Consider the following 57,671-nt stretch of genomic DNA (forward strand, 5'->3'; position numbering starts at 1 on the left):
TCATCGGCTCATCGGCTCATCGGCTCATCGGCTCATCGGCTCATCGGCTCATCGGCTCATCGGTCCGCTACTGCGCCATGACGCCGACCGCAGCAATCACCGGTTACATCATCCTGACAATCTGACACCCGGCCTCAGGCCGGCCAGTGCTCGCGGACCAATTGGTAGTCTGATCACGGCTTCCGGATTGGATGACTTGACGCGATCGTCCCGGCTTTCCGTGGCCCGCGATGTGGCGGTTACCGTCGCGAGATCAGCTGCAACCGTCCTCCACTTTTTACCGCAATCAGAACGGACGGCGCGAATGCAACGCAGCCGACCGTCAACTGTGGTTCGCTTCTGGTGGGGGCTCAAACAACGCCTCCGGCTGATGCCGATACCAATGCCCGCATTTCTGCCAACCCACTGACTGCCTGACGGGCAGGGCGGTGCCTGCCTCGATTGTGCTCAAGTCCCTCACAGGAGAGTTTCAAAATGACCAACCAGTTCTCAGACACCCAGCCCGCCCTTCGCCCGTTCAACGTCCTGGTTCGGGGCGGTCGCTTGACCAGGTTCAAGGGCCAGGTGGCAAGTATTGCGCCGGGGCTTTTGGTGGTGGCGACGGCTGCGGTGTTGTTCACCGGCAGCGCAGCACAGGCTGCCAATGAGTGCGGGGCGGACGAGGTTGGTCAAGACGCCGTCACGTGCGACGCCAGCGATAACACCGCTAATGGTATCGACTATGGTGAGTCAGATGGGGTCACTCTGATCCTTGATGACCCAGGCATGACGGTGGGCGGTTCCGGGGTGAAGGTGGAGGGTGCGGCGGGAAGTGAAGGTGAAATCTTCATACACTTGAAGGACGGCGAGGTCTCTACGTCTGGGGAAGCAAAACGCGCGCTTTGGGGAGCCACCCTGGGCCGTGGCAGTGTAACCGTCCAAATGGATGGTGGCAGAGTCGTCACAGCTGAGGTAAATGCTTATGCTCTTTGGGCGCAGATCAACAATTCAGACTCCGACGAGGCCGCCAGGAATGAAGCCGACGCGAAAGCAGTCATGACTGGTGGAGAGATTAATACCAGCAAGCGGCATGGGCATGGGCTGTTGGTGAGCCATGAGGGCTTTGGCAATGCGATCGGGCAAGTAATGGATGGCGGCAAAATCGCCACGAGTGGGGGTGACGCTTACGGTGTCAAGGCGGAGGTCAAACATGCTGAGAGTACAGCTAACGCAACGGCAAGCATGACCGATGGGGAGATCCATACAGGCGGCATATGGTCCCATGGACTTTATGCGATCAACAGAGGCCTTGGCGCTGCAACGGTGCAAATGGACGGCGGCAGCATCACCACTAGTAAGTTACATGCGCGTGCGCTCTATGCGGAAATCACCAACCAGAATAGTGAAGCTCGGGCTACGGCGAGCGCAACTGGTGATGCGAAGATTAAGACGGTAGATAGGAAGGCCTATGGGCTTCTGGCGAAGACTGATGGCCTTGGCGATACGCTTGCTGCGATAGATCGCAGCTCAATTACCACGCTTGGGAGAGAAGCTCACGGGCTTTGGGCGGAGATTACCAACACGGCTAGTACGGCCACATCAACCGCACACATGAACGAAAGCAATATCAATACGATCGCTGACGATACTTATGGGCTTTTTGCGTGGACCGAGGGTCGCTTCGGCGGGGCGCTTGCGCAAATGAGTGGCGGAAGAGTCACCACGCTTGGGGAAGACGCTTACGGGCTTCTGGCGTATGTCCACGAGGCGGAGAGTGAAGCCACAGCGACGGTGCGTATGACCAAGGGGGACGTCGAGACGATCGGTGAGTATTCCCATGCGCTTTGGGCAGACAACAGGGGCCGTGACAATGCGACGGTGCAGCTGGAGGGCGGCACAGTCACCACGGCGGGGAAAGGTGCTTATGGGCTTTTGGCGGGAGCTTACGGCGGCGGGTCTGCTGTTGTCGATCTGGGTGAGGACGCCACTGTCAGGGTTTTCGGAGCGGATGCGGACGGGATCCGCGCTGAGGGTGCAACAGGGTTTGACGTGGACGTAGCCGGTCATGTGACAGGCGGCTCTGGCAATGGCGCTGCGATCCGCACGATCTCCGGCGCTGGCGGAGAGATTGATATCGCTAGCGGCGCTATTGTGACGGCAGGAGGCTCTGGTATTGCGATCGTGGACTGGAATGGCGACGCGGTTGTCACCCTGGAGGGGACCGTGACCGGGGATATTCGTCTTGGTGCAGGCGACGATAGCCTCACGATTTCTTCCACAGCCATCTATGATTTTTCCCATATCCTGGACGGTGGTGCGGGCGATAACGATCACCTGACGCTGCATGACCGGACGATGACCTCAATGGAGAATGTCACCGGCTGGGAGCAACTCACGCTGAAGGATAAGACGAATTTGAGCCTGGATGGTGTTGCCAGGCTGGATATGAACTTGTCCATCGACGGCACGTCTGCGTTCCGCGCGACGGGCAGGGAAGGGGGCCTGACCATCCGAGGTGATGTGACCAACAATGACGGCTCTGTCGTCTTGAGCGTGCAGAACGGCGAGACGGGGGATGAGATCAGAGTTGAGGGCAATTTCACCGGATCGGATACGGGATCGGATGTTTTTGCCCTGGATATGGGTCGGGATGCAGATGGTTTGCGCACCGATACGGTTGTCATCACCGGCGACACGTCAGGTGAGATGACACTGTTGATTGCCGGTATGGACAGCGCCGATCTCGAGGGAGCCCCGCTTGTGATGGACGTGGTCTCTGTTGGCGGAGAGGCCAACGGAACCTTCACCCTTGTGGGGGGCAACTATGTCACCTCGGACGGGGAGCACGCGATGATCTCGGGTGCCCACCTCTATAAGCTGGCTGAGACGGACCAGGGTCTGGCGTTGAGCGCGCGGTCAGAGAGCGGTGAAGTCACCTATCAGCCGTCTGCGCCGGTCTATGACAGCTATGGTGCGTCGCTGCTGGCGTTCAATGCGCCCTCTGGGCTGCACGCACGGGGCAGTGCGCAGGACTTCCGGGCCCTGGCCTGGGGCGGCGCAGGGGCTGATGCGGCTGATCAGGATACGGGCTCGCCGCTGTGGATCCGGATGGGGACAGAGCAGCTGACCACGTCGGAAGAGCACAGCACCACAGGGGCGGCACTTGAGAGCAGTCTGTGGGAGATGGAGATCGGGGCGGATCTGACCCTGAACAGCAGTGATGCGGGCCTGCTTGTGGGCGGGCTGATGTTCTCCTACGGGACGGGCAGTACGGATGTCAGCTCTGACCTGGGGGACGGGTCGATCGAGACGAGTGGTCTGGGCCTTGGGCTGGCCGCCACGTGGTATGATGCGCGCCGGTTCTATGTTGACGGGCAGGTGACGCTGACCTCCTACACCAGCGATCTGACCGCGGACAGGCTTGGGACCCTGACGGAGGGCAACAGCGGGACGGGCTATGCGCTGTCGCTGGAGGCCGGACAGCAGCTTGATCTGGGCACGCGGCTGACGGTGACGCCGCAATCCCAGCTGAGCCTGTCGTCGGTGACGTTCAGTGACTTCACGAGTGAGGCGCACCAGGAGGCGGTCGCGCTGAGCGACGCTTCCAGCCAGCAGCTGCGGCTTGGGCTTGAGGTCGCGGCGCAGGAGCGTGGGGAGAGTGGCCTTTATGGCATTGTGAACCTGTACCATGAGTTTGGTGCGGGCAGTGAGGTGGAGGTGGCGGGCACGTCGCTGACGACGGAGCGTGAGCCCTGGACGCTTGGAGCTGGTCTTGGCGGTAGCTATGTCCTGAGCGAGCGTGTGGATCTGTTTGGCGACGTTGCCTATGCCACCGGGCTCAGCAACGCTGGCGACACCAGCGCCCTCAGCGCAAATGCAGGCCTCAAAGTGGTGTTCTGAAAAGACGGTTGCTGGCCCGAATTCCCGTTGATGGGGAACCCAAGGCTTGATTTGGTAATGGCTCAGTTTGAATTGTCGCCAGCTGCCGAGAAATAGTTAAACTTAGAATGAAAGGCAATCGAACCACTCAATGCAAAGATAATGTATTCTCGCTGCGCATCCAGACGACTATACAGGAGTGGTTGAAATCTGTTGCCTAGGCACTGCTGCAGCGTGGACCCTTCGTCGAAATCACTTAGCTAGTAAAAAGGACCAAGCCATTTCTAGTTCCTGCCAAGCACATATTGGTTAGTGATTTTGGTCCCAATTTCACCTTCGGAGAAGCAACGAGTTCACGGTACTGGGGCCAGTTGAATGTGCAGATCGGTACGGGTTTAGCAGAAGCGCAGGAATTGTTGGGCAAGAAACGACTTGCCCACACTGCTCTGTGCGGCGATGCGCAAGGTTTCAGGAGCTTTATTGCCTTCCCAGCTATCGGCGACACTCAACAACTCGCTCATTGATAGACTTTGCGACATGTTTTTGCGATGCAGTTTTGCAGCAAAACATGATGTATCACATTGAACTTGTACCCATCCTTCGCATGAAATTTTACTTTCTTAGATGGCAGGGTACGGTCGTCAATGGTTCTGATGCGGTTTACGCTTACGTGGGGGTTCACTTATGAGGGTATCCGCAGATACGGAGTTCGGGCGCATCAGGGGCTTTAGGCCCTTTTTTCGAAGTTTCAAACCTTGAAGCCATATGAAGGGTGATGCGGTTGTCCCAGAAGCAATACAGCGCGCAGCAGCTGTGGTAGCAGACCAACGTGACGCGCGGCGAAATCTTCCTCGTAAAGCTGTAAAAAGGAGTGGACGATCATCTACCTCCAGATCGACGCGCGCGGAAAAGCAGCCGTCAAACGAACCAAAACGCACGCGGTAAATACCTTGCATGACGTTAAAAGGAGAAACATAAAACGCTTTTTCTATGACATGGCATCGTGATCCTTCCGCATTAAGGTGATAGATATGACGCTCTCCGAACGTGTTATTGACTTCTAGCAATAAGGGAGCACCGCTCTTTGAGCTGGCATCGAACCAGAAACTCACCGGGCTGAAGCCAAAACCGAAGAAACGTGGAAATGTCACTAAAAGAGCGGATGTGACTGTTGGTCTGCCAGCCTGAACAAGGACATGGTTAAGTCTGTCTAGTGCCGTATCGCAGTCGGTTGACGGCACCAGTTGGTCCCCATCATGGAAGGAGATTGGTGCGAAACGATTGCGTCCAAACACTGGTTTTGCAGTTTTGAAAGCGGACAGGTCCGGCAAATCCAGTACGACAAAGTCGACGTTGTAGCGGAAATCATGGCGCGTAGGCCGGGTACGCGCGTGAAGGACTTCACCACGGTAGAAACCTGCAGAGGGAGTAACAGCGTCGTTCATATCCAACCTGCATCCATCATGTACTACACGTGCTTTTGTAGGATGGAGTTGCTGAGATAAGTGAGACTTTCGGCAGCTTGGAGCCCTGACCGAAAGGCATCTTCGTGGAAGCCATAGCCAAAATAGTTACCGCATAGACGGACCCGCCCCCATGTGTTTTCGGCGAGCTCTTTCTGAGTTGCTAGCGCCCTGGCTGTGTAGAGAGGATGGCGAAATGCATAACGCGCGAGAATCTTTGCCGGATCGATCGTCTCATTTAGGTTCTGCGGATTAAGAGTAACGAAGTAATCGTTAACCGCGCCGTCATGTGACTGTAGGCGGTTGAGATAGTAGCTGAAGGCGGACGAAACCTGTCTTTGATGCGGTATTTTATGTGCAAGGTGGTTCCAGCCAGCCCACAGGTCCCGGTCACGCGGCATAGCCCTGTGATCTGTGTGCAGGACCGCAGTGTTGTTGGTGTATTCCCATGCTGAGAGCAAACCGTCGAGTTTTTTTTCGTGCGTTTCGAGAATTTCGCGGGCCTGATCTGCCTGTGTGGCGATCACTGCGCCGGCTGCTTCGAAATGGTCCCCCGAGACAGTCTCGATCATAACACCAGATGGCGTCTCGCCAACTCGGGAAACCGCCTCGTTGACGAATTTGAGGTTTTTTGCTTCGCGGCGAATGGCGTCGACGTAGGTCTGACTACCGCCTTTGACGCTTAGCCATTGCGGGCCATCGTCGAAGGTCAGAAGTCCATGGTTCTGGAAGAACGATAGCAGAGCCTGGGCTGGATACTCTCCGATCTGGCTGATGTCGCATGACCAGATCGCGGCACCCATTGGGTAGACATAGTCTCTTGCGAGTGCCTCTGGAACTCCAATCTTCTCAAGATAGGATCTCAACTGCAATGAGGGATCGATGCCGTTGGCAAGATCCTCGTTTGCAGCCTCAAAGAACGCAATGATTGGCTTGAGGAGAGGGGACAGTGCCCGGGCAGACTTAACGATCTGGCAGGAGGCGGCCTGTTGTCCGGCGTTTTGGAAATTGAGGGCGTAGGCGACGTTCCTGTGCGCGTCTTCGAATGCAAAAGACATTTCCGCTGGTTGGGTTTCAACACCCAGTAGTTCGAAGGTGCTTGTCAGTACCGGATAGTTCGTGGGGTTGAACACCATGAAGCCAACATCGAGGGCCAGTCCCTCGTCAGGACCATTTGGCACAACGAAGGTGTTGGCATGTCCGCCGAGATGGCTCTGCGGTTCGAACAAAAGGACCGGATGGTGGTCGGATAGTGCATGAACAGCAGCAAGGCCGGCTGCGCCAGCACCTACCACAGCGACCGGCATGCCCGGCGCAATTGTCTCGTTGCGTGCGGGCATCCTTCTCATCAGGTTGCTTTTTCGTTCAACGGAGTAACCTTGACGCGAACTCCGCCTTTTGGGCGCAGCGTCATCATCACGACCGGCTCAGGTAAACGGTCTGCCGGTTCGAATTTGAACTGGCTCAGGAGCGCGGCAAGGATAATGTCTGTCTCCCGATAGGCCAAGGATGCACCGATGCAGACGCGAGGGCCGCCACCAAAAGGAAGAAATGTATAGCGAGCTGGTCGCTGGCTAAAACGTTCCGGGCGGAAGGCATGAGGATCCTCCCAGAGCAACGAATGACGATGCAGGGCACAGATTGGAAGGAAAACGCGGTCTCCCTTGCGAATACGGCGACCGAAGAGTTCGTCATCCTTTCCCGCCACCCTGGATATAAGTGGAGTTGGTGGGTAGAGACGCATAGCTTCATCAAGGACGCGTCGACACAGGGGTAAGCGCCCGGGAGCCTCACCGATATTCGAACCTCCGGAGCCGACAACGGAGATTGCCTCAGCCCGAGCTTCTTCCTGAATGCTCTTATCATTCGCGAGAAGCATCAACGCCCAGGAGAGTGCGATTGCGGAAGTCTCGTGGCCGGCTAGGATGAATGCTAGGACAGTGTCTCGAATTTCTACCGGGTCAAGCGTTTTGCCGGTTTGGGGATCAACCGTCTTAGAAATGTTCTCTATGAATACTGATGGTCTCACTCCACGATTGACTGCTTCGAGTTCTTCTTCGACCGCTCGACGCACATAAACAGCATGATGCCGGGCCATCAAATGCTGCGGCTTAGGAAGCCAAAGTGGCCAAGGTAACAAATCCAGTACGTTAAATCTCCCGGCTGTTTCCATGTATCCGTTGATTGCGGAGGAAAAACGCTCGGCATCAAACCTGTCGGGCCTTGAGGCCACAAGCCGACAGATGATTTCGAAGTTTGTAAGCACCATCTGATGGTAAAGGTCCGTTATTGGTCCAGAGGACAGAAGCCTTTGGGTCAGACCTTTTGCTGCAACAACAATCTCTCCTGTTGCCGCTTCAAGAGAACGCGGCGTAAACACTTCAGAGGCCGCACTGCGCTGGATTCGCCACTTTTGACCTTTGGCATGGAATATTCCGTGCCGCGTAGGCCGCAAAAGATGCAGCATGATCGCCGATTTGTCATAGTTGTCGAGGGCTTCACTCAGAACGTGACGCATCCCATCAGGATAGATAACCATATGCCAGGGGCGCCCTAGGCGCTTTCCGGAAATGATCGGCTCATGATATGCGGCCTCGGGGATCAACATCAGTCTGTTTTCACCCGCAACTCTGATTGTTTCACGGATAGACAGATCGGATGTTGGTGGTTTGATCCAAGGTGGCTTGAAGGCGGCGGTCGACTGCGTGCATGTTCGGTTGGTTTCGGTCAACATTGGCTTTGTTTACCTCCTATTGCATCTGAGTCCGCTGGAGTGCTTGCCAAGGTCTGTAAGTGCAGACTTTTGGCGAGTTGACGTGCGCTTGCGTCTCCGAAAAGCGCATCAATGGGTATCGAAATCCCGAATATCTCCTCGAGCGAAGAGATAAGTTCTGCAGCGCCAAGAGAGTCGAGGCCGAGTTCTGCAAGAGGAAGGTCTGGATCAACCTCATCAACGGATGAGAATTGTAGAATTATGCGGACTCGATCCCGTATGAGAGCAAGGGTACCTTCCGTCGAACTATGGCCGTTCGGCTTCAGGACCGAAGCGAGACCATTGCTCGACTTTTCAGTTGTCCTTATTGCCCTGTCTTTTCCAGTTCGAGGTTTGAAAGCAGCAGCGAACCGTTTGAGTTCGACGGCTCCAGCCATCATTTCACCGGTCCCGAATTTGACTGCAGAGATCAGGTACGGGGCGATTGCGGTTGGATCGGCATAGAGGATGCCCTGTCTTTCCATGGCCGAGCGCATGGCTGAGCTTGTTGCTTGCGCCATACCACCGCCATCAACAGGGCCGAGCGCGAGGCTCACTGCAGGATGTCCCATGGAAGCTAGCTTTGCCGCCGCTGCATCGAGAACCGCGTTGGCAGCTGAATAACTGACCTGGCCCGGGGAGCCGAACGCCCCAGCAAAAGAACTAACGAGGAGAACAAAAACATCGTCTTGAAGGCTCGCCAAGCGCTCAACTGTATCAAGGCCGATAATCTTGCCGCCAAATGTCTTGTGGAAACTTGCCTCATTCTCTTCGTCCGCGAGGCGGACGTCCAGAACACCCGAGGCGTGTACAATCCCCCCAAGCGGCGGCAAGTCCTTTATCGTCGCCGCAATTTTGTCGGTGGCTACCGTCGGATCCGAGAGATCTGCTGCCACGTAACGAATTGTCGTGCCCGCATGTGCAAGAGAAGCGATCGCTTTGACAATTTCGTCTGAATCCGTTAGGCGGCCTGTCACAACGACGGCGCCGGCACCGGCCGCTGACAGCGCAGCAGCCGCATGCCGACCAACGTGGCCAGTTCCACCTGTAACTATCCACGTGCGTTTCTCGAAATGCGCTGGAGCAAGCGCCGGAGTAGGTAGGAAATCTGGCGCCTCTGCCCAAGGCGCTTTGACTACGACCTTTCCGGTATGGCGGGCAAGACTCATGTGGCGGAACGCCTGCTCCGCTTGATCAAACGAAAATGCTTCATAAGGCAGTGGTTTCAAGTCGCCAGTTGCAAAACCGGACGCTATTTCAGCGAACATCTGTGCAATGGTATCGGGATTGTCGTTGCAGATCTGGGCGAGATCGAAAGGGTGATAACAGATACTCTTACCGTATTGTCCTAGCTCGTCAGCGCTGAGTATTTCTGCTTTGCCGATCTCGAGAAAAACGCCACCCGGACGCAGAAGCGACAGTGTTGCGGGGATGTGCTCGCCGGTCAGAGAGTTCAGAGCGACGTCGATGGATCTGTCTCCGAAACTCGACGCAATGGCTGCCTTGTATTTTGTATCGCGGGAACTGTGGACTGCGACGAGGTCGTGAGCGATCGCATTGGACTTTGACGTGCTTGCCGTCCCAACAACTTCAGCGCCAGCTCTGCGTGCAATCTGCGTTGCAGCCATTCCGACACCGCCTGCTGCCGAGTGAACAAGGACCCTTTGTCCTTCAGTAAGCTTGGCAACATGGTGAAGACCGTACTGTGCCGTAAGAAACGCTACGGGGACAGTCGCGGCCTCGCAGAACGAGAGACCATCAGGAATCGGCGCGGTAAGCGCGGCGGGCGTTGTGACGTGGCCAGCAAAGCTTGAAAGCGCGATACCATGGACCCGGTCACCCACGCGGACGCTACTCACATCCCGACCGACGTCAATTACGATACCCGCAAACTCGGCACCAATTGGACCGGGATCTCCTGGATATCGACCTAGCGCGTTCAAGACGTCGCGGAAATTTAGACCCGAGGCAACAACGCGGACTTCAATCTCGTCGGGAGCGGGAGTGCGGCGCTCTGTGGTTTCAGTCAATAGACTGTCAAGCCTGCCGTGCTGTCCCACACACAGACGTGTCGTGTGGGGAGTTCTGAATGCAGCATCAATGACCAGGGGCTCAAGCTGACGAGCGAAGGAGTACTCATGTCTTAAAACGAGTTCATCCGGTGCCTCTGGGTCGTTCAGAACTGAGAGGATTGCGTCGACGACAGTCGAGTTAAGCTTTTGAGTATCGATAAGAACAAGACGAGGTGAATTCGGCTCCAATCGCAGTGATCTTGCGGCCCCCCAGATCGCGGCAGCGGATTCCGACATTGCTATTGCGGGCGATCGCGATCCTTTGGACAAAGTTATTACGACAATGGTGGAGTTCCGGTGTTCGCGGCAGGTTGCCAGCAGGCGAGAGAAGGATTGAAATGCAGCGGTCGCTGCTTGCAACCGGTTATCCGCATCGTTTGCGTGGGTAAGCAGGACGATTGCACCATTCCCTTGTCGGTCAGATGAAACGAGACCTGGAGCCACTTGAGAAAGCAGGGCACTAAGGTGTGCCTCCAAATCATGATCTTCCGATAGTATGTTGATCGGCTCGACGTTTGATGGAAATACGGGCGAAATTGGAGGGCGTTCGCGCCATTGGCGCTCGGCGAGGATCACGTCAGCGGAAGCAGAGCTGTTCTGTTCTGTGGGGGAGGGGACGGACTTCATTGTCTGAACTAGCGTGCCGTCACGCATTGAACCTTGCTTCAAAAAGTGAACACGAACACCGTCTCCCTCAGCGATGAGATCCCCATCAGGAGAGATGAGTGCGAAGTCAAATTCGCACTCAGACCGATCCTGTGCCCCGTTAGTATCAGCTCGGCAGCGCCTCAAGACCGCATAGGCCGAGCAGTTGCCGTCTCGTAAGATGCGAATGCGCTTCATCCCTGCGATTACGACTGCAGCACTTCGCGACTCGCGTCCCAGCATGAAGCCGATGAAAGCGTGAAACGCGCTGTCGAGAAGAGCGGGGTGGAGCCCGAACGTACCATCTTTGATCTGGGCTGGGGGTGGGACTTCCAAGTAGGCTACCAGTCTTGTGCCCTTTTCAGCAGAAGCGTCTTCCCAGAGCTTCCTGAGACCTCGAAAGGCCGGCCCATACGAAAGACCGGTTTCGGTGGCGACATTGTCGTAGATAGCGTCACCGTTCAGAGGAGTGGTACGGCTGTTTACCAGCCGCGACACGTCTATTGGCAGCGGAATTGGCGCCTCCCCCCGGTTGCACCCTTTGCCGCAAGCGTGCTCAATCCACTTTCTTGGGGTTTGGTCCAACGTGCTGAAAATGCGTACGCGTCGGAGACCGGATTCCCCATGATCTGCGCTTTCCATGGGCTCGACAATTATACGCAAGTGCCGAATTCCGTCTTCTGAAAGTAGCAGGGGACGTGACACGGTTATACTGTGTATCCGGGTTGTCCCCGTGCCGTCTTCTCGGGCCAACGCTGCGCGCATCATTTCGACAAATGCGGCTGCCGGGAAAATTACCTTGCCACCTATTGTATGCGAGGCGAGATAGGGGTGATCATCAAGGCGAAGCTGTGTAACGTGGACTGTTGACCCATCGGGCATCTCAATTGGTGCCCCGAGTAGGGGATGATGAGTGCTTTGGTACACACTTTCGCGGCTTGGGTGCACATACGGAGGCAATGAGTCTGGCCTCCAGTATCTTTTGCGTTGAAATGGGTAGGGGGGGATGTTGAGATCGCGCCGGAGAGGTTCGCCATAAAGACTGCCCCAGTCAATCGGAACCCCAGAAACATGCGCATTTGCTACAGCTCGAGCGAACGCAACGTCATCTTCAGAATGTCGACCATCAAGTGTTTTGATGACGGTTGGCGGCTCTGCTCGCTTAAGACGCCCCACCAGATGGCCAAGTGTGCTTTTGCACCCGACTTCCAGGATAACGTTGGCGCCAGCGTCCAAAACTGCGTTGAGACCGCTGTTGAAGGCAACAGCTTGTCTGGCATGTTTTATCCAGTAGGCGGGACTCGAAAATACGTCTGTTTCAAGCTTGCCGGTCACATTTGAAGCAATCGGGATCAACGCAGGTTTTGGACAGGCCAGGCGAAATTCGTGTTCCAGATCAACCAGGGCCGCGTCCATCACGCGGGAGTGGAACGCATGAGAGACCTTGAGTGGTTTATGTGGAAGGTCGCTCTTTAATGCCGCTGCTTGAAAAGCTTCTAGGGCTTGCGTCTCTCCTGCAACCACGCATTCGTCTTCGGCGTTGACGGCCGCGATGTCGACCTGATCGCCAGTTGCGGCGATGAGATCACGCACACGCTTTTCGTCTGCTTTGACTACAATCATGCCGGATGCGATCTGAATGGCGCCCATTAATTCTCCTCGCCGAGTGATAAGCCGACCGGCTGCCTCAAGATCGAATACACCTGCGATCGTCGCAGCAACGATTTCACCTACCGAGTGACCGATAAGTGCCATTGGAGAGACGCCCACTGACATCCACAATCTGGCCAGAGCGTAGTTGGCGACAAATAAGGCAGGTTGGGTGTTTTCAGTTCGATTAAGCAGCGCTGGGTCGGAGCCGTCGAGGACATCCAACAATGGGGTGGATCTGTGGGCATCAACTGTAGTCAACGCTTCGGCAAAATGTTTAGCGAAGACTGGGCTCGTCTTGCGGAGCCCGCTTGCCATCGCAAGTGCCTGAGATCCTTGACCGGGAAGCATCAATGCGACGCGCGCTTCGGTCAGGCAGGTTTGCCGAACGACGCCCGGGGCCGCTGCGTTTTCTAGGAAAGCCGTTAAGCCAGCCTGCAGTGTGTCTACACCACTGCCGATCACTGCGCCTCGATGCAAAAAATGCTCACGGGTCTTACTCGCGGCGTGGCAAATAGCTCGAAGCTCGTCATCGGCATCCGGGCGGGCTAGCCGCTCCAGGTATGCTTCAGCGGCATGGGCCCGCGCCTTCTCTGTTCGTCCGGAAAACGGAAGTACAAGGGCAGATTCTGGCCCGAAGACCGCTTTGATCCGCGGTTTACGTGACTTTCGGACAGCATCCGTCGGCGGATCACCAATAACTACATGAGCGTTTGCGCCGCCGAAACCGAAAGCGCTCACTCCGGCAAAGCGCTGGCGGTCCGTCTGGCGGTACCACGGGTGTGGTTCGCGCGGTACTAAAACTGAGGGTTCGGCATCCTGACACGCCTTCGAAAGACACTCTATTCCCGGCACGGGCGGAATCACGTCAGCACTTAGCGATCCGATCACTTTGAGCAATCCACCCATTCCAGCGGCGGCCTCCATATGCCCTAGCTGCGTCTTAACGGCGCCAAGCACGAGGGGACGATCCGTTGCCCGCGTGTCCCCAAACACGCGTTCAAGAGCAGTTACCTCGATCTCGTCGCCAAGTGGGGTTGCAGTGCCGTGGGTCTCGACGTGATCGACATCGTTGGGCGTCAAACCTGCATCAGCGAGAGCAGAGTGGATGACGGCAGTCTGGGCCTGGCCGTTGGGAGCTGGCAATCCGTTGGACAATCCATCTTGGTTGATCGCCGAGCCATAGATGCAACAAAGAACTTGATCTCCGTCTTTGAGGGCGGCGGTAAATGGCTTGAGGAGCACAACGCCACATCCTTCCGCTCTGACAAAACCATCACGGCTCTCATCAAAAGTCGCGCAGATACCGCGAGGTGAAATCATCTGCGCACGACTGTAACCAAGGAACGCATATGGTGAGTTGATTGCGTTTACCGCGCCGACGACGGCAAAACCGCATTCTCCCATCCGCATGGAACGGATTGCGTTGTGGAGGGCGACCAATGAAGACGAACATGCCGTGTCCACCGTGAAGCTCGGCCCTTTAAAGTCCATGACGTAGGAAATACGGTTGGAGAGCAATGATAGGCATGCGCCCGTACCGGTAAACTGGGTTGGTCGATGACCCAAAACCTGGAGTGCTGCGCCGTATTCAATGGTCGATCCGCCAATAAAAACACCACTGTCGGTTCCTTTCATACTTGATGGTGGAATACCGGCATCTTCAAACGCCCGCCACGTGGTCTCAAGAATGAGACGCTGCTGCGGATCCAGATCCATGGCTTCTTCAGGGGAGATACGGAAGAAACCAGCATCGAACTCGATTGATTGGTCAACAATTCCGGCTCGTGCTGTCAAACTCAGGCCTTTGCGATGAAGCATGGAGAGTGGCTCCAGGGGCCGGTCGTCCGGAACGTCCGAAATGCCGCTGCCTCCCGTGATCAGAAGGTTCCATAGGGCGTCAGGTGACGATGCACCTGGAAAGCGGCAAGCCTGGCCAACAACAGCAATCGGTTCATTTTTCATTGCGCTAAGCTCCTCATGTTGCTGCTTAAATTGTCAGCTGTCTTTCGGAGGACTTCGGATCGTTCCAAACAGGCTTCAGTTGGTCTTTCAGATAGAGCTGGCGAGTATCTGCGCGGCGCACTTTGCCGGAGGACGTCAACGGAATGGCACCCCGTTCCACAATCAGCAGACGGTCAATAGGAATCCCCCGACGTTCGAAGACAAGTTTCCTAACACTGCGGATTGCGCCGGGAATGGACTCTCGTTCGGTGCGCCCCCACTCAATAACTGCGATTATTTCGCAGCGGGATTCTGCGGGCTCAACGGCAAAAACGGCGACCTTATAGATGGGATGCCCGGAAAGTGTTTCTTCAACATCACCTTCGACATCGTTCGGGTGGTGGTTTTGCCCATCGATGATGATGAGATCGCTCATACGGCCCGTTACATGAATGTAGCCGTCGCGCAAAAAGCCAAGGTCGCCTGTTCGTAGATACGGACCGGTTCCGTCTGCGGTCTGGGCTTTCAGCGTTTCTCTTGTTGCTTGCGGATTTCCAAAGTAGCTGCGCGCGACACTGTCACCGGAAAACCAGATTTCACCGACTCTCCCATCTGGGAGGTGCTCACACGTGTTCGGGTCAACAATAATTAGTTGGTGCCCATCAATCACCCGGCCGCAAGGTACCACCCATTCGGCGGCTGCATCGTCGGACCGTACTGGCTCTACGTGCCCGACAGTTAGCCGGGATCGCGAAACAGGATAGGCTGGCGGCGCAGCCCGTGGTGACGGGCCGGAAATCATCAATGTCGCTTCGGCCATGCCATAGCATGGAAACCAGGCCCGCCCATCAAAACCTACGCGTCTAAAGCGTGATGCGAAGCGTTTAAGCGTTCGAGCCCGCACTGGCTCAGCACCATTGTAGGCGACAAACCAAGGTGAGAGATCCAGATTCTCCATTTGCACGTCAGAAACCTGACTGAGGCAGCTCTCATAGGCAAAGTTGGGACCGCCAGCGTACACTTGGCGATAAGCGCCGAAATCGGAAATTGCCTCGAGCCACCGCCACGGGCGCGCTACGAATGCTTCCGGCGGCATTTTCACGATGCCACCTCCACGCAACAATGGCGTTAGAATGCACCCGAATAGTCCCATGTCATGATAGGGAGGCAGCCAGTCAATTGTTAATCCATTTTCGGTAAACTCGTATCGAGAAAAGATGCAGCGAATGTTTGCAAGAGCTACATCATGATCAATAGCAACCCCCTTTGGACTCCGTGTCGACCCGGAAGTGTATTGGATGATCGCGAGGTCGGATGTTAAGGGCTTGCAGCGCTTGAGATCAGCAAGTCGACCATTGCCACCCATTGAAGTGAGTGTTTCCACAGAGTATCTGGGCACAACCTGCAAAGCCGTTGGAAGCGCGTTTTGGACCCGATCGTCCTGACCGTTCTCAATCAGTAAGAATGCAGGCTGACAATTGGCGAGGATGCCTGTGATCCGCTCGATCTGTCGATCGCCTCTTGGAGGAAACAGTGGAACTGGAACAAGACCTGCAGCCATCAGACCGAAAAGTGCCGCTATATAGTTTTCACTTGAACGCATCAGCAGTGGTACGCGCGAACCTGCAGGAGCTACCTCACTTGCTCCGCACCCGATAGCGGCAGCCCTGTCCATTAACTCTGCATAGCTGAGCTGTTCAGAGATTGCCTTTCCATTTCCGAGAAAAGTGACAGCGGTTTTGTTTTGTCTCGCTTCAACGGCTTCGGTGAATGCGGTAACAATATCTGGCACTTGAACCGATAATTGCCCGGTAGCGGATCGCGAAGTCATTGGATCGCTCCTTCCTCCCGAGGGGTGAGCAGGTATTGAGAAACGATCCATTCATTGCCATTTCGAAAACCAAAGGATTCCTCCACGAGGGCAAAGAAGTTCCGCCAATGGTGATAGTCGTTCCGAGCAGTGCACGCATCTGCAGCATCTGCAAAGATCGAGAGCACTAACTCCTGGTTAGCCTCAAGGCGCTCAAGCCAGTTGCGAGCAGTACGAGCATAATGTGTTCCATCAAAGGCCCAGTGATCCGCAACCCGCAAGGCATTGCAAAAACAATAGATTAGCCGATCGGAGGGCATGAAACCGCCAGTGAAGTAGTGTTGGGCGGTAACATCAATGCCATCGAATAGATAGCCATGTTCCCTGTGGGAGAAGACATGGACGAAAGCAAGCCCGTCCGGCACTAGCCAATCGCGCATTCGCGTCAGCAAGGCCGGCCAGTTTCGCACATGTTCCATCATTTCAATTGATACGATGCGATCGAATGGAGTTTCGAATTCCACCTCACTCACCGACGCGGTGATAACCGACAGATTGGAAAGACCGCGACGGATAGCCTCTGCTTCGATGAAGCGCCGCTGACCGATCGAATTGGACAATGCCACAACCCTGCTAGCTGGAAACCGCTCAGCTACAAAAAGACTGGTCGCTCCCCAACCACATCCAAGGTCCAGAACCTGTTGCCCATCATAAAGCTGAGCGCGGCTGCATACCTGTTCAAGCGCAGCTTCTTCTGCTTCGGCCAAGCTGCTCTCCGGCGAGCGAAAGTAGCAGGCGCTGTACTTGAGATGTGGGCCGAGAACGGTTTGGAAAAAGGCTGCGGGCACTTCGTAATGCTGTGCGTTGGCAGCATTTTCGTCCCTTGTGATTGGTGAAGTTCGCAGCGCTTTTTCGAGGTTTCGATGACGCTCAGTTCGATCTTCTATGGTGCCGGAGTTAAGACTTCTGATGATTGCTTCAAGGCCAAATTTCACGAACTTCCGGAACTTCTCTTCGTCGGGTTCGAGGTTGAAATCGTCGTTTGGTTCTGTGTTTTTGACAAGATGTGCTACAGCCATGGCTTTTGAACCCTCCGGAATGAAACGCGAATAAGGTCACAAGTGCCGATTTCGAACATGGCCATTGAAAGTCGCAAATAGGTTTCATAGTCAGCCACCTTCCTGGGACCAACTAGAGCTTTTGCTTCCTCACGGTGCTCTTTTAGGGCACTATGCCATTTACGAAGTGTGCGGACGTAATCACTTCGGTGATTATGCATTGTAATCGGTTCAAACAGGCGTTCAGCCGCGGTGAACACTTCTCCAAGCCTCGGGAGATCCGACTCGGGGAAGATACGCTCGGCAATGAATTCATCCAGGTGTTCGGGTCCAGCGTTGCCGTAGGTGATCATCTGGATCACAAGCGTTGCGCCCACGTTTGTGACGTTGTGGCAGGACTCAAATAGGTGTCGATAAACTCTAGTTCGTTGCTCCCGGGACATATTTGGTTGAACAAAAGCCTCGATCGACTCTATCAAGGTGACGATATCGAAACCGCGCTCACTTTCGAAATCACGCCAGTCGATATAGTGAACCTTCACGCCCGGATCAGCCGCCGCGGTAATCAGCACTTCTTGTTCTCGGGACAGTGTTAAGCCAACCGCCTCGCCTAATCCCCGTTTTCGGGCATGATGTAGGAGCCCGCCCCAGCCGCACCCGATGTCTAAAAGACGTTTGTCAGAAAGGCTTTCTTGCGGAAGGTTGTCGACTCCTGCCATCTGCAGGACAAGGTCTAGCTTTGCGTTTTGCGCTTGGTGAAGTGAGAGTGCTTCGTCTTCCGAAAAGTGAGCACATGTGTAGCTTAGTGTTTCATCGAGCCACAACGCGTAGAACCTGTTTCCTACATCGTAGTGGTGAGCTATCGCCTCCGGTGATGCGCCGCAGCGTGCGAGAAAGGGATGGTCGGTTGCATCGGTGCCCTGGCTGGCATTGTGGCTACTGGAAGCACCATCCAAGCGTGAAGAATCTGTGAGTGTTTCTGGCATGACGCAGTCTCAACGGCCATCTATGAGTGACAGCAGGTGAGCGGACATGTCTTTAATTGTTGGGTGATCCCAAGCGGCGCTGGCTTCTATTTGAACGCAATATTTGTCCTCCAATTTACCGACCAAAGCGACTGCATCACGAGAACTCATGCCAAGATCGACAAACGGCATGTCAGGATCTATCTCTTTTTGGCTTACACTAAGCCTGCTTGCCAAATCATGGCGCATGAATTGAGCGATTTCCTCAGCCGTTGGTTGTGTCATGGTTTCTGTCATCGTTCATTTCTCATTTCATTTGTTGATTAGAGCTGCTGTGAAGACTTCTTTGTTTTTGCCTTGTGTTACCGTGCTGCATTGGAAACGATGGGCAGTTGATCGGTAAACCGACACCAGCACAGACTTTGCTGCCTTAAGCCTGCCCCAACTCGCAATTTCTCACGGAACCTCTACACCACACAAAACATCGAGTTGCATTTGTTCCATGTTCAGGCTGGATGTACCTTTGGTTCTAATGCAACTCCGACGGATACAGCTGCTGCTACGGAAACTGCGGATATGAGCGTTCCCCAAGTGAGATTTACTGCCACGAAACTGAGAGATATCCCTTCAAAGTGGCTATAGGTTCCGAAGTCAAACATTGCGTATGTGGCGAACCCAAGAATAGCACCCCGTACTGCTCCAGCGTAAATTGACCGCACGTGAACCGCGGGGCAGACCGCAAAATAACCCAAAGAAAATGAGTAGATTACAAACAAAAGCATGATCCAGCCAACAAGTGGATCTTGACGCATATTCAGTAATTGTGTCTCATACCAATTGGAAATGATCTTATAGAAAACTATGTTGGCAATAGAATAGAACAGGAAAACCGTTATATACAGGGGTACTTTTTTCATGATGACACCTGTGTTCTTCTCCGCCTGTAAGTAGGAGTAGACCCGTCTGGATGTTTATGCAGCAGTGTATCTTTTTTCTATTGTGCAATTCCTTCACTCTGCGTGCAGTGGAGTGAAATAGAGCTTTAGTTTTTAAGCCGCGCATTCGATTTTGCGGTCCATACTAGACGATGAAAGAAAGCGCAGAAGGTAGAGTTGGTAGCGGGTGCGCTACGCCGATACATGTCGTCAGGAGCAATGCAGTAATCACTGACTTAGACCGTGGCCTTAGTATGGTGCTGGGGATCAGTGTTAAGGCCTTCACGAAGTGGCGCCTGCGCGAAACGGTTCGGGACAGAAACCCAGACCGAAGGAATCGCTTCCGACTTGGTGGACTAAACGGCGCAACAGATGAATGCCTCTTTGCTGCGGTCGTCCAGAGCCACGGCAAACTAGTTAAACTCTGCATCACAAAATCCTTCTTTGCCTAAGAACCCACAAAGGCAAGGCTCAAAGCGCAAACCATCTCGTTCTGACCTGCAGGTTTTCAACACATCTGATGGCGCCGTTATCCCACTGAAAGTGGCGGCGTACGGCGTTCAAACGAAACTGCTGGTGTAGTTCATATGACAATCGATACTGGTAGGTGATGCAGCTTCAGCATAGTTAATTTCTATTAATGCATAGAAACCTGGTATTTCCCGACACGATAACCTGCCTCTATGATCTGAGTCGGGGTGTGCTGTGTCTGCGTTTGTTTCCGCCGTTTACCACTGTTCCCTCTGGTCCTCAGAGAGGGAACGAGGTTGATGGATGGACTTAGAGATTGATGTAGGTAAGGCATACAATCCCTACGATGTTGATTTCGAAACGAATTGGCCTGGGGGCTTTGCATGGAGAAAATGCGGAAATGTGTGTGCATTCGAACATGAAAGCCTGCCGGACCATTCGATCGCGGATCACTAACATCCATAAGAAAACCAACCCTTTGCTTGCAGTCCGGGCGGTTCGTCAATTCATCATGCGCCTCCGCCTTGGCGCGATAGTGCAGACGGCAGTTCTGGTCGCGACATGCTCTATCTTGATACTTGGGCTGGCGCCGTCGCCCACTCTGGCGGACGTGACAATGGACTCGTACGAAACACAAGCAACTATCGGTCGGCGTGATGAGACTCACGATAGCTTTTCGGGTCGTGAGTGTTATCAAAATGAGGGATTATTGAGTGCTGGCGGTAGAACGCTGCATTTCATTACCGATCTTCTTAGCCAAAAAAAGGGCGGCGTGATTGAGCTTTCTGCGGGGCAGCGCCTATCAGACAGAAACAGTCTGACGGTAGACTGCGGCTATGAACCTTTCCCGCCGAACGACAAACTCGGTTGGCGTCATGTCTTTGGTGACTTGGGTCAGGTCATGAATCTACCCTTTGGCGGTAGCAACTTCTTTACGATGGCCAGTGTTCCAACTGAAAAGAATACAACCCTGATTGAGGTAGGTCGGAGAAGCGAAACTGGCGGATTCCTCTTTGGTCTGGGACAGTACAGCGAAGTTGGCAACGCGGTCCAGAACCAAGGATTTGATATAGATGTATCGTTCAGTTTCTAATCCATATTCATCGCTAAACGCGCCATCGCTGTTTGCGTTGGAAACAAGAATATGTGTTTGACTGCTTTCCTACGGGTCATAGCTCCCACTGCGGACTTCTCTCATAACAACAAGCCCATGACATGCTTATGGCACGATTATTCCTGTAGGGCGACGGAACCATGACGGTTCAACATTATCGAATTAGCAGAGCAGGTTAGCTATGCAAGGCGCCGCATAAGTATCACGCAGCAACGGGGCCTGTTCCTCTCCCTGACAGGTCGCCACCCAAAGACGTCATGCGTAAGCATGGCGTCTTTTTTATTGGGGCACCCATCACGACGCGACGGAAAGACCATGTGGACAAGCGGCATTTGCTGAGGGCGTGTTGTCGTCACCCGATGTCGACTTTTGACCCTGGTTTTTGGGCGCCGAACTGTTTCGCGGTCGCCTTTGCATACGCCTCTGGATGAAGACAGCGCAAATGGATGCTATCAATCTTGGGCATCTGCTGCTCCTTTCAGCGCGTGGGGCGTCTTTACTGCGCTACTTCGAAATGGTCTTCGCGTAGCAAGGCGATGCCATCAGACTGCAGCGCCCACAGTTCTCTGGTGATGACGCCGTGCGCGTTGTTCATGCGCCAGCTGGCCGACACTTCGGCTGTGGTGAGGTCGTGGGACACCACGGTTGTCGTGTTGGCATAGACGATATCATCAAACCCATCTTCAATCAGTTGGGTCCAGAACGCTTCGATTGCTTCGCGGCCTTCGAAAGTGCCGAATGGTTCGGCAACCATGATGGCGTCTTCTTCATACATCGCCGCAGCGCCCGCTGCGTCACCTGCGTTGAAGGCGTCGCGCCATTGTCGGCTGGCGATGGCGACAGCCGTGCTGAGCTCATATTCACTGGCGGCGCGGGTCTCAGCTTCTTGTGCGAAGGAGGCATCGGCCAGGGTTGTGGTTGCTCCAAGCCCCAGTGTCAGGGCCGCGGCGCGGGCGATTGAGGGTTTGATCAGGTTCAACATGTCAGTCTCCGTGGTTGATGACGGAGAGATACGACGGCCTATATGATCAAAAAACACACCGACCGCGGAAGAACTGTCCGGAAAAACCGGACAAACGTGCCATCAAGCGATGCGACCCATCCTTTGTTTCATCGCATCGATCATGGCACGCACGCTTATCGGGGGAAGCGAACCGTAGGGATGGATGGCAAACAGGTTCGTTTCGCGCGGATGATACTCCGGCAGTAGATCCACAAGCGCCCCCGCCTCGAGCATTGGCGGGATAAAGAAATGTGGAAGAACGCCAATGCCGACCCCGCGAGAGATCAATGCAAACACTGCATTGACCGAACTCGCCGTCGCGACGCGCCGGAATTGAAATTCCTTTGTTTCCTGGAGGTCTTGGGACGTCAGTTGGTGAACGATGTCTGTACCCTCCCAATGATGCGCCACATAAGGAAGGTCGTTCAAACGGTCTGGGTTAGAAATCGATTCAATGGATAGCGCATGGGCTCTACAAAAGTCAGGAGAGGCGCAGAGCACATCCCGCAGGGTTCCAACACGCTGCGCTTTGAATTCACTGTCCGGTAATTCTCCAGCCGTCAGCGCCACGTCGATGTTGTGCTCGATCAGATCGAGCCGTTCGTCATCCACAATCAGCTCGGGCTGAATGCGGGGATAGATCGCGACCAGCTCGGCAAGGGCCGGGGCAATGATGCTGTCAATCATGGCATGTGGAGCCGTGATGCGTAGTGGACCCATCGGTTCAGCCAAATGCTCACTGACTTCCTCCAATGCAACGATCGAGACATCGTTCATCTCCCTGCACCGGCGATAGAACTGCGCGCCAATGGCGGTCAGACTCTGCTTGCGCGTGGTACGGATCAGAAGCTGCGCACCAAGGGAGGATTCCAGCTGCTTAAGTGCATCGCTCACGCCAGACTTTCCCATCTCAAGCCGGTCAGCCGCACCTGTGATAGAGCCGGATTCGACAATCGCCAGATAGATGCGGGCCTGGTTGGAGAGGAGATGCTTCATTGTTCAACTTTCCAGGATCGACGCGCCCAGGTCCAGCGCGTGCCGAACAAAAGGCGACGCTAACCTTTACCCCTGCCTTGCTTAGGCGGCCATTCGCGCAGGTGCAGAAATTAGGGGAGCCTGGGTTCATTGCCAACATGCGGCGCGGCAGCAAGTGTGAACTGGGACTCGATGGCGGTTTAGCGGCCGTTGCCAACCTTCGCTGCGCGTTCACCAACAACCGCATTGGAAGGAACTCCTCGCGAGGATCAAAGTTTGCGACGTGATCCGCAAAGTTCGGCGCGGGCCCCAAACCTTCCGTTTTCATTGGTTTGCTGAGCTCGCCCAACCTGTTTTGCAGAAGGCGTACACCTGTCCCACGAAGTTTTTGCGACCGAAACTATATCACAACATCCGTCATGAAACCCCTTTACAGTCGGTTGGGATTTAATTAGATGGCTTATTGAGCAAATGCTCAATAAGCGAATTGCAGCCTTTTATGACCAAGAATGCGTGCCGTCGAAACGAGTAGGTCGCACGATTACGTAGCGGCGTTGATCAGGGCTGCGACAACGAAGGGTGATTGCTATGACATCGGGGGTTAGCTTGCCGCTACGGGATGCTCACAGACGTCAATGGCAGTCCATCTGGAGAACGATCCATGATCGTAGAAAGGCGTTTTTTGGTATTTCGTGATGACGATTTGAATTCGTCAGCTTCTATACCTCCAATCGTGGATCAGCTACTCGCATGCAAGCGCCTGCCAGGATCATAAACCGACAAAGGGGACCCGATATGCAAAGCGATCACCCGAACATTGACCTTATTGCCAAGATTGACACTAACGACCTGGCCGCAAGCGCAGAGGTGTTTCATCCAAGGGTGGTCTGGCATTTCGTCAATCCGGCGGTCCCTGACGTGGCGGGCTCTTATCACGGGATGCAAGGGATAGCTGACTTCATTCGTGAAGTACGCAGTATCGGCCAGGGCAGTTTCCATATCGAACCGCGCGGCGCATGGGCAGTGGGTGATGAACTGGTGGTGGTACAAAGCCGCAATCGGTTGGGTGACGGCGATAAGGCGATGTCATTCGACGTGGTGGTGGTCTGGCGGATCGTCGATGGCAAGGTCCTCGAGGTTTGGGATATTCCGGCCATCTATTCTGCTCAGACAGAGGGCGCGTGGCAGGCCTCAGAGGAAATCAAGGGCTGATCCGCGCATGTCATCTAACTACGCCGCAAGGGCACGCGCAAAAAATTTCCATCCGGCGCCCTGTGGTTGGGTCGCCGCTTCTCCGCATGAAAAGGCGCCCTGATGAATGAATTCCAGTATATCGCTCCAAAAGTGCAGGGCGACCTTGTCTGCGACTCAGGCCCTGACCTTGAGCGCATTGTGCGCGATCTCGCAGATCCCATCCTGCGCCGTGCGCATTACAAAGCCGAGACAGAACGCAGGGATCTGGTCGAGCAGGTTGTGAACGCGTTTGAGGAAAGGCGTGAGGCATGCCCGATTGATGTGACAGGCCCGCTCAACGGTTTGCCTATCAGTGTGAAGGATCAGGTGGCTGTTGCGGGATGGCGGCGGTCTTTCGGACAAGAAAAACGCACAAAGCGGCCTGATAGGGAGAGTGCCTTGCTCGTGAAGCGTCTTGAGGATTTGGGGGCGGTGGTGACGGGAAAAACCGCGCTTCCCCCGAATGCGATGGATTTTCAAACCGGCAATGCCCGGCGTGGACCGACGTGCAACCCGCATGATCCGCGCTTTACCACAGGTGGCAGCACAGGTGGCGGGGCTGCGGCAGTGGCAAGCGGCATGAGTATTCTGGACGTAGGGGCGGACCTTGCCGGTTCGCTACGTGTCCCGGCAGCATGGTGTGGTGTCTGTTCATATGTTCCAACCGAAGGTTTCTGGTTCAATGATGGGCTCTTGCGGGGGTCCCAGCGGTTGAGCCACTTTGCCCGCATTGGATTGACCGCGCGCTCTGCAAGGGATCTGGCGTATATCTGGCATGTCCTTGAACCATCAGCCGAGACAAAATCGGAGAAGGCATCGCCGGTCCGTCTGGCGATCTGGTCGGCAGGTTCACATGCGCCTTGTGACAGTAATACTGCATACGCTTGGCGGGCATTCTCCCAAGTCCTGCATGACGCGCCTTGCGACCCGGAACCAGCCGATATGGATAGCCTGTTCGAAGACAGCGTTTACCAGTTGGGTGGGGAGATGATCGGGCACATGACCGGTGCGCTTTTGCCGGCCCTGATCCGCTGGATGTTGCGGCGGGACCGACGCGCTGCTGAGTCATCGCCCGGTTTCGTGTCCCACGTGCATACCGGATATAAGCGCGACAAGGCACGCCACCAGACCAACCTGCAACGCATGCGAACGCTGCGCGATGCTGCGGCACAGGATTGGGCAGAATATGATGCGCTCCTTCTACCGGTTACGTCAGTTTCGGCGTTCGAACACATGCGTCCGGCAAAGGATTGGAATGGTGTGCGGACATACGAACAGCAGTTCAACACCGGCGCGGGGCCACTTGGCTATTTCGATGCAATGACAAGGTTTACTCTGCCGTTGACCGTATTGGGGTGGCCTGTGGTGACGCTACCGATCGGACGCGACAGCAATGGATTGCCGGTTGGGGCACAACTTGTGGGAAAACCCCGCGATGATGGACGCCTGCTGGCGATTGCGGAGCAGATTCAGGCGGCTTTGCATTGAAAAACCAGTTCTGTCCGGTAACGGTGCGACCGCACCGTTTTCTGCACAAACCGTCGTCTCGATCCAGTCCACAAGGTCGCGATAGAGTTTGTCGCTGCCCGGTTCATCTATCAGCCAATGGCTGTATTGCGGGTAGATTCGGAGCTTGGTGGTCACGGACGACGCTGAATAGTACTCCGCCATACGCCTGACGGTCGGGTCCCGCCGCGACGGTGAGTGTAGGCAAACGAAAGGCGTCGGCGGCAATGTCCATACCCTTTGCCTTGTCGGCAAAAAGCTGACCGGGCTCGAATACCATTGTATCATAAACAACTTCTTGGCGCGGCTCGGGCAGCCGATGCAAAAGCGTAATCCGCGCACCCGTGCGCCAAGCCTTTTGAAAACATGTCGTATCCCGCGACAGCAGCACATTGGCAAAACAAAAGATCATCCATGGTGATCTGTTTGGTACCGCCCGCGGGGACGCGGGTGCCAGAAAAATCGCCTTACTGCACAACCCTTCTGCCGCGATGACCTGCGCCAGCAGCCCACCCATGGAATGACCGATAACGACAGGAGATCGGCCTGTTCGCGACCTTGATGCCTTGCACAGTGACCGGACCTCCGAAGCAAATTCAGCCAGGTCAATCGCTGGGGCGGACGGGTTTTTGACGACCAGTGGCCTATAGTCCGCCTGTAAAGTTGGTGCCCGGCATGTCATGCCGCGTCCTTCCAAATGGGTCATCAGCGGTCGCCACACTGATGCTGTGCATCCCAAACCGCGGAGCAAGATTATTTCGCTGCGCCCTTTCGCAGACTTGGCTGCGGCGCTTGTCATTGACGCTATCGATACTGACAATCTGTGCGACCCATCATCATTGCTATGCATCCAAGTGCATTAGTTGTTGTTGATGATCGCCACGAACACGGCGATTGCTATCGCTATGATAATGGCCATTCGGGATTTCTCTTTCCTACTCATTATCATGACTTTCATTGTTGAATGCCGGTATCCACCGACTGAGTAAGGGCGTGGGAACCCTGTTGAACTCTGCGCAACAGGAACGATCCGATAGCGTTTCTCAGACCGTCCGGATTGTCGATGTGGAGAAGGTGGCCACCGCGAAGGACTTGAAATTCCGCATTCTTGATACTCTTTACGACAAACCGCGCCCCGCGATGTGTGTCCTGATTTTCGGCCCCAACAATCACCAGTGTTGGCAGATCGATTTCGGCGAGATGCCCACGCCCATCGTACGAGCGTGCAGCATCGAAGGCGCCAAGGATTTGATTTCGGTCCAATCTTGACAGCCATCGGCGCGCCTCATCACTGGCGGCCTGCGATTGTCTGAAGCCCGATGTTTGGACGAGAGCCCTCATGGGAAGGCACTTCAAGAACGGCCGTGCGATGGAGGGTCCGACGCGGCCCATCCAGCGATCCCTGACCGTTGCGACGGCTTCGACCATCACAAGGGCGCCAAGCGGTATCGGACTGCGCGCCGCCAGTTCCAATGCAACCATCCCACCCAGCGAATGACCAATCAGCACCATACCTTCTTCCAGCATAGGAAGCAGCCGGTTCGCATAGCTTTCCACTGTCGGCGGGATTGTCGGGGCTGCGTCGCCATGCCCCGGCAGGTCTGGTGCGACCGCATGCGGAAGGTCCGCGCAGAGCGGCTGCCATGTCTGCCCGGCAAGACCGGCGCCGTGCAGCCAAAGGCTACGGCATCCTTGTATTGCGGCAATACTTGGAGGAACGCTGACCATCATTGTGAGATCACCGCCAGTTCAGTGGCAATGTCCCTTGCAACCCGTCGGCCGCTTCGCAGTGCGCCCTCAACATAGCCCGCGAATGTGTCATCCAGCTCTGCGCCTGCGAACCTGACAGGGCCGGGCCATTGGGCCAATTGCTGTGCAGCGTCATGCGGATGCCCGTTCTTGATATACGCGTTGTAGCCGCCGCCGCTCCACCTGTCGTCAACCCAAACGGCTTCGTTCACCTGCACCGGGCGGGACGTCGCTTTGCCAAGTGCCTTTGAGACGTCACTGATCAGAAGGTCTTCACGCTCACCCTTACAGAGACGCGCGCGCCGACGCGCTTCGGGTCCGCCAAGAAATGCGGTGAGTTGATATCGATCATTGGCATGATAGCTGGTGTCCAGCACCTCAAGACCCAAGGGCGCGGCGAACGTGACCGCGCCACTAAGCCCTTCTGCACGCCAGAACGGTCGATCATAAGTCAGGGTGGTTTTGATCATGTCGCCCGGCGCAAAGGCCCCAAGAAGCCCGGAAAGGCGATCACCATTAGCGATACTAATTGGGATCTTTTGTGCAATCGGCGGTGGTACGGCAACGATGACATGATCGGCGCGCCACTGCTGATCTCCTGCGGTCACGACCAAACAGTTGCTATTGTTCGAAATATCTGTGACCGGGGTCTTCAAGATCGGGGGGGGCGAAAGCTTTGCGGCGAGCGTACTGATGACCTTGGACATACCCGCCGGTATTTGAAACTCCAGATCCCTACGCTCCGAACCGTAGCTGTCCAAAGACCGACGCACAGCCAATGCATTGATAGCGTCAGGGTCGGCACCATACTGTTCGGCCATCATCGTTCTGGCGATGGCCTCATCCTCTGGGCACAAAAGAAGCTGCCGGATTGCAGCACCAAGGCTGCCTCGTGGTGCTGTATCCCGTACTGCGACCATTTTCACGCCGCGCTTTGCTTCGTCCAGGTCCTCCCACGGGCTGCTCCACCAACGGTAAAGTGACATAACCGAACGCGTCGCTTCACGGGGCGAGGACCATGAGCGAATGGCATCGGATAGGAGCGTCTCGATCTCGTCAGCCGAGACCAGCGTGTCGCGGGACACAACGTCGCCGTTCACCACGCATAAGTCTTCGCCTACGGCCGGGACGGGCGAAAGATGAAGGTCGGCTTCTTTGGCGAGGGCCAGCACGGCGTTCATGTCGCCATTGATTATCTGCGCCCCACGCTCAAAAGATACGCCACTTTCTAGTGAGACACTGTGGACGCGGCCACCTAATCGCGCCTGCGCTTCAAGAACTTGGCACGATACGCCTGCCCGTTCGAGTTCAACGGCAGCTGCGAGGCCGGCGGCACCGCCTCCAATGATCAATACCTTGACTTCGTTTGTCATGTTGTCCTCTTTTGAAGTTGAGCAAACGTTCAGTTGAGCAGTTGCTCAACTTTGAGGTTATTGTCAAGGGGACCGATGTGAAGCGGTTATCAGGTGAAGAACGACGCACCCAGATCGTGGAAGGCGCATATATGGTCATTCTGGAAAAGGGGCTTGCCGCAACGGCGACACGCGACGTGACACGCCAACTTGGCGTTGGATCTGGGCTTTTACATCATTACTTCAGCACTTGGGGCGCGCTACGTGCGGAGGTAGTGCGGACATTCATTTCCAAGGAAATCGCGATGTTGGAAAATGATTTGGCCAAGATTCCTGCTGAAAGGCTCATCTCGCATTTTGTGGATTGGATGGTTTCTGATCCCGATTACCGGTTCTGGGGGCTCTGGCTGGATGCCATCGAAGAAGCGCGGCGTGACAGCGACCTCGCCGAAATCATCGAGAAAGGCTACCTGCAATGGCATGCCGCAATCGTGGGCGTGATAAAACGCTCGGTCGATGCAGGTTTGGGGGTATGTGACAATCCTCAGAACGCGGCTTGGCGCATCTCTGCGCTGATTGATGGTCTTATGGGCATGCTGGCACTCGGCCGCACGACGCTATCGCCCGACGTTGTGAAGTCGCTCTTGCAACAGCAGATTGCCATGGAATTGCATAGGTATGGGGGGTGAGTGTCCAACGCCGGATGCGAAGCGGAGCACCTTCGCATTTGTTGTTTCCCAAATGGCCCGGAGCGGCAAAAGTAACGCTTCAGTTAAGTAGCGGTGTCATCTACAGCGGAATTTCGGGAAGCCGTCATTCGTCGATTGGGCAGAAGCGATAAGGATGGGATCACTGCCGGCATCTAATGGATTTGGTTAGATGACTGCAGGTAACCCGAAGGTATGCACCGGCCAATGTTCGCAAATGATTTCTTCGCATGTTCTCGGACGTCTCTCATACGTATCCGGCATACTGATCGACACGCGGGCCGTGGCCTTGTTGGGGTTATCCTGTGCCGCCGCACGGATTCTGCCCGAGATCTTATTACCGGCACACGCGAACCGCACTCCCGGATCGCCTGCGAGGCTGGGTTTTGCAGTCAGACCCATATGACGACGGATTTGTGCAACCTTTGCGGCACGACTCCGGCTCCGGTGCGGAACTAAGTGTTTGGAGAACGCACGAAGGGGCATGGAAACAAGTTGCATAAAAAGGGCAACTTGTTTCCAAATCAGTGAATTCGCATCTGGTCTTTCTCGGTCACCGTAATGATCCGAGCACTATTCTGGCCAGTTACGAAGGACCAAAGCCAACTCCAGGCGACGGCAATGCGGCTTCTGGCACCAATCAAGAAAAAGATGTGGGCTATGCCCCATACCCACCAGGCGACAGGGCCTTTCATCTTGAAGCGACCAAAATCGGCGATGGCCGCCCGTCGGCCCAGCGTCGCCAAACTCCCGGCGTGTCGATATCTGAATGGATCTGGCGGTGCAGCACCTGCAAGCCGTTGGCGGATCACCCTCGCGACGTACCCGCCCATTTGTTTGGCGGCAGGTGCGATGCCGGGCACCGGATTACCTGATTTGTCGGTGACCGCAGCGGTGTCGCCTATCACAAAAACATTGCTGTGCTGTCCTGCTGTCAAATCGGGATTGACCAACGCACGCCCGAAACGGTCACAGTCCACGTCAATCCAGTCGGCTGCAGCCGACGCCTGAACCCCCGCAGCCCAGATGATTGTTTTGCAAGGAATACTGTCGCTGCCCATATCTATTCCATCAGCATGGCACCGCGTCACCGGTTGGCCCAGCATGATTTCGACACCAAGTTTGGATACTGCGGTTTTGGCATATGCCGACAATGCATCGGGATAGGCCGATAGGATTTCCGGACCCGCCTCGACGAGCAAGACACGTGCTGTCTTGGTGTCGATCTTCCGAAACTCGCGCGGCAGTATCCTATGCGCAAGTTCGGCAATAATGCCTGCAAGCTCTACACCTGTCGGACCGGCCCCGATGATCGCAAATGTCATGTATGCCCGTTGGACTTTGGGATCATCGGATTTCTCCGCAATCTCAAATGCGGATAGTATTTTCCGCCTAATGGCGGTCGCATCTTCAAGCGTCTTGAGACCAGGCGCATGGGTTTCCCAGGCATCGTTCCCAAAATAAGAATGTCGAGCACCGGTGGCCAGCACCAGTGTGTCATAATCGATGCCTTCACCCCCAGCCAGATGAACACGGCTCGCATTTGTTTCCACACCCGTGACCTGCGCCATGATGGTGGTCACGTCAGGGCGATCACGAAACAGGTGTCTAAGGGGCCACGCAATTTCCGAAGGAGCAAGGATCGTCGTGGCAGCCTGATACAAAAGTGGTTGAAACAGATGGTGGTTGCGTTGATCAATAAGCGTGATCCGAACGTTCTCGGATTTAAGTGATTTGATACATTGCAGCCCACCAAATCCACCGCCGACAACAACGATGTGATGGCGGTCACATGTTGGAGGTTTGTTCACGTTTCATGACCCTTTTCGACAAAACCGTCTCCTCCTTGCACCGATGTGTTCGCTTGAATGCTTGCTTTCAAGTGCTTCGCCATAACATGGGCATTTCTCAAGCATTCAATGTCCGCTGCCGAGGCAGTACAGCTCCCCGAGGTGGATAGGATGGACAGCTCTTGCTCTTCCGGCGTCGCAATGCGCCATACTGTAGTTGTTTGTCACAGCTGGGAAAGGAGCTGTCAGACGCAAGTTACAATGGTTGACATTGATTTGGCCAAAGTGTCTTTTCAGGTCCACTGGGTCACCAATGATGGGGAGGCAGTCTTTCACGGCGCGGTATGGCGCGCCGAACCTCTGCCCTCCTTAAAAGAATTGAACCATGCCTGATCGATTTGGAAGCATGCCGTTCTAGCTACTATTCGGTGCGGGAACTCTCAAAGTTCGGCTATCACGTTCGGTTGACGCCCGCCTTGTACGTCAAACCGTATGTGAGGCGCGGCGAAATGGATGCCGCCGATGCGGAGTCAATCTACGAGGCGACCTATAAAGTCGTCAGCAGGCAATTGATACGCGTTGTGTCACTGAAATCGGCTGGACCCAAAAACTATCTGCCAAGCCACCCACCATCGACTGGTAGTGTTATGCCGGTAACATATCGCGCGGCGGAACCAGCCAGAAAGGTGACTGCCCCTGCAATGTCTTTGGGCTCAGCCCACCGGCCTAAGGGGATCCGGTCAAGGATCGCCTTGTTGCGGTCGGGGTCGTTGCGTAGATCGGTCGTATTGTTGCTGATCACATAGCCCGGGGCCACCGCATTCACGGTGATACCTTTGGCCGACCATTCGTTCGACAATATCTTGGTCAGTCCTGCAACGCCGCTTTTTGAGGCTGTGTAGGATGGTACCCGTATACCGCCCTGAAATGATAGGAGCGAGGCGATGTTGATGATACTGCCGCCAGTGCCTGCGGCGACTCGGGACTTTGCGAAGCTTTGGCTGAGGAAGAAGACAACCTTGAGGTTGATATCCATGACAGCGTCCCAGTCTTCCTCGGTGAAGGTCAGACTGTCGTCGCGGCGTATGATACCTGCGTTATTCACAAGCGTGTCAATCTGGCCGAACTGGTCCTCGGCCTGCGAAAAGGCGGCCTGCGCCCCGGCAGCTGAGCCGAGTTCGGCTTTCAGCGGCTCCGCCTTGCCCCCGACGGCGGCGATCTTGGCCAGGGTATCGTCCATTGATGATCGGCCAACCGCAATCACATGCGCTCCGGCTGTCGCCAGATCAATGGCTATGGCTTGTCCAATACCGGTATTGGCCCCTGTGACAAATGCGCGTGTACCATTTAGAGAAAATCGGTTCATGGCAGTCTTTCCTTTACGAATGCTTGGGTGAGCTGACATCTGACCGCTTCCAGTCACCGCGCCAGAGCCTGCGGTGAAATGCCGGGAATTTCAGAACTTCTTCCCACAAGAACAGCGACAATATCCAAAAGGCGGACAGATCAAGATAGAGAACGAAAAGGGCTGTGGCGGGCACCCGGAACGCCCATTGTGACCAGATAAAGACATGCATGACATAGACCGTGTCCCCCGACGCGCGCAGCGTGTTGCCACAGATCGCATTGGTTGCGCGGGGAAACTGGATGATCAGAAGAATAGGCAAGAAACCGAATAGGATTGCGCGGGTTTCAGCCTCAAGATTGGGATAAATCCGGTCGAGTGACAGGCACATGATCAGGAAAATCGCCGCAACGATCCCGGCAGCAAAAAACGCTCCGTTCCAGGCCCGTGAGAGGAACCGGTCCAGCACGTCCTCGGACGTCCGCTGACCCAAGAGTTGCGCGACCAGTATGCCTGTGGCCTGCGTCCATTGCATCGCAACCTGACCGGCCAGCAGGTTCCACGGCGCAATAAGTGTCATCGCGGCAAATCCATTCAGGGACATTCTTGCGTAGATCAATGAGCAGACATGCGTTGACAGCGTGGCGCTGACAAATGTTGCTGCAATCGGCAGTGCAAAGCGAACATGCGCCCGGACGGTCGGCAGAAAGGTTGCATGATGCCAGCCTACGACATGGCGCAGATACCCGTTGCCGCGCAACAGCAGGAGCGTCCAAAAAAATGTCTGCACCATGATCGCAATCGCACTGCCAAGCGCGGCACCCGCCACACCAAATGCGGGCAATCCGAAATGTCCATGGATCAACACAACGCTGCTACAAACGTTGATCGGAACAGACAGCAGGTAGCCATAAAGCGGCAGCTTGGTCCGGCTACAGCCGTTGAAGAAACTTGCGATACATTGGCCAACCGCTTCACCAAGAATGACGATGGTGAATATCATCAAATAGGTTCGCGCGGCGGACCCGACCTCGACCGAGGGCGCGAGGGCGTCAATCAGAGTTCCGCCCCAGACGTAGATCAGCACGACACCAGCCGCACCCATACCGACACTGACTGTCAATCCCGATCCAAGAACGGATTTGAGAAACACCGGATCGCCGCTGCCAAAGGCCTGTGCAGTGCGGATCTGCATTGCGTGGGAAAAGGCAAAGATAACGCCCAACATGATACCACCAAGGGCGGCAGCCAGACCCATCGCGGCCAACGCAGCTTCACCCAATGATGATACGAGAAACCCGTCAACAACAACGGTCCCATGAAGAAACATCGCCCTGAGTGTCATCGGCCAAGCCAAGGCGAAGACATCGCCCACCCCAGGCTGTTGCATTGCGTGATCTGTCCGGATCGCCATGGACAAAGCCCCACTGTCGTGCATCGTATCCGGACCTGACCGTCAGACGGACCTGTTCACATCAGGAGCTCTCATTTTCAAAGTAATTTGCGTTTGTCGCTGTGATCCGCTCGATCGTCACATCGAGACGTGACAGATGTTTCAGACAGGCGGCAATCGCAGTGTCTACGTCATGTGCCATAACGGCCGCCGCAATCGCCTTATGATCGGCCAATAGCTCAGGAATGCGCTGTTCTTTTTCGATGCCCAGCATGCACAGCCGATCAACCTTGGCCTTCTCTTCAAGAATAACCTCAAATGCGTAATCGACACCGGCGATGCCACAAAGGACTTCGTGAAAATCGTAATCAAGCTGACCAAACCGTTCGACATCCTTTGCGTCGGTGGCGGCCTTTTGTTCGGCAAGCGCGTCGTTCAACTTGGCTGCGCCGGCTGCATCGCAATTGGCGGCAGCGCGGCGTATGACCTCCTTTTCGATGGCCGCGCGGATGAAGCGAGCCTTTTCGATCTGGCGCATTGAAAAACGGCGTACTTCTGTTGCGCGTTGCGGCCTGATCAGCAGTAGATCAAGGTTGGCCAACCGGCTGAAAGCATCCCGTACGGGTTGCCTAGACACACCGAATTGGGCTGCAATCTCTGCTTCTGAAATCCGGTCACCAGGTTTCAGTTTCAGCGTGGCAATTTGTTCGTGCAGGGTGTCAAAAACGTCGTCAACACTTGTCCGCCGTTCGTTTTGCGCGAGCGTTTGTACCATAAAGAACTCTCCCTTTTTTGCACAGAAGATAAAGACGGCTTAGCAGAAATCAAACTAGTATACCAGACTAGCATTCTAGTTTTGTTACTAGTATACCAGATTTAGCAAGCCGAATCGTTTTGCCATGCGAGAATGTTCGAGACACGTCAGGGAGGGGCAATGTCCGGGGTAGAACTAGACGGAATCGTAAAGGCTTACGGCGCCTTGCAGGTTGTGCATGGCATAGACCTGAATGTTGTCGCAAAGGAATTTGTGGTGCTGGTCGGCCCGTCGGGCTGCGGAAAGTCCACAACGCTGCGGATGGTCGCCGGGCTGGAAGAGATCACGAAAGGCGAATTGACTATTGACGGGCGCCGCATGAACCGTGTCGCGCCCAAGGACCGTGATGTAGCGATGGTGTTCCAGAACTACGCGCTCTACCCGCATCTGAATGTGGCTGACAACATGGCCTTCGGCCTGCGCATTCGCAAAGTCCCGAAGGCGGAGATCGCAACAACCATCGCCGATGTCGCTGGAATTCTAGGGCTGACCCCTTATCTTGATCGGCGACCCGCTGATTTGTCGGGCGGGCAGCGGCAGCGGGTCGCAATGGGACGGGCCATCGTGCGGCATCCCAAGGTGTTCTTGTTTGATGAACCTCTGTCCAACCTCGATGCGAAGCTCCGGACGCAGATGCGCGCTGAAATCAAGCGCCTGCATAACCGTCTGGGTGTGACGTCAATCTATGTGACTCATGATCAGATCGAGGCGATGACGCTTGCCGACAGGATTGTCGTCATGAACGACGGCCGGATCGAACAAGTCGGCACGCCGATGGAGTTGTTCAACAATCCGGCCAATACGTTTGTTGCAGGCTTCCTTGGCTCCCCACCGATGAACCAGATCAAGGGTGTCCTGACTGAAACAGGTGCCAAGATCGGCGATACCGAAATTAGACTGCAGGGCGCCATCAACGGGCATGCCGGGCGCGATGTCATCGTCGGTATCCGCCCAGAACATGTCACCCTTGACCAGACCGCTGACGGGTCATCGCTTCCGATCGAACTTGATCTTGTGGAGCCGTTAGGGTCAGAGGCCTTGCTGCACGCACGCTATGGCGACGAGAGCATGGTCTTCAAGGCCGACACCAACGGAGATATTGCCCACCTTTCGGGCGTTGGAGAGGTGCATGTGCCTGCCCACCTCGTGAAACTCTTTGATGCAGAGACAGGCCGCGCCCTGAACCTCGGGGCCTAAGCGGATGTCTGATCGCAATTCCGACTTTGGCGGTATTCCTGTCGACGAACTGGTGGTCAAGGCTGACAAGGCGCTGCGCGGGCGCAAAACCCGCGCACGCGATAGCCATTGGGTCAGGACCTGGGATCATTTTCGGCGCGAATGGCAGATCTACGTCATGCTGCTGCCGACGATAATCTGGTTCATCGTCTTTCTGTACAAACCGATGTACGGGCTGCAGATCGCATTCAAGGATTACTCAATCTTCCGCGGTGTCGCCGATAGCCCCTGGGTCGGTTTCGAGCATTTTCAGACGCTGTTTTCCAATGATCAGTTCATTCGTGCGGTGCGCAACACGGTCACCATCAGCTTCTACAACCTTCTCTTCGGCTTTCCAGCGCCGATCATACTGGCGCTGATGTTTAACGAAATCATAAATGCGACCTACAAACGGACTGCGCAAACAATTGTCTACCTGCCGCATTTCATCTCATCAGTGATCATCGCGGGCATTGTTGTCACTGCCTTTTCACCCACCGCCGGGATCATCAACACCATAATCAGCTGGCTGGGCTTCGAACCGATCTACTTCCTGACGCAACCTGAATGGTTCCGTCCGATCTTTGTCGGCACGGGCATCTGGCAGGAGGCAGGGTTCGGATCGATTGTCTTCCTTGCGGCCATCGCAGGGGTCAATCCATCGCTTTATGAAAGTGCCGTCGTCGACGGAGCCAACCGTTGGCAGATGATGTGGAGGATCACCATTCCATCGATCCTGCCGACCATCCTGATCATGCTAATCATCCGCATCGGCAATATCATGGAAGTCTCGTTCGAGCTTGTAATCCTGCTCTACCAGCCGTCCACTTACGAAACGGCGGATGTCGTGAACACCTGGGTATACCGTCAGGGTTTGCAATCCGGCCAATACGACCTCGCTGCCGCCGCCGGCCTCTTCAACGCCGTTGTCGCCTTCATCCTTGTGATGACCGCCAACACCCTCTCGCGTCGCTTCTCGCGCACTTCGCTCTGGTAGGGGGTAAAGATGCAAAAGTGGTCTCTTTATTCTCGTGGCGACAAGTTCTTTGCAGTGGTCGTGTCGATCCTGATCGGGATGTTCACGGTCGCAACGCTCTATCCATTCATCTATATCGCGGCGGTTTCGTTCAGCTCTGGTTTCGCCGCACAGGCAGGCAAGGTCGTTCTGGCTCCTATCGACGCAACGATCGAGGCTTACGGCTACATCCTGCGCGACCCGCAATTCTGGCTCAGTTACCGCAACACCTTCATCTACACGATTGGCGGTACGATAGTGTCGCTAGCTTTCATTATTCCGGGGGCCTATGCGCTCAGCCGTCCGCAACTGAAAGGGCGGCGGTTCTTCAACCTCTTCATCGCGTTTACGATGTGGTTCAACGCCGGACTGATCCCGTTCTTTCTGAACATGCGGGACCTGAACCTGCTCGATAGTATGTTCGGCATCATCCTTGCCTTCGCAGTCAACGCATTCAACATCATCCTGTTGCGCAACTTCTTTGAAGCCATCCCGCGGAGTTTTGAGGAAGCCGCGCGGATGGACGGGGCCAACGACTTTCAGGTGCTCTGGAAGGTGTTTATCCCGCTCAGCAAGCCTGCGATCGCGACGATCACACTGTTCTGCATCGTGTCGCGCTGGAATGGTTTCTTCTGGGCGATGGTGCTTTTGCAATCCGAGGACAAGATTCCGCTGCAGGTGTTTTTGCGCCATACGATTGCAAACCTCAGCGATGATGATGAATTCGCAATTGTGCAGACAGCTGCAGGGTTTAGCGCTGAGACCGTCACGGCGGCCATTATTGTCTGTTCGATCATCCCCGTGCTCATCGTCTACCCCTTCATCCAGAAATACTTTGAGAAAGGCATCCTGCTTGGGGGTGTCAAGGAATAATGAAACGCAAATGGGAGGAAACGGAATGCGTAAACTAGGACTTGCGGCAGCGCTGCTGGCGGGCAGTGCTCTGTCGGCCCCCGCCAATGCTGATGAGCACCTGCGGATTGTGGAGGAACCGCTTGAGCTGACCATCCAAATGAACCATGCGCGCTATCCCATCTATGAAGAGGATTGGCCAGTGGAACAGGCAGCCCGGGAACTGACCGGCATTCATCTGCTGAATGATACGGTTGGCGCGAACATGCGGACCGACGAAAACACGGGCCGGACCGAGGCACTGAACCTGATGCTGGCATCCGGCAATATACCGGACATCGTCGGGTCCAGCCGCATCCGCGATTTTGTTAACCAGTACGGCCCCGAAGGCGCATTCGTACCGCTGAACGATCTGATTGCAGAGCATGCACCAAACATCGCCGCTTACTACGCCGAGCGCCCCGACATCGAAGCTGCGGTGAAAGCCGCTGATGGGCAGATGTACTACATTCCATACCTGCCAGACGGCAAATACGGACGCGCTTATTGGATCCGCACGGATTGGCTGGATGCGCTGGGGCTGGATATGCCGCAGACCGTCGAAGAATATGAAGAGGTCCTGCGTGCCTTCAAAACGCAAGACCCCAACGGCAATGGTGAAGCTGACGAAGTCCCATTCTTTGCCCGCCAATGGCCGGAACTCATTCGCCTCGTCACACTTTGGGATGGTCGTGCGCATGGCTCTGACACCTATCACGACTTCCTTGTCGACGACGGTCGGATTAACCATGGCTATATTGGCGAAGGGTATCGTGAAGGCATCAAAAACCTGGCGCGGTGGTACGACGAGGGCCTGATCGACGCGGAAATCTTCACCCGTGGCTCATCCGCACGAGACTTCCTGTTATCTGAAAATCTTGGCGGTTCCACGCATGACTGGTTCGCTTCGACAGGCGGTTACAACAGCCTTTCGTCCGAGATCGATGGATTCCGCTTTGAGGCAATGGTTCCACCCGCTTCCGTGGGCGGCAACCGCATAGAAGAACACCGCCGCATCCTTGTGAAGCCTGATGGATGGGCGATCGGCTACACAAACGAGAATGTTGTCGAGACGATCAAGTATTTCGACTTTTGGTTCACCGAGGAAGGGCGCCGTCTGGCAAATTTCGGTGTCGAAGGCACGCATTACGACATGGTGGATGGCAAGCCAGTATTTAAAGAGGAGTTCCTGAATGCCGGTCCGGTCAACCGTTCGCTGTATCAGATCGGCGCGCAGCTTCAGGGACGCGGCTACTTCCAAGACTACAACTATGAAATCCAGTGGACCAACGAATTCGCGCTGGCCGGGATCGAGCTTTATGAACAGGGCGATTACCTGATCCCGGATTTCCTTGGCGTGGCGTTCAATGCCGAAGAACAGCGGGTCTATGACCGGACGTGGGGCTCTATCCGAGACTACATGCTTGAAAAGCAGCAGAGCTGGATCCTTGGCTCTGCTGATGTCGAAGCCGAATGGGACGACTATCTGGCCCAACTGGATGAGATGGGCATGCAGGAGCTGCTGACCGTCATGCAATCCGCCTATGACCGTCAATACGGCGATTGATTTCCTCCCGTCGGGGGCGGCAGACATGCGTCGCCCCTGATATCTTCTGAACTGAAAGTAGCGGACAAGACACGCGATGCTGGCAGATGCCCTTCCCACACTTGATGAGCCAAAGGCTGGCCGATTGACCATTCAATATGGTCCGACCGAACATGATGACATCGTGGAAAATCCACCGCGCTTTACCTGGATACCCGTGATCGAGGATGACGCGGCTTATGTGCTGCGCATCTCGTCTGATCCGGAATATCCCAAAGCCGATACATTGGTGTTTGACGCCATTCCGCATAACTTCTTCACGCCCGACAAGGTGCTTGCGCCCGGAACCTACCACTGGTCTTACGCCACCTGGGACAAGGCGACAGGCAAACCCAGTAGTTCCTGGGGCAGCGCGCGCAGTTTCACGATTGCTGAAGGGCTGCAAGAGACACCTTTGCCGCCGCGTGCAACGCGCCTGTCGCAGGTCACGACCGACCATCCCCGCTTATGGATGACACCGGATCGTCTGAAGGATTTCAAAACATCCGTCGCGGCGGATCCTGATCATTGCGCATGGTCCATCTTCTATGAAAAATCCGTTCTCCCTTGGCTTGACCGCGATGTCACGCCCGAACCGGCGGGCTATCCCAAACATCAGCGCACCGCCCCCGTCTGGCGGCAAACCTACATCGACTTACAAGAGGTCTGGTACGCGATCCGCCACCTCGCCGTTGGCGGCAAGATCACGGACAACGCAGACATGACAGCCCGCGCCAAGGAATGGCTGTTGGAAACCGCAAGCTGGGACCCGATGGGCGTGACATCACGCGCCTATACGGATGAGTGGGCCTACCGGGTCTGCAATGCGCTCGCCTGGGGGTATGACTGGCTCTACGATGATCTTTCCGAGGACGAACGTAGGGCGGTGCGCGCATCACTGCTGGAACGAACGCGCGACATTGCCGAGCATGCGATCCTGAACGCCAAGATCCATCTGTTTCCATATGACAGCCATGCGGTTAGGTCTGTCTCGCTCGTGATCGTGCCTGCCTGCATTGCCCTGCTGGGCGACGATGAAGACGACGAGGCCCGCGACTGGCTAAACTACGCCATCGAATTCCTGATGACGGTTTATTCACCGTGGGGCGATAGCGACGGGGGCTGGGCCGAAGGGGCGCAATACTGGATGATGGGCATGGCCTATCTGATCGATGCGGCCAACCGTCTAAAAAGCTATACGGGCATCGATGTCTACAAGCGGCCTTTTTTCCAGAACACCGCCGACTTCCCGCTCTTCTGTAATGCACCTAACACGCGCCGCGCCTCATTTGGCGACGACAGCGCTTTGGGCGATCTGCCAGCGATCAAGACGGGCCTGAACATGCGCCAATTTGCTGGTGTGACCGGCAAGGGCGAATACCAGTGGTATGCCGAGGAAAACCTGACGACCAATCCCGGCACCGAAATGGCGTTTTACAACTGGGGTTGGTGGGACACGAATTTCGATGAAATGGTGTTCCAGACCGATTTCCCGGCCGTCGCGGCACAATCACCCAAGGGTGGCGTACGGCATTTCAAAGGCATCGGCTGGGTCGGTGTGCAGCACGCGATGGATGACCCCGACAACCACATCCAGTTCGTGTTCAAGTCATCCCGGTTTGGGTCGGTGAGCCACAGCCATGGCGACCAGAACGCATTCTGCCTGTCCGCCTACGGCGAAGATCTGGCGATCCAGTCGGGCTATTACGTCGCCTTCAATTCGACGATGCACCGCAATTGGCGGCGGCAGACCCGATCAAAGAACGCGATCCTGATCAATGGCAAAGGTCAGTATGCCGAAAAGGACAAGGCAAAGGCGCTTTTGGCGACGGGCAAGGTCATTGCAGCCGAGGAAAGTAATGATCACGTCTATATCTGCGGTGACGCCACAGCCGCGTACCAGAGCCTCTCACCCGAAGTGACCCGCGCCCTGCGCGAGGTTTATTTCGTGCATAATTCCTACTTTGTTATTGTTGACAAGGTGGATGCCGACATGCCCGTCACGGTTGATTGGCTTTTGCATGCCAATGAACCATTCGAGTTGGGCAAATCGACATTCCGAAATACGCAGAAACGTGCAGGCTTTTATGGACAGGTCGTATGGTCTGAGGGTGGCAATCCGAACATCAGCCAGGCAACCGAATTCACTGATGTGGATCCCGCGGAGTATGAAGGTCTGACCGTCAGCACCTGTCTGACAGCGCATTACCCGGCCGCAACGCGCCATCGGATTGCAACCTTGCTGGTACCGTACCGGCTAAGCGAACCAAAGCGCATTTTCAATTTCATGGACGATCAGGGTTATGACGCTGATCTTTACTTCACCGACCCCGATGAACACACGTTCAAGGTCGTGATGAAGAAACTGGCCAACAGCTGAAGGCACGGAGAACGACATGAGCTCGAAAAACTATTTTCCTGGCAGCGACAGTAAGCTTGAAACCGTAGCCGACGGGCTTAGCCGCAAAATCGGAGCGCATAACGACAATCTGATGGTCGTGGAGGTCCACTTCGAAACCGGAACCACCGCGCCCCTCCATCACCACCCCCATGAACAGATCACATACGTGATGTCCGGAAAGTTCGAGTTCACCGTGGGCAAAGAAGTCTACACCGTTGGCTCAGGCGACTCACTCTACAAGGAACCTAACATCGAACATGGTGCCACCTGTCTTGAGGCGGGCACACTTCTGGACGTCTTTACCCCCCACCGGGAAGACTTCCTCTAATTCCTCAGACACAAAACGCAGCGGAGCGCACCTCATGAACAAACCCGTCATCGGTTTTATTGGCCTCGGTCTCATGGGCGGCAACATGGTCGCCAACCTACAGGCCCGAGGGTTCGAGATGGTCGTGATGGGCCGCAGGAAGACTGCAGTCGACGCTGTACTTTTGCGCGGGAGTGCGCGCGAGGTTTCGACGCCAAAGGAACTGGCTGAAGCCAGCGATATCATCATGCTGTGCGTGACGACGTCGGACGTCGTTGAGTCGCTCGTATATGGCGATGAAGGTATCCTTGCAGGGATCAAAGATGGGGCCGTGCTGATTGACTTTGGCACATCCATTCCGGCCTCGACCCGCAAGATCGGTACTGATTTGGCGGCGAAGGGTGCAGGAATGATTGATGCGCCTTTGGGGCGCACACCCGCACACGCTAAAGACGGTTTGCTCAATATCATGGCCGCCGGCGACAAGGCGACATTCGACAAGGTCAAGCCCGTGCTCGATGAACAGGGCGAAAATGTCTTTTACCTTGGTGCACTTGGTGCCGGTCATGTGACCAAGTTGATCAACAACTACATGGGCATGACGACGGTTTGCGCCATGAGCCAGGCTTTTGCCGTGGCCGATCGTGCCGGTGTGGACCGCGCCCAGCTTTATGACATCATGTCGGCAGGGCCATCCAATTCGCCTTTTATGGGGTTTTGCAAAAACTATGCCGTCGACCGTATCAGTGATCTTGGATTTTCAATCAACAATGCCAAGAAGGATCTGGGCTATTTTCTGCACATGGTCGACGATATCGGGACACGCGCGGAAATCGCTGAAGGCACGATGCAAAACCTGAGGTCCGCGGTCGATGCGGGCCTTGGCGATGGTAACGTGCCTGAGATTTTCGACTATTACAGACAACTTGAAAGCTGAAACAACACCGGGCCGGATATCGGACGACGCATAGGGAAGACAGCCATGAAACTTGCTGGGAAAACAGCCATTGTGACCGGCGGTGGCCGCGATATCGGTGCGGCTTCGGCCAGAAAGCTGGCCTCTGAAGGGGCAAATGTCGCGATCAGCTATTTCGAAAGCGCCAAGGGGGCGGATAGCGTTGTCGCTGATATCGAGGCGGCAGGCGGGAAAGCTATCGCCGTGCAAGCGGACCTCAACATACAGGAAGGCGTGGATAAGCTTGTCGGCGCAACGCTTGATCGCTTTGGCAGCATCGACGTGCTGGTGAACAATGCGGGCGGTTTGATCGCGCGCAAGACCATCGCCGAAATGGACCTTGCACATTGGAACGCGGTCATGACGCTGAACCTGACATCCACCTTCATGATGACCAAGGCGTGCCTGCTGCATATGAAAGTGGGCACAATCGTGAACCTTGCCAGCCAAGCCGGGCGTGACGGGGGTGGTCCGGGCGCTGTGGCCTATGCGACATCAAAGGGGGCGATCATGACGATGACGCGCGGCCTCGCCAAAGAGCTTGGGCCTGACATCCGCATCAACGCGCTTTGCCCCGGCATGATCGACACGGACTTTCACAATATCCATACACCCGATGCGGGCCGTCGCGGGTTTGAGGCGAACGCCCCGCTGAAACGTCAGGGCCATGTGGACGACGCGGCAAACCTTGTGCTGTTTCTGGCCTGCGAGGACAGTGGCTTCCTTACGGGGACGAATATCGACATCAATGGCGGTATGCTGTTTTCGTAGAAAGGACCGGCCATGCGCGTTCTGGCGATCGGCGAATGTATGGCGGAACTGGCCCCGACGGAAAGGGATGGCGATTATCGTTTGGGCTTTGCGGGTGATACGTTCAACACGGCCTGGTATCTCGCGCGCTTTGCACCGGATGCGCAAGTCTCATATCTCAGCGCGATTGGCGATGATGCGATTTCGCAGCAGATGCGTACGTTTGTGCGTGAAAGCGGGATCGATGATGCTTTCCTGCAGAGTCTAGAGAACCGGACGGTCGGTCTTTACATTATTTCTCTCAATCAGGGTGAGCGCAGTTTTTCCTATTGGCGCGGGCAGGCGGCGGCGCGCACGTTGGCCAATGATCCTGCCTTGCTGGACGCTGCGATGGCAGCTGCCGACCTGATCTATTTCTCTGGCGTCACATTGGCGATCCTTGCACCTGAACGCCGGGTGGCCTTGCTGAGCGCATTGCGTTTGGCCCGCAAAGACGGCAAGACAATCGCGTTTGACCCAAATCTGCGGCCAAGGCTTTGGTCCACGGATAACGAGATGACCGAGGCGATCATGCATGGTGCGGCCGTCAGTGACATCGTCCTGCCATCCTTCGAAGACGAAGCCACCTGGTTCAACGACGCCAGCCCCCAGGCCACAGCAGATCGCTACCTTGCAGCCGGGGCGCGCATTGTCATCGTCAAAAACGGTGCAGGCCCGGTTTATTATGCAGACGGCGACGCGCGCGACGAAGTGCCGGTGATACCGGTCGATACACTGGTCGATACCACGGCGGCGGGCGACAGCTTTAACGCAGGTGTCTTCGCGCGATACGTTGCAGGTGATGACATCGCCACTTGCATCCCCCATGGCTGCGCCTTGTCGCGGGCGGTTGTGGGTCAGCGCGGGGCACTTGTGCCGATTGACCCTGCGACATTGACTGACAACGAGGCATAAAAATGCGTGAAACCTGGCGCTGGTTCGGTGAATTCGACCCGCTTTCACTTACCGAAATCGCGCAGACCGGTACAGCCGGAATCGTCAGCGCATTGCACGCCATTCCTTACGGTAAGGTCTGGCCAGCGGAGAAAATCGCCGACCGCCGGGCAGAGATCGAAGTCGCAGGCTTCACGTGGGATGTGGTCGAAAGCCTCCCGGTGCATGAGGATATCAAGCGCGGCACTGGCCCTTTGTCCCAGCACTTCGATGCCTATCGCGCGTCGCTTGAGAACCTCGCCAGCGCGGGTATCAAAACCGTGTGTTACAACTTCATGCCGATCCTCGACTGGACCCGCACGGATCTTTCGGCACCTTTACCAAGTGGCGGCACCTGTCTGCATTTTTCCGCGGCAAAGATGGCCGTGTTTGAAATCCACATGCTCGGGCGTGAGGCAGCCCGCGAGGCCTATCACCAGGATGCCATCCGCGCGGGCGATATCTGGTTTCTATCCAGCACGGAAGCAGAGCGTGACACGCTTCTTCATGCGGTCATGGCGGGTCTGCCCGGCGCGGTTGATCGATACGACATCAACGGGTTAAAAACGGTTCTGGCAAGTTATGACGGTCTGTCACATGACGACTTGCGCGCGAACCTCAAGCGGTTCCTGGAAGAGGTGATCCCGACGGCCAGCACGCTTGGCATCAATATGTGCATCCATCCCGACGATCCGCCGGGCGAGATTCTGGGGCTGCCGCGCATCGTCTCAACCCAGGATGATATCGGGTGGATCATGCAAGCCGTTGATGACCCTGCGAATGGCCTGACGCTGTGCACTGGCTCGCTTGGGGCGAACCCGTACAATGATCTGCCCGCCATCGCGCGCGCCTTTGGGCACCGGACGCATTTTGCGCATCTGCGCAATGTCACCAAAGACCCGGACGGGTCTTTTACCGAAAGCGGGCATCTTGCGGGCGATGTCGATCTGGTGGCCGTCATTGACGAACTGCTTGAGGCAGAGGCGAACCACGACACGAACATCCCCTTCCGTGCCGATCACGGGCACGCGCTCTTGTCGGATATCGGGCAGACCTTCCAGCCCGGCTATACCCTGATTGGCCGGTTGCGCGGCTTGGCAGAGCTGCGCGGGATCATCGCAGCCCTGTCCTAGCCGCCGATCAGGTTCGGCAGTGTCAAAGAGATCGCCGGGACGAAGGTGATCAGCATAAGTGCCACAAAAATGGCGATGTAGAACGGCCAGATCGTGCGGATGGCCTTTTCCATTGGCAACTTACCGACGGCACATCCGACGAATAGACACGAACCCACCGGCGGCGTGCAAAGCCCCAGCCCAAGGTTCACCAACAGGATCATTCCGAACTGCACGGGGTCCACACCAAGCGCCTGCGCCACCGGCAGAAAGATCGGCGTGCAGATTAGGATCAAAGCCGCCATATCCATGATCATGCCGAGCAGCAGCAGAACCACGTTGATCATCAGCAGGATCAGGATTGGGTTATCGGTGATCCCGGTCAGTAGTGTGACCATCTTTGTCGGCACGCGGTAGTAGGTCAACATGTAGGCAAAGGCCGCCGCACAGGCGATGAGGATCATCACCATCGCTGTCGTCTTGACCGACTGATTGACAGCGGTCTTAAAGTTTTCCCACGTGATTGAGCGGTAAACCAGCAGTGTGACGATGAACGCATAGATCGCGCCAAAGGCCCCAGACTCTGTTACCGTGAACACACCCGACAGCACACCACCCACAATGATCACAGCGGTTAGCAAGCCTGGTATCGCACTGATGAAAGCAAGAAACAGGGCTGTCCATCCAGGGAATTGCTCGGCACTGTAACCACGCTTGATGGCAACGATATAGGCGGCTGCAGCCAGGCAGATGCACATCAGGATGCCCGGTACAACACCAGCGAGAAACAGCTTTGAGATCGAAACGGCGCCGCCTGCGGCGATAGCATAGATGATCATGTTGTGGCTGGGCGGGATGATGATCCCGGCAATCGAAGACGTGACTGTCACGTTGACCGCATAATCAGCGTCATAGCCCTTATCCTTCATCACTGGGATCAGGATTGACCCCAGCGCAGAGATGTCAGCAATAGCAGAGCCTGAGATCCCGCCAAACAACATTGACGACAGGACATTCACAATGCCAAGCCCACCGCGCACTGCACCGACGGCAGCCTGCGCGAACCTGACCAGGCGCACGGCGATACCGCCGTGAAACATCAACTCGCCCGCGAAGATGAAGAAGGGGATCGCCAACAGTGAAAAGACGTTGATCCCCGCGACGATCCGCTGAAAACCGACCATCATGGGCAGGCCTTCGAGCCAGAAGGCCGCGATTGCCGAAATGCCCAAGGCAAAGGCAACTGGTGTTCCGATCACGACACACAAGGCAAACAGGCCCAGAAGTAATGCAAGTCCCATCAATCAGGCCCTATTCGATGCTGTCGGTGCGTGTATCGCGCCCCAGAAGATGCCGCGCGAGGTGCCCAAGCGAAAAAACAAGGATCATCCCCCCGCAAATCGTTAACGGCAAAGACCGCAGACCTTCAGGCCATTGGATCAACGGGATCAGTGAATTCCATTTGAAGAGCGTCAGTTGACCGCCATACCAGAACATCAATCCACCAAAGATCATCAGGAACGTATCGGTCATGATGACCATCACAGACCTGATCTTGCGTGCGGCCATCTTGCGGAAGACCACAACGGAAAGATGGGTGTCTTCATAGACGCCGATCCCTGCACCTAGGAATGCGATCAGCATCACCAGAAGCAGTGAAAGCGGATCAACCCACGTGGGTGTATCGTTCAGGACGTATCGGCCAAACACCTGATAGCCCAGCAAAAGCGTCATGGCGACCAGTGCAACACCGGCCGCGATACGACAGATAAAGACAATCCCGCGAAAGACGCTGTCGATGGGACCAAGCCCAGTATGTGTGTGTGGCAAATCGCTCATCCCTGGCCGCCTTTCGTGCAAGATGACGCCCGGCCAGCCGACCGGGCGTCACGTCAGCAGATTATCCAAAGATCACTCGGTCGCTTGTGCAAGAGCAACCAGTTCGGCCATGTCTGGATTGGCGGCCAGATAGTTTTCATAGACTGGAACCATGGCCTCCTGGAACGGAGTCTTGTCCGCGATCTGATTGATTTTGACACCCGCGGCCTCTACCGCTTCGCGGCTGGCCTGGGTTTGTTCGTTCCATAGTTCGCGCTGAAAGGCAGCGGCTTCTTCGGCTGCAGCGACAACGGCGGCCTGCATGTCGGCTGACAGCGCTTCAAACCTTGCTGTGTTCACGCAGACACATTCAGGGATGATCAGGTGCTCTGACATGGAATAAAAGCCGGCAACCTCATAATGGCCGACAGACTGGAACGACGGCAGATTGTTTTCCGCCCCGTCCACAACACCAGTGCTGAGTGATTGATAGACTTCAGAGAAAGCAATCGGCGTACCATTGCCGCCCATGGCGTTCACCATGCCGGTGAAAAGGTCATTGTTCATCACCCGGATTTTCATGCCCGCCACATCGTTTGGCGTATTGATCGGGCCAGAATTGTTATAGAATGACCGTGCACCCGCATCGAACCACGCAATCGGTAAGAGGTCGGCGTCCCCCATGGCGGTAGAGATTCGCTCTCCGGCCGGGCCGTCCAGGACGCGGAACATGTGGTCAACATCGCGGAAGATGAATGGAAGCGAGACAAGGTTAGCTTCGTTCACGATGGAACCAAGTGGCCCAAGGTTGAAGTTGCCGACGTCGATTGCACCTAGTTGCACCTGTTCAATGGCGTCCGGCTGGGTGCCCAGAACGCCACCATGGAAGACCTCCACATTGACTTCGCCGCCCGTCTTTTCGGCGACCAGTTCGGCGAAAAGGTCCATCGCTGCGGTGTTGGGATGGCCGTCGGAATGGATGTTCCATGCGCGCCAATTCTCGGCCACGGCGGCAGATGCGACAAAGGACAGCGCGGCTGTGGCGCCCACAAGTGCCTTTGAAACGGGTATGTTCATTGTTCTCTCCCTGGGTTCATAATTTGGTGCTTTGCAGCGCATCCAACCCTTCCTCCAAAGTCTGATGCGGCACCTTGCGGCACGTAGGCGCATTACCAACACCCACGCCCTTGACTTATTGGAGACTAGTATCCCAGAATTGTCAAGAGAGTTGTCATCGTGTCATTTTGATGGTGTGAAATACAAGACCGCCGGCCTGTCTGAAAGAAATGGTGCTGACTCAAGTACGCGCCAAACGTCCGGCAAGGAGGGATAAAAGATGTATGACGCATCGCGCGTCAGCGCATCCAAATCGACCGCTGATGTGGTTTTTGAACGGCTGCAAGCTGACATAGTTGCGCTGACGATTCTGCCGGGTGCCAAGATTTCCGAAGCCGATGTGGCGCGCCAATACGGTGTGTCGCGGCAGCCGGTTCGTGACGCCTTTCGCAGGCTCCATAATCTTGATCTCATTGAAATTCGCCCGCAGCGCGCGACGATCATCAGACGGTTTTCGCGGCCCGAGATTGAAAACACGCGCTTTGTCCGGCTCGCGGTCGAGTTGGAAGTTCTGGATCGCGCCTGCGAGATCTGGGATCAGACCCGCGCAGAAAGTCTTGGTAAAAATCTCGCCGCGCAGGCGGATGCATTGGCTGCCGAGGACCTCGCCCGGTTTCACACGCTCGACTATGGTTTCCACGAATGCATCTGCGATTTGACCGGTCTGCCTATGGCGTTCGAAACGATCAGAAGTTGCAAGGGCAAGATTGATCGCCTGTGCCTGCTTAGCCTTTCTGACTACGAAAATGTCGCAGATATTCTGGCGGATCATCGCGCGATTGCTGACGCGCTAGACCGACGCTGCGCAACAGATGCGCGCGAGCTTATCCGGCACCACATCAGTCGCCTGGATACAACAATCGCGGAAATTCATCGGAAGAATGCGGCTTTTTTTCAGTAAGACAACAGGAAGGGCACGCCCATGGCACATGACAAACCCAAAGTTGGAGCTCCGGTTGGCCCATTGACGCTCCCGATGGTCGGGAAAGACCAAAGCTATGTCATTGGCGGGCGCAATGACCGCTGGACGATGCTGTTTGTTTACCGCGGTCGGCACTGTCCGCGGTGCAAAAGGTTCCTGAACAAGCTGAACGCGGCCCTGTCTGACTGGAGGACGCATATGGATGTCGTCGTTGCCTCTGCCGATCCTGCCGACAAAGCCACTGCTGACCGAGACGAACATGGCTGGGCCTTTGATCTTTGCTACGGCATGAATGAAGAACAGATGCGCAATCTTGGGCTTTATGTCTCTGTCCCGCTGTCAGAAGCAGAAACGGATAACATCTTTGCCGAACCCGGCGCTTTCGCGATCCGCCCTGAAGGGACATTGATGCTGGTTGATATCTCAAATGGTCCAGCGGCCCGACCCGACCTTGATGAACTTTTGGATGGGATGATTTTCAACATTACCAACGACAGACCCGTGCGCGGAACGGCATAAGCAGGTCATCACAAGGTTTGACACTACTAGTATACTAGAATATCTTTTACAGGGAGTGGCGCCCTTTACCTGTGTCCCTCGACGAATAAGCGCAGTCTGGGGGACGCGATGCCAAAACTCGACCGTGATCGTCTATTCCCGCTGGACAAGGCGGCGCGGACGTACGCTCGCGAGCTTTATGAAAGCATTGCTGACTTGCCGATTATCAGCCCGCATGGTCATACCGACCCCGCATGGTTTGCGCTGAACGCACCCTTTCCCGATCCTGCGCAGCTATTCGTTACGCCGGATCATTACCTGCTGCGGATGCTTTATTCGCAAGGTGTGCCCTTGGAGGCTCTTGGCATCCCCCGGACAGATGGCGCGCCGGTGGAAAGCGACAGCCGCGTCATCTGGCGCAAGTTCGCCGCGCATTATTACCTTTTCCGCGCGACACCGTCCCACCTTTGGATGGATCACGCATTGGCAGAGGTTTTTGGCGTCACCGAAAATCTGAATGCAGATACGGCGGACGAAATCTACGACCATATCAATGCCTGCCTTGCAGCGCCCGCCTATCGCCCTCGTGCGCTCTTTGATCGCTTCGGGATCGCGGCACTTGCGACAACTGATGCGGCACTTGACTCGCTCGATCACCACCAAACCATCGCAGATGCCGATTGGCCCGCTCGCATTATTCCCACTTACCGCCCCGACGCAGTGGTGGACCCGGATGCATCCGGGTTTATCGAAAATGTCGCAGTGTTGGGAGAGTTGACTGGCCATGATACACAGACATGGAAGGGTTATTTGGATGCGCATCGTGCGCGCCGGGCATTCTTCAAATCACGCGGTGCGACAGCAACCGATCACGGCCATGCAGACCCTACGACAGCCGATCTTGATCCGGGGGTTGCCGCTGCATTGTTCGACAGGATTATCGCTGGTGACAGCTCCGCGGATGATCGTGCCCTTTTCCGTGCACAAATGCTCACCGAGATGGCCGGAATGAGTGTCAACGATGGCCTCGTGATGCAACTCCACCCCGGATCTGACCGGAACCATGCAGCAAGCATTCTAGAGACTTTCGGACCTGACAAGGGGTTCGATATTCCAAAGGCCGTCGATTACACAAACGCACTAAAACCACTCCTGAACAAACACGGGCTAAACCCCGATTTTTCTCTGATTGTTTTCACACTGGACGAAGCGACCTATGCACGCGAACTGGCGCCGCTTGCGGGTGTCTATCCGGCACTGAAACTCGGACCCGCCTGGTGGTTCTTTGACAGCCCCGAAGGCATGCGTCGGTACCGCGAAGCCACAACTGAAACCGCGGGGTTCTACAACACTGCTGGCTTTAACGATGATACCCGCGCTTTTTGCTCTATCCCCGCCCGACACGATGTCGCCCGGCGCGTCGATAGCGCGTATCTCGCCACCCTTGTGGCGACGGGGCGGCTCAGCCGCGCTGATGCCGCTGAAGTGGCGCACGATCTGGCTTATCGGCTCGCCAAGCAGGCCTACAGGCTTTGACCGCGATGTCCGTAGTCCCATTCTCATCCATCTGTTCAAAGGACTTCTCATGATCCTCAAGACCGAAACCCGCTACGGGATTGATCCTGAAACGGCCAAAACCTTCGATACTGACGGCTTACGGCGCCATTTCCACAAGGAAGGGCTGTTTCAAGAAGGCGAAATCAATCTGGTCTATACACATTATGACCGGTTGATCCTCGGGTCTGCAGTGCCTGGCGATGGCAGCCTTGTGCTTGATCACATGGACGAAACCGGCACGCCGGGGTTTCTGGACCGCCGCGAAATGGGCATCCTCAATATTGGTGAGACCGGCACGGTCGAGGTGGGCGGCGATACACACACGCTGAAACCAGGTGAACTCCTGTACATCGGGATGGGTGGCGGACCCGTGACTTTTGCGGGTGATGGCCGGTTCTACATCACGTCATCACCGGCCCATCGCCATTGCCCGACCAAGCTGATCAAGCTGGAAGACGCGCGCCGAGTAGAACTAGGCAGTCGTGACACGGCGAACGAACGGGTGATCATCCAATTCTTGCACCCTGAAGTGTGCGACACATGTCAGCTGCTCATGGGTTACACGCAATTCGCTCCTGGATCACTGTGGAACACGATGCCGGCTCATCTGCATGATCGCCGGATGGAGGCGTATCTCTACTTCGATGTGCCAGAGGATGCCCGCGTGTTTCACTTCATGGGGACGCCGGATGAAACCCGCCACCTTGTCATGGCCAATGAAGAGGTTGTAATTTCACCGCCCTGGTCGATACATTGCGGCGCAGGCACGGCAGCTTACACATTCTGCTGGACGATGGCGGGCGACAATGTCGACTTCGGCGACATGGATATGGTCGCGATGTCCGACCTGCGATGACCGTGGCCCAAAGGCCAATCAGGATCGTGCATCTTGGTCTGGGTGCCTTCTACCGCGCCCATGCCTGCACATATCTGCAAAAGCTGGAAGGTTGGGGCGTTCTGGGCGTCAGCCTTCGCTCTGCTTCTGTCCGGGACGCGATGCGACCGCGCAACTACCGCTACACAGCGGCGGCGCTGACACCTGACGGGATGGATCTGCAGCAGATTGACGTCGTTCAAGACATGCTGGTTGCGCCTGAGGATCCAGTCGCTGTCATTGCAGCCTTGGCTGATCCCGCAGTCTCGCTTGTCACTATGACCGTGACTGAAAAGGGTTATTGCCACGACCCTGCAACGGGAGCACTCAATGCCGGTCATGTCGGGGTAAAATCAGACATTACAAATGTGCTTCCGCAAACCGCTCCGGGATTTCTGGTGCGCGGCTTACAAGCACGACGGACGGCAGGGCTCTCGCCCTTCACGGTACTATCCTGTGACAACCTGCCCACAAACGGCGCCGTTGCGCGCCGGGTCACGATTGAACTTGCCCGTCATGTTGACCCAGACCTTGCAGACTGGATTGCGGCAGAGGTCGCCTTTCCGGCCTCAATGGTGGATCGCATCGTGCCTGCCACGACAGCAGAAGATATCGCACAGATTGCCGCGCTTTCAGGTCAGACTGATGCAGCCCCGGTCGTGCATGAGCCTTTCACACAATGGATCATCTCCGATGAATTGGCCGGCGATCTGCCCGACCTTGCTGCTGTTGGCGCGCAGATCGTACCCGACATTGCGCCCTTTGAGAGGATGAAGCTGCGTATGCTGAACGGTGCGCATTCAGCGGTGGCCTACCTCGGCAGTCTGGCCGGTTTCGAAACGGTGGCTGATGCAGTCGCAGACAACGCAATCGCGCGCTATCTAGACGCACTATGGCACAATGAAATCATCCCAACACTAACGGCTCCATCCGACACGCGCCTTGAAGACTATGCTGGCGCACTCATGTCTCGCTTTGCCAATACTGGAATTCAGCACCAACTGTCACAAATCACCATGGACGGTAGCCAAAAACTGCCGCAGCGCTTTCTGGATACGATCGAAGACAGGTTGGCGCAGGGCGGCAGGATCGATGCCCTGTCACTGGCCCTTGCAGGATGGATTGCCTGCACAGCCAATCAAAGTAATGAGGTAGACCCGATGGCCGCCAAGCTGCGGGATTGTCATACGACTGACCCGCGACAAACGGTGCGCAATATCCTGTCACTATCGGCGATCTTCAAGGATACACTATCTACCCGACTGATAGACCCCCTATCAGATGTCTACACGGAGCTGATCAAGAAAGGTGCACGCGCAATGCTCGCCGCTGTGGTGCGGTGAAACTTTCATCCTCAATGGTTTGCTCCCCAATACAACCGGCTTTTGATACAACTCGCTCCTCGGATCAGTGACAGTTACACTGCCAGGATACCGTCTGTTCGATGAGAGCGAGCCACCAAACAACAGGCTGCGCATAGCATCCTGCAACCCGTAAAAATCGTTTGCAATGTGCGCCTGTCCTGCCAGAGTCTCGCTTTGGGAGGTGCTTGATGGCGCAGCAGACGTTTTCGGCTTCATCAACGAACCTCGTCCAGTGAGAACTCTCCCGTCCAGATTGATTTTGGCCGTTCAGGTCATTCTATGCATTCCACCTTTCTGAATGGAACTCGGCACCATCCGCCCACATGCCGTGAAGCAGGACAGCCAGTTTTCGGGCGACGGCGTCCGTTGGTGTGCATCAAACGCGTTCCCCATAACCTGATCTTCGATCCTGCTATGGTGCGCATGAGCAAGGCGTTTGCGACAACATAGAGTGTTGCCCTCACATCTCGACCCCCAGCTTTCGATATGAGGTGCTCTGGTCCCCGGCGATCCGTAGATAAGAAAGGCATTTCTCGATGAACGTCGGGACCTCGGAGCGAGGTGGTTGGTCTCAGCCCTTGTCGTTCGTGTGATTTCGATCTGCCAAACGTTCGAAGGCGAGGCGTTGAATGAGGGCCGGGATCGTGAATTCCTTTTGGTCGCCAAATTCATCGGCCAACTTTTGGAGCTCACTGAGAGCAGCGTCATCTTGACCTATGGCGTAGTACGTGCGAGCCGCGTCCATAGGTCTCCGACGAAATGCCTTCTGAATCAGCAGTTCAACCGATCTGATTTGGTTCAATTCCTCAACAAGTGCTTTAACAATATACGTGAGCTCTGTGATCAGGTCTGAAATCGGCGTGTCTTCATGGATCTCGAACGCGCCCGGCGTATTCGACAATAGGTCGTCACTCCGAAGACGTGCCCAGAACTCAAAAGTCTTGGGCGACTTTGTGTTCGGTGGATTGTCGAAGTCCAATGGATGCAGGCCAACATTCACAAAGAAACGAAGCTGTTCATGCGAGTTCCACTGAGATCTTTGAATGTTAATGAGGCTATAGAATTCTTCCGTTTGCCGGGTCCAATTGAGAGCCCGTTTCTTGAAACCAGCCTGCTTCAACGGGTTCACAAAAGATGTGCGTACCAGATCGTCGAACTTTTTGTTGAGTTCTTCCATGTGAGTATCTGTTATCCTGACCTACGCGAAGAAGTGTAATTGAAAACAAACCTTGCACAAGTTGCCGACAAAGACTGCTTCAGCTTTGCAAGTTTCGGACAAACCGCCGTAAACTGTCTGTTGTCAGGGCCTTGTAACTACTAGCAACCTATCTTGCGCCGAGATCTGGCTTTTGTCGTATTGAAGCACCGCCTAGCCATTTGAAATGACAGCCAGACCTGCATGCCGGTCAGCCTGAATCGTCACGCGGCCACTTTAGCCTAGTCAATGCCAACAACGCTGCGGCAACAGCCCATGTGCAAATCGGCCCATCCACCACCGCGCGCTCGCCCGTCAGGGCCCCCAGCAATGAGAACGCTACAACAAGAGTTGGCAACCACGTCAGACGTGTGAATTGCCGCGAAAACCCTGCGCGTTGAAAGAGAAACGGAAGGCAAACCGCGAAAAGCGCGACGGGTGCGAAAACAGCAAGATCCTGCAACATGCAATCAAGTTCCCATCTAATTGTCGTCCTACCATCCCCATGATCGTGTGAGCGATGAAGGAAAAGATCAGTAGCCAGACTGCGGCTACATCCAAGTCACCAAGACCGCTGCCTTGCGGCGGAACGCTTTACGCACCTGAGGAAACAATCACAGCGTGAAATGGACCACAGATGAATAGACACATCCTATTAAAACATTGTTTTTTGGTATTTTATTTCAGCGGCTAACCCTGACTAATCTAAGAGCATGCCCGACGATGTGGCGGTGATCTTGTTCTGTCTTCTAGCGCCATTTGTTGTTCGTGCAATGTCTCGGTTCGGGGTTGAGGGTTGGCAACGTGCAAAGGTCAAGCGGTGAGCATTGCTCCAAACCCTTTGGTAAATTCGATTGCTTCGGTGCTGTTCGGCGGCAGCGTGACCTTGGAGGTGGAACATGCCCAACCCACCGGCAGCGAGCAAGGCAGAAACGACTAAGATAGCGTCTGTTTGACGTATTGAGATGAACTGCGGCGGCGGCTTGCGACTGCCAGCCTTAAAAATAGAGCTTTTAGCAGAGAGATAACATGAGCGACATAGGGCGGAAAACAGCATCTGTTTCTTACACCAATAGCGGTGATGGTGATGTAGATGTTTCAAGGCCCTGGATAGGGGCAATGGTTTTAGCTGTATTTGCTGGCTGGAGCTGTGCTTTGGCTGCTTTGGTTCTTGATTTCGCAATTTTACAAGTGCTGGCAGTTTTGGTGATGTCGGGACTTTTTGTTTTTCTACTTGTTTTGGGGTTCAGTGCACTCGCTGGAAGTGAGTGGGTGGTAAGCACTATTTCCAAGCTTCTTCGAAGTGCTCGCGAAATTCTGGAGTTGGGCGTCGGCGTGTGGCGATTTGGGCAGGCCGGATCGTGTCTAGCCATCCGACATCGTTACCACTCCGCCAGGTTGGCAGCAGATATAGCTGAACCGGAATCGGAAGCTCCTACCAAACCGGCTAATTGGATGCAGATTTCGCATGATCAATCGTCTGTTGGTCGTGGTCGTTGCTTCGTTCTGGCTGACACTTCTGTCCCGCAATCCCGGTTGCTTGCGTACGATCTGTCGCAAATTGGTTTCGATGTCGACATGTGTGATGACCCCGAGGCCGTTATGGGTTCGCTTCGGGACAGACCCAATGAGTGTCTTTGGTCTCTTTTGGTTATCGACTTCGATTTTTTCGAGACCGCGATTGGAATGGACGAAGCTATTGACGAACTTCAGTCGCTACGCATGCGTATGAAAAGCTTGAGTGTCATTATTCTGTCGAAAGAAATCCGGCGGGATAGCAATGACACAAGCCGATTGTCCATCGCAGATGTGAGCCTCGTGGCGCCCGTTTCACTCAAACGCCTTCGCAGAGGCATCTGGGATGCACAATCGAACAACATGATTTGGCAGGACCGCGTGCAGGAATCTGTGGATCCATCATTTCAATCGTTGGCACACGGATCATGAACCACACGAAAGGAGGCTCAATGTGGCGTCCTCATCCCATTCGTGAGTGGGCAGCATCCCCCAAGTGTAGCCATTCACGTAACGCGGATTTGAGGACGCCTCATAAGGCCATACTACCGAAACCACGCGTGGTAATCAGCCAGACGCTCCTTCGATGAAACGAAAGTCTCTTGACTAGCTCAATCCAAGAATGCGTGGTGGCTGCTATTCAATGACGGTAGAAGTGTCTTCGGGGCGTGTATAAATCCGTTGGGTCGCTCTGACTTCGCGCTTTTTGCAGGCGGATTTCCTCCGTAGTTTGATGCGCTTGAGAAAAGTTGTTGAGCCATCTGCTGCGTACTCAGTCTGCAAAAGGGGTAGGCGGACTGTCAGCCAACAGCGACAGAGTTTCAGTGACCTGCTAGCGCCAGCACAGCAGCCCCACGGTCTCTGCTGTCTTTGCGTCAAGATACCAATCCAGTTTCCAAACAAGTCATAGAATTGCAAAAACGACGCAGGGAAACACGACAAACAAAAAGGCATGGTATATCAACCAAAAACCCCTCAATAACAAAGGTGGTCATAACATCGTCA

Annotated in this window: 44 protein-coding genes; 21 read left to right on the plus strand and 23 right to left on the minus strand. The window is 55.4% G+C overall.

Annotation, left to right across the window (positions count from 1 at the left end; translation table 11 throughout):
- The first annotated feature begins 474 nt into the window (after positions 1 to 474).
- Positions 475 to 3,879, plus strand: a complete 3,405-nt coding sequence (locus tag SLH47_RS23400; protein WP_320243174.1) for an autotransporter outer membrane beta-barrel domain-containing protein — start codon at positions 475 to 477, stop codon at positions 3,877 to 3,879.
- A gap of 374 nt (positions 3,880 to 4,253) precedes the next feature.
- Here SLH47_RS23400 and SLH47_RS23405 read toward each other — a convergent pair whose 3' ends face one another.
- From SLH47_RS23405 to SLH47_RS23450, 10 genes are all read right to left on the minus strand, one after another.
- Complete coding sequence (locus tag SLH47_RS23405; RefSeq protein WP_320243176.1) at positions 4,254 to 4,379, minus strand: hypothetical protein; 126 nt, start codon at positions 4,377 to 4,379, stop codon at positions 4,254 to 4,256.
- Between the two features lie 120 nt (positions 4,380 to 4,499).
- Positions 4,500 to 5,303 (minus strand): DUF1365 domain-containing protein, encoded by an 804-nt coding sequence (locus tag SLH47_RS23410; RefSeq protein ID WP_320243247.1) that lies wholly within the window; start codon positions 5,301 to 5,303, stop codon positions 4,500 to 4,502.
- A gap of 23 nt (positions 5,304 to 5,326) precedes the next feature.
- On the minus strand, positions 5,327 to 6,661 hold the full coding sequence (locus SLH47_RS23415) for an NAD(P)/FAD-dependent oxidoreductase (protein WP_320243177.1): 1,335 nt from the start codon (positions 6,659 to 6,661) through the stop codon (positions 5,327 to 5,329).
- An 8-nt stretch (positions 6,662 to 6,669) separates the two neighbouring features.
- Positions 6,670 to 8,055: a cytochrome P450 gene (locus tag SLH47_RS23420; protein ID WP_320243178.1), complete on the minus strand. Its 1,386-nt coding sequence runs from the start codon at positions 8,053 to 8,055 to the stop codon at positions 6,670 to 6,672.
- Positions 8,049 to 14,405: a type I polyketide synthase gene (locus SLH47_RS23425; protein ID WP_320243180.1), complete on the minus strand. Its 6,357-nt coding sequence runs from the start codon at positions 14,403 to 14,405 to the stop codon at positions 8,049 to 8,051. Before SLH47_RS23425 ends, SLH47_RS23420 begins: the two co-directional genes overlap by 7 nt.
- Positions 14,406 to 14,430: 25 nt before the next feature.
- Positions 14,431 to 16,215, minus strand: coding sequence for a fatty acyl-AMP ligase (locus SLH47_RS23430; RefSeq protein WP_320243182.1), 1,785 nt, complete (start codon positions 16,213 to 16,215; stop codon positions 14,431 to 14,433).
- Positions 16,212 to 17,273, minus strand: coding sequence for an SAM-dependent methyltransferase (locus SLH47_RS23435; RefSeq protein WP_320243184.1), 1,062 nt, complete (start codon positions 17,271 to 17,273; stop codon positions 16,212 to 16,214). The genes SLH47_RS23430 and SLH47_RS23435 overlap by 4 nt, the downstream gene beginning before the upstream one ends.
- Complete coding sequence (locus SLH47_RS23440; RefSeq protein WP_320243185.1) at positions 17,264 to 18,238, minus strand: class I SAM-dependent methyltransferase; 975 nt, start codon at positions 18,236 to 18,238, stop codon at positions 17,264 to 17,266. Before SLH47_RS23440 ends, SLH47_RS23435 begins: the two co-directional genes overlap by 10 nt.
- Positions 18,239 to 18,247: 9 nt before the next feature.
- A complete protein-coding gene (locus SLH47_RS23445; RefSeq protein WP_320243186.1) occupies positions 18,248 to 18,514 on the minus strand; it encodes an acyl carrier protein in 267 nt (88 codons plus the stop codon).
- A gap of 209 nt (positions 18,515 to 18,723) precedes the next feature.
- The gene (locus SLH47_RS23450) at positions 18,724 to 19,134 is read right to left on the minus strand and encodes a DUF2177 family protein (protein ID WP_320243188.1); all 411 of its coding nucleotides are present in this window, start codon (positions 19,132 to 19,134) and stop codon (positions 18,724 to 18,726) included.
- Between the two features lie 835 nt (positions 19,135 to 19,969).
- Between SLH47_RS23450 and SLH47_RS23455 the strand changes: the two genes are divergently transcribed.
- Positions 19,970 to 20,716, plus strand: coding sequence for a hypothetical protein (locus SLH47_RS23455; RefSeq protein ID WP_320243190.1), 747 nt, complete (start codon positions 19,970 to 19,972; stop codon positions 20,714 to 20,716).
- A gap of 517 nt (positions 20,717 to 21,233) precedes the next feature.
- Here SLH47_RS23455 and SLH47_RS23460 read toward each other — a convergent pair.
- Both SLH47_RS23460 and SLH47_RS23465 read right to left on the minus strand, forming a co-directional pair.
- Positions 21,234 to 21,719: a nuclear transport factor 2 family protein gene (locus SLH47_RS23460; protein WP_320243192.1), complete on the minus strand. Its 486-nt coding sequence runs from the start codon at positions 21,717 to 21,719 to the stop codon at positions 21,234 to 21,236.
- 102 nt (positions 21,720 to 21,821) lie between these two features.
- Positions 21,822 to 22,736 (minus strand): LysR family transcriptional regulator, encoded by a 915-nt coding sequence (locus SLH47_RS23465; RefSeq protein ID WP_320243193.1) that lies wholly within the window; start codon positions 22,734 to 22,736, stop codon positions 21,822 to 21,824.
- Between the two features lie 774 nt (positions 22,737 to 23,510).
- Between SLH47_RS23465 and SLH47_RS23470 the strand changes: the two genes are divergently transcribed.
- Both SLH47_RS23470 and SLH47_RS23475 read left to right on the plus strand, forming a co-directional pair.
- Positions 23,511 to 23,927 (plus strand): nuclear transport factor 2 family protein, encoded by a 417-nt coding sequence (locus SLH47_RS23470; RefSeq protein ID WP_320243195.1) that lies wholly within the window; start codon positions 23,511 to 23,513, stop codon positions 23,925 to 23,927.
- Between the two features lie 102 nt (positions 23,928 to 24,029).
- Positions 24,030 to 25,436 (plus strand): amidase, encoded by a 1,407-nt coding sequence (locus SLH47_RS23475; protein ID WP_320243197.1) that lies wholly within the window; start codon positions 24,030 to 24,032, stop codon positions 25,434 to 25,436.
- Between the two features lie 103 nt (positions 25,437 to 25,539).
- Here the strand turns inward: SLH47_RS23475 and SLH47_RS26430 are convergent, their stop codons facing one another.
- From SLH47_RS26430 to SLH47_RS23485, 3 genes are all read right to left on the minus strand, one after another.
- The gene (locus SLH47_RS26430) at positions 25,540 to 26,304 is read right to left on the minus strand and encodes an esterase/lipase family protein (protein ID WP_413785670.1); all 765 of its coding nucleotides are present in this window, start codon (positions 26,302 to 26,304) and stop codon (positions 25,540 to 25,542) included.
- Positions 26,305 to 26,408: 104 nt separating this feature from the next.
- Entirely contained in the window at positions 26,409 to 27,182 is a 774-nt protein-coding gene (locus SLH47_RS23480; protein WP_320243199.1) for an alpha/beta hydrolase, read from the minus strand.
- Positions 27,182 to 28,576, minus strand: coding sequence for an NAD(P)/FAD-dependent oxidoreductase (locus tag SLH47_RS23485; RefSeq protein WP_320243201.1), 1,395 nt, complete (start codon positions 28,574 to 28,576; stop codon positions 27,182 to 27,184). Before SLH47_RS23485 ends, SLH47_RS23480 begins: the two co-directional genes overlap by 1 nt.
- 17 nt (positions 28,577 to 28,593) lie before the next feature.
- On the opposite strand from SLH47_RS23485, the gene SLH47_RS23490 reads away from it, so the two are divergent.
- Entirely contained in the window at positions 28,594 to 29,244 is a 651-nt protein-coding gene (locus SLH47_RS23490) for a TetR/AcrR family transcriptional regulator (RefSeq protein ID WP_320243203.1), read from the plus strand.
- 542 nt (positions 29,245 to 29,786) lie between these two features.
- Here the strand turns inward: SLH47_RS23490 and SLH47_RS23495 are convergent.
- The 4 genes from SLH47_RS23495 to SLH47_RS23510 form a co-directional block, all read right to left on the minus strand.
- Positions 29,787 to 31,073, minus strand: a complete 1,287-nt coding sequence (locus SLH47_RS23495) for an NAD(P)/FAD-dependent oxidoreductase (protein WP_320243205.1) — start codon at positions 31,071 to 31,073, stop codon at positions 29,787 to 29,789.
- A 589-nt stretch (positions 31,074 to 31,662) separates the two neighbouring features.
- Positions 31,663 to 32,418, minus strand: a complete 756-nt coding sequence (gene kduD, locus SLH47_RS23500) for a 2-dehydro-3-deoxy-D-gluconate 5-dehydrogenase KduD (RefSeq protein ID WP_320243207.1) — start codon at positions 32,416 to 32,418, stop codon at positions 31,663 to 31,665.
- Positions 32,419 to 32,431: 13 nt separating this feature from the next.
- The gene (locus SLH47_RS23505; protein ID WP_320243208.1) at positions 32,432 to 33,811 is read right to left on the minus strand and encodes an MATE family efflux transporter; all 1,380 of its coding nucleotides are present in this window, start codon (positions 33,809 to 33,811) and stop codon (positions 32,432 to 32,434) included.
- A gap of 61 nt (positions 33,812 to 33,872) precedes the next feature.
- Complete coding sequence (locus SLH47_RS23510; RefSeq protein WP_320243209.1) at positions 33,873 to 34,565, minus strand: GntR family transcriptional regulator; 693 nt, start codon at positions 34,563 to 34,565, stop codon at positions 33,873 to 33,875.
- A 159-nt stretch (positions 34,566 to 34,724) separates the two neighbouring features.
- Here SLH47_RS23510 and SLH47_RS23515 point away from each other — a divergent pair, with 159 nt between their 5' ends.
- The 10 genes from SLH47_RS23515 to uxuA all read left to right on the plus strand — a co-directional run bounded on the left by SLH47_RS23515 (position 34,725) and on the right by uxuA (position 45,828).
- Complete coding sequence (locus SLH47_RS23515; protein ID WP_320243210.1) at positions 34,725 to 35,801, plus strand: sn-glycerol-3-phosphate ABC transporter ATP-binding protein UgpC; 1,077 nt, start codon at positions 34,725 to 34,727, stop codon at positions 35,799 to 35,801.
- Between the two features lie 4 nt (positions 35,802 to 35,805).
- On the plus strand, positions 35,806 to 36,816 hold the full coding sequence (locus SLH47_RS23520; RefSeq protein WP_320243211.1) for a sugar ABC transporter permease: 1,011 nt from the start codon (positions 35,806 to 35,808) through the stop codon (positions 36,814 to 36,816).
- A 9-nt stretch (positions 36,817 to 36,825) separates the two neighbouring features.
- A complete protein-coding gene (locus SLH47_RS23525) occupies positions 36,826 to 37,707 on the plus strand; it encodes a carbohydrate ABC transporter permease (RefSeq protein ID WP_320243213.1) in 882 nt (293 codons plus the stop codon).
- 25 nt (positions 37,708 to 37,732) lie between these two features.
- Entirely contained in the window at positions 37,733 to 39,292 is a 1,560-nt protein-coding gene (locus tag SLH47_RS23530) for an extracellular solute-binding protein (protein ID WP_320243215.1), read from the plus strand.
- Between the two features lie 76 nt (positions 39,293 to 39,368).
- Complete coding sequence (locus SLH47_RS23535) at positions 39,369 to 41,690, plus strand: DUF4962 domain-containing protein (protein ID WP_320243216.1); 2,322 nt, start codon at positions 39,369 to 39,371, stop codon at positions 41,688 to 41,690.
- A gap of 16 nt (positions 41,691 to 41,706) precedes the next feature.
- A complete protein-coding gene (locus tag SLH47_RS23540; RefSeq protein ID WP_320243218.1) occupies positions 41,707 to 42,039 on the plus strand; it encodes a cupin domain-containing protein in 333 nt (110 codons plus the stop codon).
- On the plus strand, positions 41,969 to 42,955 hold the full coding sequence (locus SLH47_RS23545; RefSeq protein WP_320243220.1) for an NAD(P)-dependent oxidoreductase: 987 nt from the start codon (positions 41,969 to 41,971) through the stop codon (positions 42,953 to 42,955). The genes SLH47_RS23540 and SLH47_RS23545 overlap by 71 nt, the downstream gene beginning before the upstream one ends.
- 45 nt (positions 42,956 to 43,000) lie before the next feature.
- Positions 43,001 to 43,744, plus strand: coding sequence for an SDR family NAD(P)-dependent oxidoreductase (locus tag SLH47_RS23550; RefSeq protein WP_320243221.1), 744 nt, complete (start codon positions 43,001 to 43,003; stop codon positions 43,742 to 43,744).
- 12 nt (positions 43,745 to 43,756) lie between these two features.
- Positions 43,757 to 44,677, plus strand: coding sequence for a sugar kinase (locus tag SLH47_RS23555; RefSeq protein WP_320243223.1), 921 nt, complete (start codon positions 43,757 to 43,759; stop codon positions 44,675 to 44,677).
- Between the two features lie 2 nt (positions 44,678 to 44,679).
- Positions 44,680 to 45,828, plus strand: coding sequence for a mannonate dehydratase (gene uxuA / locus SLH47_RS23560; protein ID WP_320243225.1), 1,149 nt, complete (start codon positions 44,680 to 44,682; stop codon positions 45,826 to 45,828).
- Here the strand turns inward: uxuA and SLH47_RS23565 are convergent.
- The 3 genes from SLH47_RS23565 to SLH47_RS23575 form a co-directional block, all read right to left on the minus strand.
- Positions 45,825 to 47,108 carry a TRAP transporter large permease gene (locus SLH47_RS23565; protein ID WP_320243226.1) on the minus strand — a complete coding sequence of 428 codons (1,284 nt, stop codon included), beginning with the start codon at positions 47,106 to 47,108 and terminating at the stop codon, positions 45,825 to 45,827. The two genes, uxuA and SLH47_RS23565, sit on opposite strands and share 4 nt — an antisense overlap.
- Before the next feature lie 10 nt (positions 47,109 to 47,118).
- The gene (locus SLH47_RS23570) at positions 47,119 to 47,646 is read right to left on the minus strand and encodes a TRAP transporter small permease (RefSeq protein ID WP_320243228.1); all 528 of its coding nucleotides are present in this window, start codon (positions 47,644 to 47,646) and stop codon (positions 47,119 to 47,121) included.
- A 72-nt stretch (positions 47,647 to 47,718) separates the two neighbouring features.
- A complete protein-coding gene (locus tag SLH47_RS23575; protein ID WP_320243230.1) occupies positions 47,719 to 48,702 on the minus strand; it encodes a TRAP transporter substrate-binding protein in 984 nt (327 codons plus the stop codon).
- Between the two features lie 259 nt (positions 48,703 to 48,961).
- Here SLH47_RS23575 and SLH47_RS23580 point away from each other — a divergent pair, with 259 nt between their 5' ends.
- The 5 genes from SLH47_RS23580 to SLH47_RS23600 all read left to right on the plus strand — a co-directional run bounded on the left by SLH47_RS23580 (position 48,962) and on the right by SLH47_RS23600 (position 53,935).
- Entirely contained in the window at positions 48,962 to 49,642 is a 681-nt protein-coding gene (locus SLH47_RS23580) for a GntR family transcriptional regulator (protein ID WP_320243232.1), read from the plus strand.
- A gap of 21 nt (positions 49,643 to 49,663) precedes the next feature.
- On the plus strand, positions 49,664 to 50,182 hold the full coding sequence (locus tag SLH47_RS23585; protein ID WP_320243233.1) for a redoxin domain-containing protein: 519 nt from the start codon (positions 49,664 to 49,666) through the stop codon (positions 50,180 to 50,182).
- A gap of 108 nt (positions 50,183 to 50,290) precedes the next feature.
- Positions 50,291 to 51,697: a glucuronate isomerase gene (gene uxaC / locus SLH47_RS23590; protein ID WP_320243235.1), complete on the plus strand. Its 1,407-nt coding sequence runs from the start codon at positions 50,291 to 50,293 to the stop codon at positions 51,695 to 51,697.
- A gap of 52 nt (positions 51,698 to 51,749) precedes the next feature.
- Positions 51,750 to 52,574 (plus strand): 5-dehydro-4-deoxy-D-glucuronate isomerase, encoded by an 825-nt coding sequence (gene kduI, locus SLH47_RS23595; protein ID WP_320243249.1) that lies wholly within the window; start codon positions 51,750 to 51,752, stop codon positions 52,572 to 52,574.
- On the plus strand, positions 52,571 to 53,935 hold the full coding sequence (locus SLH47_RS23600; protein ID WP_320243237.1) for a mannitol dehydrogenase family protein: 1,365 nt from the start codon (positions 52,571 to 52,573) through the stop codon (positions 53,933 to 53,935). Before kduI ends, SLH47_RS23600 begins: the two co-directional genes overlap by 4 nt.
- Before the next feature lie 592 nt (positions 53,936 to 54,527).
- On the opposite strand, the gene SLH47_RS23605 is transcribed toward SLH47_RS23600, so the two are convergent.
- A complete protein-coding gene (locus SLH47_RS23605; RefSeq protein ID WP_320243239.1) occupies positions 54,528 to 55,133 on the minus strand; it encodes a DUF4304 domain-containing protein in 606 nt (201 codons plus the stop codon).
- A gap of 1,047 nt (positions 55,134 to 56,180) precedes the next feature.
- Here SLH47_RS23605 and SLH47_RS23610 point away from each other — a divergent pair.
- Complete coding sequence (locus SLH47_RS23610; protein WP_320243241.1) at positions 56,181 to 57,098, plus strand: hypothetical protein; 918 nt, start codon at positions 56,181 to 56,183, stop codon at positions 57,096 to 57,098.
- Positions 57,099 to 57,671 lie beyond the last annotated feature (573 nt).

This window comes from Cognatiyoonia sp. IB215182, from assembly GCF_033963905.1.
GTDB lineage: Bacteria > Pseudomonadota > Alphaproteobacteria > Rhodobacterales > Rhodobacteraceae > Yoonia.

What these genes read in the sequence shown, in the direction of transcription:
- SLH47_RS23400 (WP_320243174.1), top strand. Translation starts at nt 475, where the DNA reads ATGACCAACCAGTTCTCAGACACCCAGCCCGCCCTTCGCCCGTTCAAC.
- SLH47_RS23405 (WP_320243176.1), bottom strand. Translation starts at nt 4,379, where the DNA reads ATGAGCGAGTTGTTGAGTGTCGCCGATAGCTGGGAAGGCAATAAAGCT.
- SLH47_RS23410 (WP_320243247.1), bottom strand. Translation starts at nt 5,303, where the DNA reads ATGAACGACGCTGTTACTCCCTCTGCAGGTTTCTACCGTGGTGAAGTC.
- SLH47_RS23415 (WP_320243177.1), bottom strand. Translation starts at nt 6,661, where the DNA reads ATGCCCGCACGCAACGAGACAATTGCGCCGGGCATGCCGGTCGCTGTG.
- SLH47_RS23420 (WP_320243178.1), bottom strand. Translation starts at nt 8,055, where the DNA reads ATGTTGACCGAAACCAACCGAACATGCACGCAGTCGACCGCCGCCTTC.
- SLH47_RS23425 (WP_320243180.1), bottom strand. Translation starts at nt 14,405, where the DNA reads ATGAAAAATGAACCGATTGCTGTTGTTGGCCAGGCTTGCCGCTTTCCA.
- SLH47_RS23430 (WP_320243182.1), bottom strand. Translation starts at nt 16,215, where the DNA reads ATGACTTCGCGATCCGCTACCGGGCAATTATCGGTTCAAGTGCCAGAT.
- SLH47_RS23435 (WP_320243184.1), bottom strand. Translation starts at nt 17,273, where the DNA reads ATGGCTGTAGCACATCTTGTCAAAAACACAGAACCAAACGACGATTTC.
- SLH47_RS23440 (WP_320243185.1), bottom strand. Translation starts at nt 18,238, where the DNA reads ATGCCAGAAACACTCACAGATTCTTCACGCTTGGATGGTGCTTCCAGT.
- SLH47_RS23445 (WP_320243186.1), bottom strand. Translation starts at nt 18,514, where the DNA reads ATGACAGAAACCATGACACAACCAACGGCTGAGGAAATCGCTCAATTC.
- SLH47_RS23450 (WP_320243188.1), bottom strand. Translation starts at nt 19,134, where the DNA reads ATGAAAAAAGTACCCCTGTATATAACGGTTTTCCTGTTCTATTCTATT.
- SLH47_RS23455 (WP_320243190.1), top strand. Translation starts at nt 19,970, where the DNA reads ATGTTGATTTCGAAACGAATTGGCCTGGGGGCTTTGCATGGAGAAAAT.
- SLH47_RS23460 (WP_320243192.1), bottom strand. Translation starts at nt 21,719, where the DNA reads ATGTTGAACCTGATCAAACCCTCAATCGCCCGCGCCGCGGCCCTGACA.
- SLH47_RS23465 (WP_320243193.1), bottom strand. Translation starts at nt 22,736, where the DNA reads ATGAAGCATCTCCTCTCCAACCAGGCCCGCATCTATCTGGCGATTGTC.
- SLH47_RS23470 (WP_320243195.1), top strand. Translation starts at nt 23,511, where the DNA reads ATGCAAAGCGATCACCCGAACATTGACCTTATTGCCAAGATTGACACT.
- SLH47_RS23475 (WP_320243197.1), top strand. Translation starts at nt 24,030, where the DNA reads ATGAATGAATTCCAGTATATCGCTCCAAAAGTGCAGGGCGACCTTGTC.
- SLH47_RS26430 (WP_413785670.1), bottom strand. Translation starts at nt 26,304, where the DNA reads ATGCATAGCAATGATGATGGGTCGCACAGATTGTCAGTATCGATAGCG.
- SLH47_RS23480 (WP_320243199.1), bottom strand. Translation starts at nt 27,182, where the DNA reads ATGGTCAGCGTTCCTCCAAGTATTGCCGCAATACAAGGATGCCGTAGC.
- SLH47_RS23485 (WP_320243201.1), bottom strand. Translation starts at nt 28,576, where the DNA reads ATGACAAACGAAGTCAAGGTATTGATCATTGGAGGCGGTGCCGCCGGC.
- kduD (WP_320243207.1), bottom strand. Translation starts at nt 32,418, where the DNA reads ATGAACCGATTTTCTCTAAATGGTACACGCGCATTTGTCACAGGGGCC.
- SLH47_RS23505 (WP_320243208.1), bottom strand. Translation starts at nt 33,811, where the DNA reads ATGGCGATCCGGACAGATCACGCAATGCAACAGCCTGGGGTGGGCGAT.
- SLH47_RS23510 (WP_320243209.1), bottom strand. Translation starts at nt 34,565, where the DNA reads ATGGTACAAACGCTCGCGCAAAACGAACGGCGGACAAGTGTTGACGAC.
- SLH47_RS23515 (WP_320243210.1), top strand. Translation starts at nt 34,725, where the DNA reads ATGTCCGGGGTAGAACTAGACGGAATCGTAAAGGCTTACGGCGCCTTG.
- SLH47_RS23520 (WP_320243211.1), top strand. Translation starts at nt 35,806, where the DNA reads ATGTCTGATCGCAATTCCGACTTTGGCGGTATTCCTGTCGACGAACTG.
- SLH47_RS23525 (WP_320243213.1), top strand. Translation starts at nt 36,826, where the DNA reads ATGCAAAAGTGGTCTCTTTATTCTCGTGGCGACAAGTTCTTTGCAGTG.
- SLH47_RS23530 (WP_320243215.1), top strand. Translation starts at nt 37,733, where the DNA reads ATGCGTAAACTAGGACTTGCGGCAGCGCTGCTGGCGGGCAGTGCTCTG.
- SLH47_RS23535 (WP_320243216.1), top strand. Translation starts at nt 39,369, where the DNA reads ATGCTGGCAGATGCCCTTCCCACACTTGATGAGCCAAAGGCTGGCCGA.
- SLH47_RS23540 (WP_320243218.1), top strand. Translation starts at nt 41,707, where the DNA reads ATGAGCTCGAAAAACTATTTTCCTGGCAGCGACAGTAAGCTTGAAACC.
- SLH47_RS23545 (WP_320243220.1), top strand. Translation starts at nt 41,969, where the DNA reads ATGGTGCCACCTGTCTTGAGGCGGGCACACTTCTGGACGTCTTTACCC.
- SLH47_RS23550 (WP_320243221.1), top strand. Translation starts at nt 43,001, where the DNA reads ATGAAACTTGCTGGGAAAACAGCCATTGTGACCGGCGGTGGCCGCGAT.
- SLH47_RS23555 (WP_320243223.1), top strand. Translation starts at nt 43,757, where the DNA reads ATGCGCGTTCTGGCGATCGGCGAATGTATGGCGGAACTGGCCCCGACG.
- uxuA (WP_320243225.1), top strand. Translation starts at nt 44,680, where the DNA reads ATGCGTGAAACCTGGCGCTGGTTCGGTGAATTCGACCCGCTTTCACTT.
- SLH47_RS23565 (WP_320243226.1), bottom strand. Translation starts at nt 47,108, where the DNA reads ATGGGACTTGCATTACTTCTGGGCCTGTTTGCCTTGTGTGTCGTGATC.
- SLH47_RS23570 (WP_320243228.1), bottom strand. Translation starts at nt 47,646, where the DNA reads ATGAGCGATTTGCCACACACACATACTGGGCTTGGTCCCATCGACAGC.
- SLH47_RS23575 (WP_320243230.1), bottom strand. Translation starts at nt 48,702, where the DNA reads ATGAACATACCCGTTTCAAAGGCACTTGTGGGCGCCACAGCCGCGCTG.
- SLH47_RS23580 (WP_320243232.1), top strand. Translation starts at nt 48,962, where the DNA reads ATGTATGACGCATCGCGCGTCAGCGCATCCAAATCGACCGCTGATGTG.
- SLH47_RS23585 (WP_320243233.1), top strand. Translation starts at nt 49,664, where the DNA reads ATGGCACATGACAAACCCAAAGTTGGAGCTCCGGTTGGCCCATTGACG.
- uxaC (WP_320243235.1), top strand. Translation starts at nt 50,291, where the DNA reads ATGCCAAAACTCGACCGTGATCGTCTATTCCCGCTGGACAAGGCGGCG.
- SLH47_RS23600 (WP_320243237.1), top strand. Translation starts at nt 52,571, where the DNA reads ATGACCGTGGCCCAAAGGCCAATCAGGATCGTGCATCTTGGTCTGGGT.
- SLH47_RS23605 (WP_320243239.1), bottom strand. Translation starts at nt 55,133, where the DNA reads ATGGAAGAACTCAACAAAAAGTTCGACGATCTGGTACGCACATCTTTT.
- SLH47_RS23610 (WP_320243241.1), top strand. Translation starts at nt 56,181, where the DNA reads ATGAGCGACATAGGGCGGAAAACAGCATCTGTTTCTTACACCAATAGC.